The sequence below is a fragment of the Ferrimonas futtsuensis DSM 18154 genome, from assembly GCF_000422645.1.
Classification (GTDB): domain Bacteria; phylum Pseudomonadota; class Gammaproteobacteria; order Enterobacterales; family Shewanellaceae; genus Ferrimonas; species Ferrimonas futtsuensis.
In genome coordinates, this window is sequence record NZ_AUGL01000017.1 from 55912 (window position 1) to 112104 (window position 56193).

Consider the following 56193-nt stretch of genomic DNA (forward strand, 5'->3'; position numbering starts at 1 on the left):
GTGCCCAAGCTGGGCGGCCAGAGGCCGGGACCAGGCCCCGGCGCACACCACCAGTTTGTCCGCCTGAAGTTGCCCTCCCCCTTTGAGTGTGACCGAGCCGGTGACATCGATGGACCGGGCCTCCCCCTGGACAAAACCCACCCCTTCCTTTCTCAGGGCGTCCACCAGGGCCTGGCAGATGGCGAAGGGATCGACGCTGTGGCCGGTATCGGGAAACAGCAAGCCGCCAGTCAAGGAGGGGGACAGGGCAGGTTCCAACTCATGGAGCTGCCGGGCATCGAGCCACTCAACCCGGACTCCGGCCTGACGGAAGCCGTCCGCCATCCGTTGTTGTTCATCATTAGCCGTGGACTCGAACACCAACAGACTGCCGCGCTCACTCAGCAGCGGCTCTGCGCCAATGGAGGCCAGCAGAGTCCGCCAGTCCGCGATCGCCCGGCCATTGATGGCGCTCAGGGCCCGCTGGTTCTGGCGACGGCGCGAAGAGGTCATGTTAAACAGAAACCTCAGCATCCAGGGCAGCACCCTGGGCAGGTACTTCAGCTTGATTCGAAACGGCCCCAGGGGATCGAGCAACATCCGCGGGATCTGGGGCAGCAGCGCCGGATCGGCCAGAGGAAATACCTGCTCGGTGGCAAAGTGGCCGGCGTTGCCATAGGAGGCACCGCGCCCGGGCTCATCACGCTCCAGCACGGTGACACGGGCTCCCTGCGCTTGCAGCTCCCAGGCCAGGCTCAAACCGATGACACCGCCACCTATGACAATGATGCTCTCGCTCATGCTCACCTCAGGAAAAAGCCTTGGCTAAAGGGATCCGAGGGCTCAAGCACAAATCGGTGAGTCCCGGTTATCCAGGCCCTGCCGCCGACCCTGGGCAGCACCGCCTGCTTGCCGTGGAACGCCATCGACTCGGTGGCGGTGACCGTCATCCGGCCGCCGACGATACTCTCAATGATCAGAGTCTGACCCAACTCCACCTCCCCCTTGGCATACAGCAGGGCAACGCGCCCCGCCACCCCGGTTCCGGTGGGACTGCGGTCCACCTCACCGTCGGCGAACACGCACACATGTTTGCTGTGGTGACCAGAGGCGCAGCAGGCTGAGGTGAAGATGGTGCCGTAGAGAAACCCCAGGTCCTCCTCTTGAGGGTGGCTGAAGCCGTGGCTGGTCATCACCGCTTGCTTGATCGCCCTGCCGTGGCGAATCAGGGCGGCGATATTGTCTGCACTGCAATCGAGCCCCAGTGCGTCGGCATCCACATAGGCATAGTAGGCCCCGCCGAAACCGATGTCGTACTCCACCGGCCCCAACCCCGCCACATCCACACAGCCATTGAGGGATTCCGCCCAGGAGGGCACGTTGAGAAAGTCCGATTTAATCTGCCCCTGCTCCTGCCAGATTCGGGCGCGAATCAGGCCTGCGGGGGCATCGATTCTGATCTCTCTGGGGGTCGAACTTACCTTTATGACACCGCATTTGGCCGCCACCTGGGTGACCGCCAGTATGGCGTGGCCACACATGCTGGAATACCCCTCGTTATGGAGAAACAGCACGCCAAAGTCCGCTCCCGGCGTCACCGGCTCGGTGATCAGGCACCCATACATGTCTGCATGACCTCTGGGCTCATGCATCAGCAGGGTGCGGTACTGGTCCAGGTGTTCGGCCAGGTAACGGCGCTTCTCCAAAAGCGTCCGGCCAAAAACAGGCGGGTAGCCTCCGGTAATGATCCTCAGAGGCTCGCCCTCGGTATGAGCGTCCAGGGTGGTGATCCCCTCCAGGGCCAGCTCCTTCGGCATATCAAACTTCATTCCCTTGCCTCCACATCCTAAGTGCAGCGTGTCCTTCGGCAGCATTGACACCGCCACCGAAGAGACCCTCTCCATAAACAGCCTCAACAGCTATCTTCCCCGATCCTTGTCGATTCGTTAACCTTAAAGTAACATAAATTTCGACATTGCATACAATATACATATCGGTCATGATGATTTTCAGACCGGTACTATGGAAAACAATAAGGAAGGATCCCCATGAAAGTAACCTGGAACGGCGTCTATCCAGCCATCTCCACCCAGTTCCGCGACGACGGCAGCATCAATTTTGAGTCCAATGCCCGCATGCTCAATCAGCTGATTGACGATGGCATCGACGGTGTCATCGCCCTGGGCACAGTGGGCGAGAACTGCTCCCTGAGCCCACAGGAGAAACGGGCCTTTCTCAAGCACACGGTGGAAGTGGCCGCAGGCCGGATTCCGGTGATCAGCGGCTGCGCCGAAACCACCACGGAGTTTGCCAAGAGCTTCGTCAATGACGCGGAAAAGCTAGGAGTGGACGGCATCATGCTGCTGCCCGGCATGGTGTACCGTGCCAACCGTGAGGAGACCCTGTATCACTATCAGCAGGTGTCCCGGGCCACCGCCCTGCCCATCATGATCTACAACAACCCGGTGACCTATGGCGTGGATGTGGACCTGGAGATGACCCAGATACTGGCCCAGGAGGCCAACATCGTCGCCATCAAGGAGTCCACCACAGACACCCGCCGCATCACCGAGCTTCATAACCAGTTTGGCGATCGCTTCATCGTGTTCTGCGGCGTCGACGACATCGCCCTGGAAAGCCTGATGCTGGGCGCCACCGGCTGGATCTCCGGGTTGACCAACGTCTTCCCCAGAGAATCTGTGGCCATCATGAAGCTGGCACGAGCCGGTCGCTATGACCAGGCCAGGGAGATCTGGCGCTGGTTCCTGCCGCTGTTGCGACTGGACACGGTTCCTCACCTGGTGCAGTGCATCAAGTTTGCCGAGCAGTTAGCGGGACGGGGCAGCGAGAACGTACGGGCCCCCAGGCTGCCCCTCTCCGGCGCCGAGCGGCAACGGGTCACCAAGGTGTATGAAGACGCCATCGCCACCCGGCCCGATCTGAGTCAATTCAATCTGGACTGAGGAGGGCGCCATGTTAAAGGGAACCTTTGCCTGCATCGATGCCCATACCTGCGGCAACCCGGTGCGACTGGTCACCAGCGGCCACCCCAACCTCAAGGGCAGGACCATGAGTGACAAGCGCCAGGATTTTCTGGCGCATCATGACTGGATTCGCCGGGCTCTGATGTTTGAACCCCGGGGCCACGACATGATGTCCGGCGCCTTCCTCTATCCCCCCTGCTCTGAGCAGGCTGATGCCGCCATCCTGTTTATTGAGACCTCAGGCTGCCTGCCCATGTGTGGCCACGGCACCATAGGCACCGTCACCGCCGCCCTGGAGGCGGGATTGATCACCCCCAGGGTAGCGGGGGAGCTGCGTCTGGATGTGCCTGCCGGGCAGCTGCAGGTGCGCTACCAACAAAGCGCCGGCAAGGTTGACTGGGTCAGGCTGACCAATATCGCCAGCTACCTAGCCCACAGAGAGGTCACCCTGAGCGTACCGGGACTGGGCGATCTCACCGTGGATGTCGCCTACGGCGGCAACTACTATGTCATCGTCGACCCACAACGCCACTATCCCGGCCTGCGTCACTGGGGCGCCGAGAAGATCCTGCGCTGGAGCCCCCTGGTGCGCCAAATCGCCCAACAGACGCTGGACTGCGTTCACCCTCTGGATGCCACGGTGCAGGGGATCTCCCACGTGCTCTGGACCGGAGAGCCGCTCCATGGCGATTCCGACGGTGCCAACGCGGTGTTCTACGGAGAGAAGGCCATAGACCGCTCCCCCTGCGGCACAGGTACCAGTGCCCGCATGGCCCAGCTCCACGCCAAAGGCTTGCTGGATACCGGGGAACAGTATGTGCACGAGTCCATCATCGGCAGCCAGTTTATCGGCCGGGTGGAAGCCACCACCGAAGTGGGTCCCTACCCCGCCATCCAGCCCTCCATTCAGGGCTGGGCCCGGGTGACCGGCCACAACACCATTACCGTGGATGACGACGATCCCTACGCCTTCGGCTTCCAGGTTCTCTAAGGAATATATATGAACCAGATATCAGGACAGCATCTAATCAACGGCCTGTGGGTAGGAGAACCCAACGGGGGATTCTCCAGCTTTGACCCGGAGCGCAACGAACCCCTTCCCTGGCATTTTTGCGACGCCAGCACCGGGGAGCTTGAGGCTGCGGTAAACGCCGCCGATTGCGCCTTTATGGAGTATCGGCTGTGGTCAGCAGAGCAACGCGCCCAGTTGTTGGAGGCGATGGCCGAGGCCATCGACGCTCTGGGTGAAACCCTGACCCGGGTCGCCACTCGGGAAACCGCCCTGCCCGAGGCGCGACTTAACGGTGAGCGCGGCCGCACCTGTGGTCAGCTGCGCTTGTTTGCCCGGCAGCTGCGCGAGCCCAAACAACCGGCCATCATCGACCTGGCCCAGCCGGATCGCCACCCCCTGCCCAAACCGGATATCCGGCTGGATCACCTGCCCCTGGGGCCGGTGGCCGTGTTTGGCGCATCCAACTTTCCCCTGGCCTTCTCCGCCGCCGGCGGGGATACCGCCTCAGCCCTGGCCGCCGGCTGCCCGGTGGTGGTCAAGGGCCATCCAGCCCATCCGGCCACCACAGAGCTGGTGGCCAGAGCCATGCTGGCCGCCATGGAGAAAGTGGGCGCTCCCCGTGGCGTCTTCAACCTGCTTCAAGGCCAATCCCCCCGGTTGTCTCAGGATCTGGTCAGGGCGCCAGCCATCCAGGCCGTCGGCTTCACCGGCTCCTTCAAGGTGGGTCAGGTGCTGAGCCAGATCGCCGCCGGTCGCCCCCAGCCCATCCCCTTCTTCGGTGAACTGGGCAGCCTCAATCCTCAGTTGCTGCTGCCTGAGAAGCTGGAACAGGACGCCGAAGCCCTGGCCGAGCAGCAGCACGGGTCGATGATGATGGGCCAGGGCCAGTTCTGCACCAGTCCGGGGCTGGTGCTGATGATCACAGGCGCAGGCGGCGAGCGCTACCTGACCAGGCTCTCCAACCTGATTGAACAGCAAGGACCCGGCACCATGCTGACCCCGGGGATTGCCCGGGCCTATGCCGAGTCGGCCGACCAGCTGATCTCCTCCGAGGGCGTCACCCTGGTAACCCAAGGGCAACCCTGTACCCAGGCCAACCAGAGCCGGGCCCTGGTCGCCAGCTGCAGGGGGGACACCCTGCTGGCCAACCCGGACCTGCTGGAGGAGGTGTTTGGCCCCTGTACCCTGGTGGTGACCTTCGACGGTCGGGAGCAGCTGCTGCAGGCCATACGTACCCTGCCCGGCCAGCTCACCGCCTCTGTCCATGGCTCCGAGCCGGAGATGCAGGATGAGCGGACGTTGGTGATGGAACTGGCCTATCGGGTCGGTCGGCTTATTGCCAACCAGATGCCCACCGGCGTCGAAGTGTGCCACGCCATGCAGCACGGTGGTCCCTGGCCCGCGTCTACCCACAGCCAGTCCACCTCGGTGGGCGCAGAAGCGATCAAGCGCTTCACCCGGCCCCTGGCCTGGCAAAACCTGCCCCAGAGCCTGTTGCCCCAACACCTCAGTGATCGGAGCACAACCCCTCAGCTGCGTTACTGACCAGGCCCACACCCAGGCCCGGCAACGGGCCTGCGGCTTTTCAATCTCAGTTAAAGTAGTTACCCTATAGTTTGTGTAATCAATAAGTAAGCAACTATGAGTCAGGCCACTCCCATTGTTCACAAGACCCGTACCCAACTGGTGGTGGAGGTTTTACGTGAGAAGATCCTCTCCGGCGACATCAAGGCCGGTGAGCCTCTGAGGCAGAGTGCACTGGCCGAAGAGCTGAACGTCAGCCGCATTCCCATACGAGAAGCCCTGGTTCAGCTGGAAGCCGAAGGCTTGGTGAAGTTCGAAGCGCACAAGGGCGCCACCGCCACCGAACTCTCCGCCGAGCAGGCCAGCGAACTGTTTGAACTGCGCGCCCTCATCGAGCCAGACCTGCTGGCCAAGTCGATTCCCAACCTTTCCCAGGCTCAACTGGACGCCGCCGAAGCGGTGCTGGTGCAACTGGAGTCCGCATTTCGGGAAGAGAACGCCATCAACATGTGGAGCGAACTCAATACCCAGTTCCATTCGGCCCTCTACCTGGGTGCCAACCGTCCCCAGGCAATGGAGGTGGTGAAGAGCCTCAACACCAACTCCGACCGCTACATCCGGCTGCAGTTGCTGCTGACCGGCGGCATCCCCAGGGCGGAAAACGAGCATCGTGAGCTGCTCGAGTTGTGCCGCCAGGGCAAGATTGAAGAAGCGACTACCCTTCTAACCAACCACATCCTGCATGCTAAGTCCGGCGTTGAACGCCTGGTGCAGGAGCACGTCAATAATCAACAATAATGGACGGGGCCGCGAGCCCCGTTGCACTATCACGCCTCGGGGGGGACATCCTCCTTCACCGCTGGTATGATGCTGCAATTCCGAGTGGTGGTGTGACCAGTTGACCACACCCCGTGCTTTTTGGAGAGCGTTCATGCTACATGCCCAGATTACCGGCTGGGGTAAGTGTTTGCCCCCAGCAACCCTGACCAATGACGACCTGGCCACCTTTATGGATACCTCAGATGAGTGGATCCGCAGCCGCACCGGCATCGGCCAGCGTCACATCAGCCACGTCAGCACCTCAGCCATGGCCACCGTCGCCGCCAAACACGCCCTGGCCGCCGCCGGCCTCGAAGGCAGCGATCTGGATATGATCATCCTCGGCAGTGCCACGCCGGACACCCTGGTGCCCAACATCGCCGCCACCGTGCAGGCGGAAGTTGGCGCCCAGTGTGCCGCCTTTGACATCAACGCCGCCTGCTCCGGCTTCCTCTATGCGCTGGGTTTGGCCACCGCCCAGATCCGCAGCGGTCAGAGCCGCAAGATTCTGGTGATCGGCGCCGAGCGCCTCACCTTCCTGCTGAACTGGCTGCAGCGAGACACCGCCGTCCTCTTCGGAGACGGCGCCGGTGCGGTGATTCTGGAAGCGGTTGAGAGCGAAGAGCCAACCGGCGTCCTGAGCTACGCCATGAACAACGATCCCCAGGCTCGTGACATCCTCAAGGTGGACGCGTTCGGCAGCGACATGGACCGCTGGAGCGAGGATGCCACCGACTTCCAGTTCCAGTTTGAGGGGCGGGAGATCTTCAAGCGGGCCATCGCCGGCATGTCCTCCCTGGGCAAGAAGGTACTCACCGAGAGCAACACCCCGCTGGAGGCTGTGGATCTGGTGGTGCCACACCAGGCCAATGTGCGCATCATCGACACCCTGATCGGCAAGATGGGCCTGCCTGCCGAGAAGGCGTTCATCAATATCGAGAACTACGGCAACACCTCGGCGGCCACTGTGCCCATCGCCCTGTGCGACGCCCTGGAACAGGGCCGCATCCAGCCTGGAGACACCCTGCTCTCCTGCGCCTTCGGTGCCGGCCTCACCTCCGCCGCCGCAGTGATCAAATGGGGTGACCGGGTCACCCCGGTGAACCGCTGCGATGCCGAGCTGCCCCCTTGCGAGCAGACCGGCCTTGAGTTGATCGCTCCGGCCGTGGCCGCCGCCAAAGCCCAGTTGGCCGAAAAGCAGTAATCTCTGAAAACGGAAACGGCGCCCATGGGCGCCGTTTTTTTTGCCGCATCCTATTGTTCAGACAACATCTACGCGAGCCGCATCCCAATAGAGATCGCTGTCATGCAGTGTCGCCAGTGCCCGGTTCAGGCCGCCAAAGCTGTCGAAACTGCGCTGCTCACCGGTCAGGCAGTACCAGACGAAGCGGTAGCAGTTGTCCCTGAGCAGGTCATACTCGCGGTACTGATAGAGTGCCGTCGCGGCCCTCTCCACAGCACCAGGCACGATCAACGGCCTGTGGTGACGATCCACACAGACAAACAGCTTGCGTCCGCTGCGGCCATGGATGAAACGTCTGGGAGACACCACCCGAACCAGGCCGCTGCCGTGAAGTTCCACAATCTGGTCTCGGGCCACCCACACACCGACGTGCTCCACCGCACCAAACACATGACAGGCCACCAGCGACCCGGGCTGAGGATCGACCCTGGCCTTGCCCTCATCCCACTCACTGGGACGCAATTTGAGCTGTGGCGAACGACTGCGCTCATGGTAGCGTCGCTGGCGCGTCCTCTCACGACTGCGCTTGTAATCTGCCGCAGCCAGACCACCGGCCAGGGCCGCCAGGATCCAGGGTAAGGCCATAGGCACCTCCAAACTGCTGACTTATCTATTCTATATCCTAGCAATGAACCTCCCAGGCGCCAGAGAGGGAAACTGTTACCGAATTTTTTCTGAAAAAATTCGCGAATTATCAGCAAGATGACCGCCAGGTCACAAATCAGAGAAAATCTGTCTCCGTATGGCCAGGAATCAAACAGCCAGGACTAAAGTTTCCAGGGCGCAGCACCGACAATGTCGCTCTGCACTAAAAGCCCCAAAAGGAACTCGGCTCCCATGAAACACCCTCTGCCCCAGAGCGCCCTCATCCTCTCTCTGCTGCTCAGCGGCTGCCAAAGCACCCCGAAACTGGTGGAACAGCAGCAGGCCCAAGCCCAGGCCACCGAGCACTATCTCAATGCCCAGTCACACCTTGAACAACTTGAGTCCAGGTTCTCCGCGCTCAATGCCCTGGATCTCAGCCGATTTGCCCCGGACCAGGTGAAGGCGGCCAAAGAGGCACTGGAGGAAGCCCGGGAGGAGTTTGACGACATCCGCTATACCCCCGCCGAAGCGGACGAGGGAGACGTTGAGGATATCCTGCTGGCCGTCAACCAGGCCAACACCGCCCTGGACAGTGCCAACCTGATTCGTCAGACCGCAGAAAAGCAGCTGGCTCCGACCCTGGAGATGATGGCGATTCTGGATAAGTTGGACGCCGCCTCCTTCTACGCTCGAGAGATGCAGCGCGCCGAGGCGACCCTGGAGGATATGCTGGAGGATGTGGCCGACGGTGATCTGGAGGATGCCCGGGAAGAGCAGGCCGAGCTGTTGCTGTTGCTGCAGGCTCTGGAGGTGAAAACCGTCGAAAAGCGCGAGCTGAGCGCCCTGGTCAAGCAGCTGGAACAGATGAAACGCAACCGCATGGCCAAGATCGTTCCCATCAGCTTTCAGGGCACGGTTGCCAGCCTGGAGATGGCCAAGTCAGTGATCGCCGCCGATCCCAGAAACTCCCTCGCCATCGCCCAGGCGGTCGCCAAAGCCGAATTTGAACTGGACCACAGCCGCCACATAGCCCAGATGGTCAGCCACCTGCGCGCCATGGACAACGAGGACTTTGAGGCCTTTGTGCTCAGAGCCGAAGGCAGGCTGCATAAAATTGCCCAGGCACTGGACGGTGTGGACCGACGCAATCTGGCCCAGGATCAGCAGACAGACTCTGTCACCCAGGCCATCGCGATGCTGAAGCATCAGCTTCTCGCGCAGCGCCAGGCCATTTCAGACGCCAAATCGGCGGCTGCCGTTCAGGAAAACGCCTCCGCCAAACCCGCAGCTGCGCCGGAGGCCCCCACGGGTGAGTCTGAGTCCGACGCCATCATGACGGATGCGTCGACCCCCTCCCCCTGATTCAGGGCCCCAACAGCTCCCCCAGTCCCGGATTACCGCCCATGGCACCAGCCTGCGCCAGCAACAGTTCGGCGCAGGCCAGGGCATCCACCAGGGCATCGTGGCCCTGGTAGTAGGGCAAGCCATGGCGGTCCCGGCAGGCTGCCAGGGTGAGATCCCCGGCCGCCAGGGGTTTGCCCTGGCGCAGCAGCCGGCGCTGTTCCAACTCCAGTGTGTCCACCGCCAGCAGTGGCGCATCAGACACCCCACACTCTTTCAAAGCCCGGCTGAGGAACGCCAGATCCAGCTCGGCGTTATGACACACCAGGATCTTGCCCTCCAGCAGAGGCCAGAGACGCTCAAGGGCACCTGACAACGTCAGAGCCTGTTCCAGCTGACCATCGACAATGCCGTGGATGGTGGCCGAGTGGCCGACGCTGGCGGTGGCTTTCACCAACTGATAGAAGGCTTGGCCACACTGGATGCGTCCCGCCTCGATGGGCACGGCGCCGATGCTGACGATCTCATCCTCTTTAGGGTTAAGGCCGGTCAGTTCCAGATCCAGTGCCAACAGGGGCAACTGCAGGAAACGTGCCCCGATACAGTCTGTGGCAGGCACCGCTTCAGCACAGCGCCAGGCCTGCCAGCGCCAGCGCCACAACCTGCTGCTGAGCAGGCTCACAGCTGCTTCCCATATTTGAGCTTCACCCCATCCTGAGCCTGCCCCACCACCACGAAGGCGTCTTTGAGCTGGTGACGCACTAACTGAGACAGGGAGCGCGGCTCGAGGTAGTTGCTGGCCCCCTCCCCCGCCTGCCACTGGCGTTCGTGGTTATCCAGCCGCTGCTGGCGAATGAACTCCAGGGCATCGGCAATGTTGAGGGCGTCCCTACGGGTCAGCAGACCCGCTTCCATCGCCGCCTTGAGACGCCGGGGGGTTTCCACCTCGTCACTGCCACACGCCAGGGCATACAACCGGCCGATGTCGTTGACGATGGCCAGCCCCCGATGCTTGAGATCCACCCCCTCCTTCTGTTCGCCGTCCTTGTCCAGCACCCACTGACGGAAGAATCCAAGAGGCGGACGGCGGCTGACGCTGTTGCGCGCCAGATAGGTCAGGAAAAAGTCCGACTGACTGGCCTGGTGCACCACATAGTGCTGAAGCTGTTTCGCCAGTGCCAGGTCTCCGGCGATGCCGCGGATGTCGAAAAAGATGGAGCTGTGCATTACCGCCATCGGCTCAGGCTCGAGAATCCAGCGGTCAAACTGCTGCGTCCACCCCTCCATGGAGAGACACCACTTGGGGTTCATCGCCATCACTTCGCCCTTGCACAGGGTCTGACCACAGCGATCCAACCCAAGGCAGACGAACTCCGCCAGCTTGAGGAAGTAGCTGCGCTCCTCCTCATCGGGCTCCTTGGCGAGCAGCAGCCCGTTGTCCTGATCGGATCCCACCACCTGATCCATGCGCGCCTGAGAGCCGAATGCCAGCCAGCACCAGTTGATGGGGGCCGGCCCCAGCTCCTCCTTGGCCAGATTGATCAGCCTTTCGGTCAGACGGTCAGAGATGGCGGTCAGCAATCGGCCCACCTGTTCGGCGGAAACATCGGCGGCCACCTGAGCCTTGACCAGATTCGGCACCCCTTCCATCACCCGCACCAGGGCGTCCAGATCTTTACAGCGGTTCAGCTGCTTGATGATCAACGCCGGATCCGAGTCCAGCTGACGCATCAGATCATTGCTGGTCACCAAGCCCACCAGTTTGCCACTCTCGGCCACAGGCAGGTGATGAATGTTGTAGCGGGTCATCATCAGCTGGGCATCAAACCAGGTGGATTGAGGTTCGGCGCACAGGGGATCGGCGGTCATCACTTCACTGACCAGGGTGGTCACCTCGACCCCCTTGGCCAACACCCGGTTACGCAGATCTCTGTCGGTCAGAATGCCGATGATCCGCCCATCCTCGGTGATGGGCAGGCAGGAGATGCGGTGCTCACTCATCTTGGCGGCGGCCTCGGCGATGCTCATCTGGCTTTCACCACTGACCACATTGGCACTCATCACTTTGGCCAGCTTCATGGAGTTGGTGTGCCTGTGGCTGTCGTAACGCTCCCCCAGGCGGATGCGTTGGCCATGCTGTCGATTGAAGAAGCGCTCAAACTCCTTATGGTGATAGCGAAGTTCATCAAACATCACCTGAGGAATCAGATAGAGCAGGCCATCCTCGATGATGTGGATATCGGCGGCGGTAGGCTCGCCGGTGAGCAGCGCCCGGAAGCCGAAGCTCTGGTGGCTGTCCAGACGAGCCAGCAGTTCGCCCTCCTTGCTGCGCAGCTCAAACACGCCACTGGCGATGAGGTAGAGGCAGGGGTTGGCCGGGTCAAACTCGATCATCCGGTCACGGCGACTGGCGTAGGCGATCTCAATACTGGCGGCGCACCGCTCTCTCGCCTCTTGTGGCAGGGTATCAAAGGGCACAGTATCAGACAGGAACTGCACCAGCGGGGTAAGACCATGATCCATTTCGGTCTCCTAAGGCTTTATCCTTTAGTCGTAATCGGCTCGTGCCGCAGATCGCTCTTTGATAATCTCAGAGCATAACTGGCAAGGAGCCCCACTATGTTAACAATAATTGAATCACTCTTCTTATTCGGCGGTGCCCTTTTGGTGCTGACCGCACTGACCCTCTACAGCAAGCGACAGAAACATCTGCATGGCTTCTGGCAGGTGTGGGTCGGCAAGCTCAAGGATTTCACCATCGGCGAGTTCCGCTTCTATCGGATGGGCGTCCTGTTTCTGTTCATCGGCATCATTTTGCGTATCGTCAATCTCACCATGATCTGACCCTTGAAGACCAGGCCTGCTGGCTGGCATGGGAGAACAGGGATAAAGAAAGGGGCGGTATTACCGCCCCTTTTTCTTTACTGGTTTTGGCTTTAGTGGGCCTGAGCCTTACCAGAGCCTTTCGGGAAGCGAATCTGTTCAACCAGATCCTGTACATCCTGAGGCACTGCCGCGGTTACCTTGCTCACCGCAAAGGCCACAATGAAGTTCACCATCATACCCAGGGTGCCGATCCCCTCAGGGGAGATACCGAACCACCAGTTATCCGGGTTATTCCCCGCAGGGTTGATGAACTTGAAGTAGATGATGTACGCCGCGGTGAAGGTGATACCGGAGATCATGCCGGCAATGGCACCCTCTTTGTTCATCTTCTTAGAGAAGATGCCCATGATGATGGCCGGGAAGAAGGACGACGCTGCCAGGCCGAAGGCAAACGCCACCACCTGAGCCACAAAGCCCGGCGGATTGATTCCCAGATACCCCGCCACCACAATGGCGACGGCCGCAGCCACTCGGGCGTAGGTCAACTCCTGTCTGTCCGTGATGTTCGGCATCAACGACCGTTTCAACAAGTCGTGGGACACCGACGTCGAGATCACCAACAGCAGACCCGCCGAGGTCGACAGGGCCGCAGCCACACCACCGGCCGCCACCAGAGCGATCACCCAGTTGGGCAGCTCGGCAATCTCGGGGTTGGCCAGTACCATGATGTCGCGGTCGATCTTCATCTCGTTGCGCTCATCGCCGGAGTAGAACATGCGACCGTCGCCGTTCTTGTCTTCCCAGCTGATGAGGCCGGTATCACTCCAGTTCTTCACCCAGGAGGGGGCTTGCTCGCCAACGATGCCACGGCCATCTTCACCGTTAATGGTGTTGATCATGTTGACCCGGGCAAAGGAGGCAACTGCAGGGGCGGTGGTGTACAGCATGGCGATGAACACCAGGGCCCAACCGGCGGACAGACGGGCGTCACTGACCTTGGGTACGGTAAAGAAGCGCACAATCACGTGTGGCAGACCGGCAGTACCCACCATCAGGGCGGCGGTAATGAAGAACACGTCAATGGTACTCTTCGACCCGTCCGTATATTGACTGAAGCCTAACTCCGTCGATAGCCCATCCAATTTATCCAATAGATACATCCCCGACCCGTCATTGAGCGTCGAACCGAAGCCCAGCTGAGGCAGAGGATTGTTGGTCATCATGATGGAGATGAAGACCGCAGGCACCAGGTAGGCGGTGATCAGCACGCAGAACTGGGCCACCTGGGTGTAGGTGATCCCCTTCATGCCGCCCAGTACCGCGTAGAAGAACACGATGGCCATACCGATGACCACACCGGTGACGATGTCCACTTCCAGGAAGCGGCTGAACACCACGCCCACGCCACGCATCTGGCCGGCCACATAGGTGAAGCAGACAAAGATGGCACAGACGACAGCCACAATACGGGCCACCTGGGAGTAGTAACGGTCACCGATGAAGTCCGGCACGGTGAACTTGCCGAATTTACGCAGGTAAGGCGCCAGACACAGAGCCAGCAGTACATAACCGCCGGTCCAGCCCATCAGGTATACGCCGCCATCGTAACCCATAAAGGAGATCAGGCCCGCCATTGAGATGAAGGAGGCGGCTGACATCCAGTCGGCGGCAGTGGCCATGCCGTTGGCCACGGGAGGCACCCCGCCGCCGGCCACGTAAAACTCGGTGGTGGAGCCGGCCTTGGCCCAGATCGCAATACCGATGTACAGCGCAAAGGTCAGACCGACGATAATAAAGGTGAGTGTTTGCAGATCCATGTTGCTCTCCTAGTCTTCCTGAACTTTGTACTTCTTGTCCAGGGCGTTCATCTTGGCCACATAGACAAAAATCAACGCCACAAAGACGTAGATCGCCCCCTGTTGGGCAAACCAGAACCCGAGCTTAAAGCCAAATAGCTTGATGCTGTTCAAGGGCTCCACCAGCAAGATGCCAAAACCAAAGGAGACCACAAACCAGATCACCAGCAGTGACAACAGCAGCCTGAGATTTTCCTTCCAATACGCTTTGGCGGATTCGGTGCTTTCGAATGCCATAATCGCTCCCCATGTTTCCATTCTTGTAGTAGTGATCGCCCATCCAATGCGCATCCGGCCTGTGCAACTGCTTCTTGAAACACAACTTCTGACGTTGGATAGATGTGAATTGACACAATGAGCAACACCAGGCCGGATGCAAAGTGTGATCGGCATCTCGTCGGTTCTAACCTAGCAAGGGGAGTGGCCTGCGCCTCGTAGACCTTAGTCTAAGGTTGCGCAACGCCAGGCAAGGCCAAACTCAAAAACCTTTTAATATCAAGGCAATATGTGGCAATTTAGCAGGGGATGCCAGCCGCTAGACTTTGGTCGAACTGGGGGGGGAGGAGCTGGCCGGGCATCGCCCGGCCGAAAGGATCAGGGGTTGGTCATCAGGTACTCAACCAGGGCCACATAATCGGCCAGAGTACGTCCGGGGTTCACAACAAGATACTTGCCGTTTACCAGCACCGAAGGCACGCCGGAGATCCCTGCCAGCATGGTCCGGGTGTCGCTGTCAGCCAGCTTCAGCTTCAGGTCTGCACTGCCAGCGGCCTTTGCGTAGTCCGCGGCGCTGACGCCATGCGCCACGAAGAACTGCTCCAACTCGGCATCGTTGTGAATCGGCTTGCCGTCACGCTGAATGCGCTCGAAAAACGCCTTATGGGTCTGTTGGTTGACCCCAAGGATCTCACTGATGTAGAAACCCTTCGCCGCCAGCTTCCAGCTGTCGCGATTGAAACCCACATGGGTCTTCTCTACATGGACCTTGTCGCCCAGTGCCAAAGTGATCTGCTTGAACGCCGGATCGAAACGGTAGCAATGGCCACAGTAGTAGGAGAAAAACTCCCTGACCACCGGGGTCTTGGACTCAGACAGGCCATCCACCACCTTGTAGTGAACCCCCTCTTTAAACTCCTGGGCCGGAACCACAAAGGCTACGGTCATCAGCGCTAGCGCCAACAGTCTCGCAATCACAACGTTTTCCTCTTAAAAATTCCGGGGTGGCAACGCCTTGCCTCCCGCTATTGCCGCCTGAACCTCTTCAGGCTGACGTTCTTGACACATGTTAACCCAGGGGCTGACCAATCCCAAATGGTTACAAAGTAAAGGTATTTGCGCCTGGCACACCCTTTGCAAACTTCCTGCTCAGTGAATACCGCTCCTGTAAACAGCGACAAAAAAGAGGACCATTATGAACATCAGCAGCAGCCATGCACAACTGACCCAGGGGCCCCAGCCTGGGCTGGACCGTATCCAGCAGGCCGCCAAAGAGCGAAAGGCGCAGATGGACCAGCAGCCCGCTCAGACCAAGATCAGCCAGGTCAAGAATCCGGTCGAGACCACCAAGGACAGGGTTCAGGTCCACGCCCAGGAGTTTGATGGCGAGCTGGCCAAGCTGATGCAGGCCAATGAGGCCAAAAGCCAGGCCTTCATCAAAGAGGCCCAGGGACTGATGCAGGCCCAGGGCGGCGGCACCCTGAGTCAGGTGCTCGGTGGCGGCGCCGCCGATCTGACCAGGGCCGCCGACACCCTGAAAGAGGTGGAAAGCAGCCTGGGGGCCCGCCAGCAACAACTGCTGGACAGCCCCCAGAGCCTCAATGGCGGGGACCTGCTCGGCATGCTCAACCAGGCCCGCTCGGCGTTGTTCTAGTCCGTCAGCCCGACCCGAATCAGCACGGTGGCCGTCATCTCCTGGCCGCCGGGTTGATAGGCCACATCTGCCTCCATTCGGCTCATGGCCATCATGGGTCTGGGCATGCCACCGCGAGACTCCTGAATCATCAGCACCTCACCCAGTTTGTTGCCGCTGACCTTAGCCAGCCGTTTGGCTTTGTCCATGGCGTCTTTAAACGCGGTTTCCATCAACTGCTTTTCGAAGTTGCCGCCATCACTGGACCAGTACCTGGGCTCGTCCACCTGATTGACGCCGTTTTCCAGCAGCAGCGCCAGCCACTTGCCGGACTCTCCCGCATCAAGATTCAGGCCGATGCTGCGTGATGCCCGGTAGCCCACCAGTTCACGGGTGCGATCTTGGTAGTGGTATTCTGGGCTCACCCGCAGAGAGCCGGCATCCACGCTCTGTTTGGGAATTCGATGTTCGCGAAACAGCGCCAGTAACCCGGCCACCTGGGCATCCACCTGCTCCTTGGCGCTGACCGGGTCCTTGGCCACCAGTTCGATGCGGGACTGAAGGTGCACCTTGTCCACGGGCAGCTGACCCTGTGCCTGTCCGGAGACCTCAACCCAGCGGCCTTCGGCCATGGCGCCGAGAGGCACCGCTATCAATACCGCCATCAACCAAGCCTTCATTTTGGCCTCCTTAAGTAAAGCAATAATTTGATATAATCATGGTTCGCGTTAGGATGAACTGAATCATCAAAGGGATACTCTCTATGTCCTCAACCCAACAACTGCTGTTGTCCCTGCTCAAGCGTCTGGGCCCCACTCCTGTCGCCCCTCTGGCCTGCGAGCTTGAGATGACCACCATGGGCGCCAGGCAGCATCTGGAGAAACTGGAGCAGCAGCAACTGGTGGGGCACTTTGATAAGAAGCAGGGCAAGGGCCGCCCCAGCCGACACTGGCATTTGACCCGCCAGGGACATCAAAGTTTCGGAGACAGACACAATGACGTGGCAATTCAAATGATTAATAGCATCGTATCTCTCCAGGGAGCGGATGCCATCGAGCAGATTCTGGCTCATCGCAGTGACCAGCAGTTGGCTGAATACCAGCAGAGACTGTCCGGCGCCGCCAGCCTGGAGGACAGGTTGACCCAGCTGGCTGAGCTGCGCACCCAGGAGGGCTACTTGGCCCGCATAGAACAGGATGCAGAGCAGTGGCTGCTGATTGAGGATCACTGCCCCATCTGCAGTGCTGCGACTGTGTGCCAGGGGTTTTGCCGAAATGAGCTGGCGCTGTTCCGGCGACTGCTGGCGCCTGCCCAGGTGGAGCGTGAACAGCACATCCTGGCAGGCGCCCACCGCTGCTGTTACCGCATCAGTTCCGGCAAAGTGTAGAGATCGGTGTGTCGATAGCGCCAACCCAGCGCCTGGACAATCTTATCCCCCACCACCCATCTGGGCTGATGGTGCTCTGAATCAAAGCTGGGAGCCGCCAGGCCCAGACGCCCGGCGCAGTAGCGATAATACGCCTCGCGGCCCGGGTGGTGAGGCGACGCCAGGTTAAAGGTCTCCCCCCAGAGATCCGCTTCAACCAGCGCCAGGATGGCAGAGACCACATCGTCCCGATGAACCAGGTTGACCGGATCCTTAGCCCCCAAAAGCCCACTTTTTCCAGCAAGAAATCGACCCGGGTGACGCTCCCCGCCAACCAGGCCGACCAGGCGCAGCACCGTCACCTGCTCAAACCGTGCCCGTAAAAGCTGCTCCACCTTGAGCATACGGGCCGCCCTCTCGCCGCCATCGAGTTCGGCACTCTCATCCACCCTGCCCCGGACGCTGCCGTAAACGCTGGTGGCACTGGTGAAGATCACCCTGGAGATCCCCGCCTCAGCGGCGGCATCAAACAACGGCGCCAGCCGCTCATGAAACGGCGCCGCATCGGGCTGACGCCCAGGAGGCAGACAAAGCACCATCAAATCGCACTGCGGCAGCGCTGGGATCGGCTGCTGCAGATCCAATGGCAAAGGGATCGCGCCACTTTCGGCGACCGCCTTCAATCCATCGCTGCTTCGCCGGGTCGCCGTCACGCTGTGGCCGGCCTGAGTCAGGGCAGCAGTCAGGGGCAGTCCGAGCCAACCGGCTCCGACAACAAGAATATGGGACATCAGGCCCCTCCGAGGTTAAGGCTTAGATAATCACGAATGGAGGATGGCAGCTCTGCGTCCACCAGGGGTTCCTGAACCTTCAGGCCCAGCTCCAGCAGGCTGACAACCCGCGCCTCACGACGCGGGACATTGGGATCATAGATGATCACCCTGGGGGATTTCTGGTCCTGTTCGTCCACGCTCACCACCTTGGCCACCGCGTCGTTGCTAAGCCTGACCAGTGAGCCGATAGGATACAGACCCAGCACCTTCACCAGGCTCTGCATGAAGTCCGGGTTCAACTGACCGCGCCGGAACTTGAACAGATAGGCCAGCGCCAGGTGAGGGGCCAGACGTTTATGGGAACCATTGATCAGGTGGTCGTACTCATTGGCCACACTGAGCAGTTGGGTCAGGGTGCAGATCGCCTCCCCTTTCAGCCCCTGAGGGTAGCCGCTGCCATCGAGCATCTCATGGTGGTTGGCCACCATCTGCTTGATGCGTTTGTGGCCCAGGGCTGCCCCTTTGAGCATCTCCAGGGCCATCTTGGGGTGAGCATCCACAAAGGCCTGTTCAGGCTTGGTCAGGGGAATACGCTTATTCAGAATGCTGTGGGGAATGCGTAACTTGCCCACATCATGGAACAGCGCCGCCATCGCCACCAGCCGGACATCTGCCGGGTCGACGTCACAGGCACGGCCAAGAACCATCGCCAGCACACACACATTGAGCCCATGGTAGTGCAGACCCTTGCCATCCTGATTGGCGGACACTTGCAGCAGCAGAACCTGCTCGCCATGGGTCTCCAGCTGCTCCTGAACCGTGCCGATCACCGAACTGGCTTCCGCAAACGCCCGGTCGGGGGAAGCGGCAAGATAGCCATAGGCAGCCTTGAGCTGCTCCAGGGCCTTGTTGTACGCCTGTTCGCAGCGACGCACCTGACGGTGGTAATCGATGGTCGCCTGGCGCTCCTGCTCCTGTGCCCGCAGCAATACCAGCTGCTCTTCACTGGGCTCCTCTGGCTCAGGGGAGCTAGGCGAAGGTTCCGCTTGCAGGGATTGCTGGATGAGCTGAGCAGATGCTGAGTCTGCCTGAAGGAAGACATACTTAAGACCCAGCTTGGCAATGATGGCTATCTGCTGGGCGTCCTTGATGGTAAAGCGGCTGAACAGAAACGGGTGCTCCTTCCAGGAGAGGGGCAGGCGAATGGACTGCCCCACTTCCAGCTTTTCAACAGGTAGCCGTACTTCAGAAACCGCCATAACCCCTCTCAAACCCGCCGGTCTGCGCCCGGCTGAGCATCAATACTGCCACCCCTGCTTGCGGAAGATGAATCCAAGCAACCAGATGGGGCCGATCAGCAGGAACTGCACATCTTTAAAGAAACTGGGCTTCTTGCCTTCAACGTGATGGCCATAGAACTGGCCTATCCAAGCCAGCACGAAGATCAACACACTGAGCATTAAAATCTGAGTCAGATTGCTGATCACCCACAGCATCAGGGCGGCGATCGCCGCCATGGCCACCGCCAGCGGGCGGGACAGTCGCAGGTAAAACAGAAGCGACAACACCACGGCGGCCAGGGCCACCCAGGGTGACAGGGACCACAGCATGCCGAGGACGCTGAAGGTGATCAGCGGCACGCAGATCCAATGAATGGTCTTGTTGGTGGGGTTGCGGTGGCTCTCACCATACTCCGCAAACCATTGCTCGACGGATTTCATCTGAGTTCTCCCTGATCTCATGAGACAGTTCTCAGGCTAGAGGAAATACCGCTACCTTAAGCCTTCCCGGCGGCCTAACCCCCGGGCGTCGTTATCTTTTGACTACAGCTTCATCATAACCCAACTCATCCTTTGAGGTGGAGAGGTGGGGGACTCGAGGTTAACCAGCTAAACAACCAACTGTTTTACAAAGGCTATTACACTGAGTCCCCGCTCCTAAGTCAACCGCCGAGCAGTGCGATCAGCCCCTGTTCATCCATTACTTCCACCCCCAGCTGCTGGGCCTTGGTCAGTTTCGAGCCCGCCTTCTCACCGGCCACCACACAGTGGGTGTTCTTGGAGACGCTGCCACTGACCTTAGCCCCCAGGGCTTCCAGGCCCGCCTTGGCTTCGCTGCGGCTCATCTGGCTGAGCGTGCCGGTGAGCACCCAGGTCTGGCCCTTCAGAGGCTGGGACGACTCTTCCACCTGAGCAATCTCCGGCCAGTGCACCCCTCCGCGCTCCGGATCCACCAGGGCGGCGATCACCTCCTGGTTGTGAGGCTGACGGAAGAACTGATGCACGTGACGGGCGACGATCTCGCCCACATCGTCCACGTCAATCAGCGCGTCCACCTCGGCGGTGGCCACCGCCTCCAGGGTGCGGAAATGGCGGGCCAGGTTGGCCGCCGTGGCCTCACCCACTTCACGGATCCCCAGTGAGTAGAGGAATTTTGGCAGGGTGGTTTCCCGGGCGGCCTGCAGGGCGGCAACCAGATTCTGGGCAGATTTGGAGCCCATCCGCTCCAGCATGGTCAGGGTGGAGGCACTGAGCTTGAACAGGTCGGCCGGGGTCTCCACCAGCTCCTTGTCCACCAGCTGCTCAACAATCTTATCCCCCAGGCCGTCGACATCCAGCGCCTTACGGGAAGCAAAGTGCTTGATCGCCTCTTTGCGCTGGGCCCGGCAGTAGAGGCCGCCGGCACAGCGAGCCACCGCCTCCCCCTCCAGGCGTTCGACGGCAGAGTCGCACACCGGACAGGTTTCGGGGAACTCGATGGCCGTGGCACCCTCGGGGCGGCGCTCGGTGACCACGGAGACGATCTGCGGAATCACGTCGCCGGCGCGGCGAATGATGACGCTGTCACCCACCATCACCCCAAGACGGGCTATTTCATCGGCGTTGTGCAAGGTGGCGTTGGAGACCGTCACACCGCCGACAAACACCGGCTTGAGCCTGGCCACCGGGGTGATGGCGCCGGTACGTCCCACCTGGAACTCCACCTCCTCCAGGACGGTGATCTCCTCCTGGGCGGGGAACTTGCCGGCGATGGCCCAGCGAGGGGCCCGCGCCACGAAACCCAGTTGCCGTTGCAGGGCAATGCCATTGACCTTGTTGACCACCCCGTCGATCTCATAAGGCAGCTGCTCACGACGGGCCAGGATATCCCGGTAGTACGCCAGCGCCGACTCGGCGCCTCTGACCACTTTCACCTGATCGCTCACCGGCAGTCCCCAGGCTTTTACCGCCTCGAGCTGGCCGAAATGGGTGTCAGGCAGCGGGCTGCGCTCCCCCTCCACCACACCCAGGCTGTAGGCGTAGAAGCTCAGTGGACGGGACGCGGTGATCTTGGAGTCCAGCTGACGCAGGCTGCCGGCCGCCGCATTACGGGGGTTCACAAAGGTCTTCTCCCCCTTGGCGCGCGCACGCTCATTGAAGGCATCGAAACCGGCGGTGGGCATAAACACCTCACCGCGCACCTCCAGCACCTCGGGGTAACCCTCGCCCTTGAGCACCAGAGGGATCGCCTTAATGGTACGGACGTTCTCGATGATCCCCTCACCCGTAGTGCCATCACCCCGGGTGGCGGCACTCACCAGCTGACCCTGCTCATAGATCAGGCTCACCGCCAGACCATCGAGCTTGGGCTCGCAACACAGCTCGATGGTCTGCTCACCCACCAAGCCGCTCACCCGCTCATAGAACGCGAGGAACTCCTCCTCGTTCATGGCGTTATCCAGCGACAGCATCGGCACCCGATGCACCACAGGGGTGAACTTGTCCAGGGCCATGCCACCGACACGGCTGGAGGGAGAGTTGGGCAGCTTCAGCTCTGGGTGTGCCTGCTCCAGGTCCTGAAGCTCGCGCATCATCCGATCGTACTCGGCATCGGTGATGCTGGGGTTGTCCATGACGTAGTAGGCGTGGTTATGCTGCTCAATCTCTCGGCTGAGCGCGTCGATGCGTTGTTTGGCGTTCTCGGTCATAAATAAACAGGCCGCCAGTGGCGGCCTTTCACTCTTGGGTAACAGGACACCCCCGAGGGGGTGAGTGAATTAAGTTATACCGGTTTAATCAAGTCAGTGTTCAATCCAGTGCGCCGAAGAGATTGCTCCAGTCAAGGCGTGAGACGCAAGTGTCAGTGGTTCTGACAGTCAGTCTCATCACCCAGAGTGGGACAATTCAAGCTGGCAGCAGTGAACAACATTGGGTTAAACGGGTATTAAGCTGGCTGGTTTTCAAACTTCTGAATCCGGGCCATGTAGCGATCTTTGCTGAAATCGTCCCACTCCTTGTGCTGATCGTTGAGCACAATGGCGCCGTGCATATCGGCCAGGGCCTGGGCCGCCCCCATCATCATGGAGAAGCCCACCGTCTCATCACACTGGTTGGGCAGGGTCATAAACAGCGACACCCCTTCGGTTTCGAACTGCTCCATGGTGTCCGGATCAAAGGTCCCCGGGTTCATCATGTTGGCCAGGGAGTACATCACTGGCCCGCGGCCGGCGCTGTCCTGATGACGGTGGAAAATGTTCATCTCGCCAAACTTCATCCCCAGGGTCAGGAAGTTATGCAGCAATTCTGCGCCTTGCAGGCTGTTGCCCTCTTTGGCCACCACGTGCATCACCAGCACATCCTCGGGCGAGGTCACCAGACCACCTTCCGGCTCCTGCGGCTCGGGAGCAACCACCTCTTCCGGACTGAGCAGAGGATCCACCACCTTGGGCTCAGGTTTCATCTGAGGTTCCACCTTTTCAGCCTTGGCCGCCGGTGGCTTCGCCTTGACCGGATCGGGCTTGGTCAACTCAGGCTCTGTCTGCTTGGATTCAGCCATCTCGGGCGGCTGCACCTTGGGGTCGGCAGAGATGGCGGGCTCCCGGCGCGCAGCGGGTTCAGCTTTGTCCGGTGCCGGTTCAGCGACCACCTTGGGCTCAGGCTCCGCCGCCAGGGCGGGCTCTGTGGACATCATCGGCTCCTTGGGGAGCTCGAGATCAGGTTCCTTGGTGCTGATGGTTCTCACCGTGCCGACGCCATCGGGGTCAAACCCTTGTGAGTCGCGGCTGGATTCCTTATCCAGGGGCTGCAAGGGGCGCGCCTTCATCTTGCGCGGTTGCTGCCTGCGAATGGACCACAGACCGTGGGCGAGCAGGCCCACGATAGACAGCAAACCAACGACAATCAAAATAATGCGAAAATCATCCATAGCGGTGAGGAACCTTGTTGTTATTACAGTTGAGCCATAGCTGCGGCTTCTTCGACGTTGACCGCGACAATGCGTGATGCCCCCGGCTCATGCATGGTCACACCGGTCAACTGGTCAGCCATCTCCATGCTGACCTTGTTGTGACTAATATAAATAAACTGTACCGTTTCCGACATCTCTTTTACCAGACGACAGAATCGGCCGACGTTGGCGTCGTCCAGCGGCGCATCCACCTCATCCAACATACAGAAAGGAGCCGGATTCAGCCGGAAGATGGCAAACACCAATGATAAAGCGGTCAGCGCCTTTTCACCACCGGAGAGCAGGTGGATGGTGGCGTTCTTCTTACCCGGGGGCCGGGCCATAATGGTGACGCCGGTCTCCAGCAGGTCATCATCGGTGAGCGCCAGGTAGGCACTGCCCCCGCCAAACACCTTGGGAAACAGCTCACCGAGCCCGTCATTGACCTCGTCAAACGTGGCTTTGAATCTCTGCCGGGTCTCCCGGTCAATCTTGCGAATGGCGGATTCCAGGGTATCCAGGGCCTCGGTCAGATCGTCGTTCTGCTCATCCAGGTAACGTTTGCGTTCAGACTGCTGCTCAAACTCTTCGATGGCCGCCAGGTTGATGGCCCCCAGGCGTTTGATTCGTTCACGCACCCTGGTGAGCTCCTCCTGCCACTTGGCCACCGCCGCATCCGCAGGAAGTTGATCCAGCACCAGCTTGAGGGACACCTCAGATTCCGCCAGCAGATCCAGTTGTCCCTGTGCCTGAACTCTCAGACCCTCGTGCTCCATCTTCAGTTCGGTGATCACCTGAGTCAGGGCATTGAGCCGGTCAATCTGTCCGCGGTTGGCTTCATGAATCCTGGCCAGCTGGGCTTCCACCTCCGCCATCTGCTCATTGAGGCCGGCGATGCTCTGCTCCTGCTCTGCCCGCCGGTCCAGCGCCATCTCCAGCTCCATCTGCCACTCGGCCAACGGCTCCAGCAGCCCCTGTTGCTGCTCACGGGTCTCCTCCAGCCTGGCACGCCACTGCTCGGCACTGCCCTGCTGCTGGCCCATCTGAGCCTCGGTCCCCTGAAGCCGGGTGCTGACGGTCTGTCGCTGCAGGGTCAACTGCTGAACGCAGGACTGCTGCTGAGCCACCCTGGCCCTCAGGGCGTCGCTCTGCCCCTTGTGGTTGTGGTGGGCGTCCTGCAGTTGGCTCAGGCGTTGCTGATGCTGCTCCAGCTCCTGCTGAATCTGTTCCTGCTGCTCCTCCAGCTCCATCGCCTGCTCGGCGGTCTGCTCAGTCTGCAGGGCCAGCTCCTGCAGCTGCTCCTGGGCCTGCTGACGCTGCTGGGCCTGGTGCTCCAGCTGCTGAGTCAGCTTCTGCAGCTCCAGCTCCGCCTGCATCAGGGCACTGCGCCCCTGAATACACTGGCGCTCGCTCTCCTGGACCTGGGCCTCACACTGGGCAAACTGCTGATTCACCTGCTCGAGAGACTGGGCCTTGTGCGCCAGCTCCTGTTCCAGGGAGTGCTCCTGGGCCATCAGCCGGGATTCGTCGTCGGTGAGGGCCAACACAGAGCGTTGACCGCCCCCCGGCATCCGCACAAACCCCTGGCCGAGCCACTCCCCCTGCGGGGTCACCAGCGACTGGTGGGGCTCTAGCTGACTCAGGCGGCTGAGCGCCAACTCCACACTGTCCACGCAGAGTACCTGACCCAGCCAGGGGGCCAGGTTCAGCGGGGAGTTCACCTTGGCCAGCAAGGAGTGGCCATGAGCCGTGCCGGCATCGGCCTGGGACAGGGCCATCAGCCCCTGGGGTAACTGGGTGTCATCGGAGATCACCGCTTGCAGCCACTCCCCCAGCACCTGTTCGAGGGCGAGCTGCCAACGGCTGTCTATCTGAATCTGCTGCCACACCCTGGGCAACTCATCATAGGGGGCGGGCAGCCGCTGCTGCAGGCCGTCGATGAGGGTTCGGGTGGCGGTCAGCTCGGCTCGTGCAGAACCCAACTGTTCTCGGACCTGCTGCAGGGCCGCTTCCGTTTCGCGCCGATGATCGGCACACTCCGCCGCCAGCTGCTTGTGTTCCGCCAGTTCCTCCTGGCGCAATTGAAGCTGATCGCTCAAGGTGTCCTTGCGGGCCTGGGCCTGCTCGAGTTGCTGCTGGCTCTCCTGCGGCACCGGCGGCAGCTGACTCTGAATTCTCCCTTGACGCTGAACCAGCTGCTCCTGCTCCCGCACCACGGCGGCCTGCTGGGTTTGGCATACATCCCGCTGTCGGGTCAGATCACTGACCCGGTGCTGGGCTTGCTGCAGCTGGCCTTGCTGATCGCTGCCGGATTCCAGCAGCTGCTCCAGCTCCTCCTCCAACATCATCAGGGATTCGGCGGCCATCTCCACCTCCGGCTCCAACATCTCAAGCTGCTCGGCCAGCTCCTCACGCTCCTCGTGAAGCGCCTGACGGCGCCCCTCGTCCCCGTCCAGCTGTGTCTGGGTGCGCCGAAGCTCCTCTTCCAGCTGCTGGTGACGCTGACGGCCATGGAGGATCTGCTGCTCCAGCTTGGTCACTTCACTGGTGGCCAGGTAGAGACCCTGCTGCTGCTGGGTCAACTGAGCCTTGAGGTCACTCTGGGACTGTTCCAGAGTGAGGATGGCGCTGATGTCACCCTGCTGGGCGGACTGGCACTGCTGATGCTCCGTCTCTTTCTGGGACAGTTGAGTTTCCAGCGCCGTCATGCGATCGCTCAGCTCCCGCCAGCGCAGGGCAGACAGCTGGTTTTGCAAGGTGCGTTCATTGGCCTTATGGGTGCGGTAGCGACGGGCGGCGTCAGCCTGACGCTGCAACCGTTCAAGCTGAGACCCCAGCTCGCTGCGCACGTCCGCCAGTCGCTCCAGGTTTTCCCTGGTGTGCTTGATGCGGTTCTCTGTCTCCCGGCGGCGCTCCTTGTACTTGGAGATGCCTGCCGCCTCCTCAATGAACACCCTCAGCTCCTGGGGACGTGACTCAATGAGGCGGGAGATCATGCCTTGTTCGATGATGGCGTAGCTTCTGGGTCCCAGACCGGTGCCCATAAAGATGTCGGTAATGTCCCGCCGGCGACACTTATTGCCATTGAGGAAGTAGCTGGATTGGGCGTCGCGATTCACCTGACGCTTGATGGAGACTTCGGCGAAGTTGGCAAACTGGCCGCCGACGCGGCCGGAGCTGTTGTCGAACACCAGCTCCACACTGGCCACAGAGCTGGGCTGACGACTGCCGGAGCCGTTAAAAATCACGTCCGTCATGGCATCGCCGCGCAGATTTTTGGCACTGCTCTCCCCCAGCACCCAACGCACTGCATCGATCACATTGGACTTGCCACAGCCGTTCGGGCCGACAATGGCGGTCATCTGCGCAGGAAAGGGCACCTTGGTGGGATCCGCAAAGGACTTAAATCCGGCCAGTTTTATCTGTTTCAGCCGCATCGGACGATTAAATTCTCAACAATTTCAACGGGATTTTTTTGATAGTCCACTCTATCAAAACCCCGGGGCTTTTGTAACAGCCAGCAACAACCCCATTGTTGACCTTTTCCACATTCAACCATCAAAATGGGGCTAAGTTGCGAGTTTTTATGCAGAGTTTATGAACCGACCTATATTGCCAGCCGGCGCCAGTGGCGCCACCTACTTCATCAAGGGCTTTGAACTGATCCGCACCAAGGGGCTACGTCGCTTCGTACTGCTCCCCCTGTCGGTCAATCTGGTGCTCTTCTCCGTGGCCTTCTACTGGCTGTTCCAGCAGCTCTCCCAGTGGATTGAGCAGTTGATGGCCTCGCTGCCAGACTGGCTGAGCTGGCTGGACTGGGCGCTGTGGCCTCTGGCGGTGGTCACCGTACTGGTGGTGTTCTCTTTCATCTTCAGTTCGGTGATGAACTGGATCGCCGCCCCCTTCAACGGCCTGCTGGCCGAGCAGGTGGAGCGGCGCCTCACCGGCAAGACGGTCAACGACGACAGCTTCGCCGACGTGCTCAAGGATCTGCCCCGGGTCCTCGGCCGGGAGTGGCAGAAGCTCAAATACTACCTGCCCAGGGCGCTGCTGCTGCTGATCCTGTTTGTCATTCCCGGCATCGGCCAGACCTTCGCGCCGGTGATCTGGTTTATGTTCAGCGCCTGGATGATGGCCATTCAGTACCTGGACTACCCCTTCGACAACCATAAGATTCACTTCGGGGTGATGCGCACCGCCCTGGGCGAGCGCAAAGGGCCCGCCTTCACCTTTGGCGCCGCCGTCGCTGCCTTTGCCATGATCCCCATAGTCAACCTGGTGGTGATGCCGGTGGCCATCTGCGGGGCCACCGCCCTGTGGGTAGACCAGTACCGCAACTCCGTACTGGCAAACAGACAACCCTGAAGTAACATTTTCTTACCACAACACCTCGAACCCGACGCCGCCCTATGTCACCATTGGGCGGCATTTTTTTACAGCGGAAACAAGACCATGCTCAAGCGCCTGGCAGCAATGATAACTCTTATAAGCTGCACCCAGTTCGCCCACGCCATCACCCTGCCCTCCACGTCAGGCAACATCACCATCGACGCCCATCTGGACGACGCCCCCTGGAAACAGGCCACCCAGGTGGCGCTCACCATAGAGACCCGGCCAGGTGAGAATACGCCGGCCCCGGTGGCCACCACCGCCTGGATCATCGCCGACGACGACACCCTTTACGTGGCCTTCCACGCCAAGGATCCCAACCCGAGCGAGATCCGTGCCAATCTCAGCGATCGAGACCGGGCCTGGGGAGACGACCTGGTCGGCATCAAGCTGGACACCTGGAACCAGGGCCGCCTCGCCTACCAGTTCTTCATCAACCCCCTCGGCGTCCAGGAAGACTCCATCGAAAACGAACTGACCGGCGAGGAGAGTGACGCCTGGGACGGCATCTGGCACAGCGCCGGACGACTCACCGAGGATGGTTACATCGTCGAAATTGCCCTGCCCCTGCGCCTGTTCAACTTCGACGACAGCCTTGACATCCAGACCTGGGGCGTAGAACTGGTCAGGTTCTGGCCCCGGGACAAGACCTATCGCCTCTCCAACACGCCGCTGGATCGCAACGTCGCCTGCACCCTGTGTCAGATGAGTGAGCTCTCCGGCCTGAGCAACGCCAAGACCAGCCGTCAGCTGCAGATCACCCCATCGCTGACCCTGCGCCAGAGCCAAGAGCGAGACAGTGAGTCCAGCCGCTGGGAGTCCAGCGACAACTTGGATTTCGGCGGCGATCTGCGCTGGACCCTGACCCCGGACACCCTGCTGAACCTGACGGTCAACCCGGACTTCTCCCAGGTGGAAGCGGATGCGGGACAATTGGATGTGAACACCACCTTTGCCCTGTTCTTCCCGGAGAAGCGCCCCTTCTATCTGGACAATGCGGACCAGTTCGAGACCTACTCCAACCTGGTGCACACCCGCAACCTGGCCGAGCCGGAATATGGCGCCAAACTCACCGGCGCACGAGGTGACCACAGCTTTGGCCTGCTGCAGACCCGGGACGAAAAAACCAACTTCCTGCTGCCGGGCAACCTGAGCTCCGACATCGCCAGCCTGGGCCGGGCCAGTGACAACGTCGCCCTTCGCTACCGCTACAACCACAGTGACCGCCTCTCCCTGGGGGCCATCGCCACCGGCCGGGACGCGAACGAATACCATAACTACACCTACGGCCTGGACGGACGATTCGACTTCAGCAGTCAGACCTACGTGGAGTGGCTGGTGGTGGGGTCCGACACCCAGTACCCTGAGGACCTGGCGGAACAAACCGACGGCGAACAGGCGGCCCGGACCCGACAGCTGGAGCAGAGCGGTACCCATTTCCTGGGTGAGCTCAAACATGAGACCCGCAACTGGGATGCCTACGCCATCTACCGCTACACCGACGAGGAGTTCCGCGCCGACCTGGGCTTTATCGAAAATGTCGACTCCGCCAAGGCGATTCTCGGGGGCGGCTACAACTGGTACCCCACGGGCGGCTTCTTCACCAAAGTTCGCCTCAACGGCGACGTGGATGAGACCCGAAACAACGACGGCGAGCGGTTGGAGCGGGAAGCGGAGTTTCGCTTTGGCGCCGAGGGCGCCTATCAGAGCTACCTGGCCCTGTGGGGCGTCACCCGGGAACGGCGCGGCCGCCGGGAGCGTCCGGAGGATCTGGTGCTCGACGGCAACGCGCCGATGTTCGACGAGACCTTCGGTGGCCTGAACATCGAGTTCAAACCTCTGGGCAACCTGGAGCTGGAGTTCCATCCCCTCTACGGCGATGACATCGACTTTGCCAACAACCAGCCCGCCACCCGCACCCAGCTGAGCTCCTACCTCAAGTGGCAGCCTCTGTCCCACATCGTGCTGGAGGTGGACCACCTCTGGCGTGAGCTCAAGGTGGATGAGGGCACCCTGTTTACTGCCAACCTGACGGATCTGAGGCTGAACTGGCAGTTCAGTGTGCGCAGCTTCCTGAGGTTGTCCGCCATCTTCCGCGATATCGACCGGGACCCCAGCCTCTACGAATACACAGAGGTGGACCCCACCACCCGGGCGCTCTCCACCGAACTGCTCTACGCCTACAAGGTCAACCCTCAGACGGTGTTTTACGCCGGCTACGCCGACGGCCGCTTCAACGATGGTGTCGACAACGGCCTGGAGCAACTGGAACGCAGCGTTTTCGCCAAGTTCAGCTACGCCTGGTTACTGTAACCCCCTTTCGCCGGGCCCTTTGGGGCCCGGCTCTCCCCTTCCCAACGCTCAGATGAAGCCCCCAGCCAAAGCTGCTATTGTGTTGGAATAATGTACATTTCCGGGCAGAGAATGAAGACCCTACAACAGTGTCGCTTGCGGACCGCATTGGCAGAGGACGCCTCCGATCTGGTGGCCATCCACTATGCGTCGGTCCACCAGGGCACCGGCAATCACTACCCGGTGGAGGTGCTCAGGGCCTGGTCACCGCCACCGGACCCGCACCGCAGCCAATGGCTGCACAGCGTCATCGTCAGTGACAACGCCCTGGTGGAGGTCGCGGAAGATCTGGGTCAGGGTGTGGTGGGTTTTGGCATCGTACTGCTGGGTCAGAGCCGGTTGCAGGCGCTCTATATCCATCCTGGTGCCAGCGGCGCCGGGGTTGGGCGCCGCCTGTTAAACCACCTGGAGCAGCGCGCCAGCCAGGTGGGGCTCACCAGGCTCAGCCTGAATGCCTCACTCAATGCCCACCCCTTCTACACGCGCATGGGATACGTCACCCAGGGCCCCAGCAGCCAGGCTCTGACCGACGAGGTGGTGATGCAGGCACTGGCCATGGAAAAATCCCTGCTCTAAGGGATAACCCAGTCCCGGCTTCAGATCCGGTAGTTGAGACTGAGCAGCTCATAGAGCCACTCCCGCTCGATCTCGGTGGCGGTCTGGGCCAGTTCGATGCGCTGAGCCCCGAGGTCCACGGTCAGCCGGTTGCCGCTGTCGGTCTCCCTGAGGGCCAGGGTGGCCATCTCGGTAGGGGTCAGCTCGAAGCGTTGGCGCTGGGGAAACATCTCCTTCCAGCTGGCTCGGCCACCGCGGCGCCCCACATGGCGCATGGGCGGCAGGCCGGTGTCGATGTGCAGTGAGGGTTTGGCCAGCAGCCACTGTTCGGGGGTGGGTTTCTTGAAGCTCCTGAGCAGGGCGTAACCGGCAAAGGCACCACCCAGAGTCCAGCCCGTAAGCCAGACGATGAGGAACAGCCCGCCCTCACCCGCCAGCACCTCCCTGGCGGCACTGACCCAGCCGAAAGCCCAGCCCACCATCCACACACTGAGAAACAGCGGGACAAACAACCTGGTGGCCCCTCGGCTCTCCTGGGGCATCACCACCAGCTGATGGCCATTATGGGTGGTCAGGCGGATGTCGCTGCCAATGGGTGGATTGAGACTCATCACGTTCACTTCAAACAGATTCACAAGAGAATCCGTAATCTACCCTATGTTGGCCGGCGGTGATAGTCGCTCGGTCAGGCGGCCCTGCGCCTCAGTCGTTGCCAACCACTCTGACCCAGAGACACCAGGGCAATGGGCAGGACAATCAGGGCAATCCCAATGGCGGTGATGCCATCGGGCACCTCGGCAAACCAGAGCACGCCAAACAGGGCAACGAACAGCAAGCCTGAGTATTCCGCCAGAGCCACCTCCGAGGCCTGAGCCAGGCGGTAGGCGGCCACCGCCATGGCGTTGTAGGTCAGCACCCCCTGGGCGCTGGCGACGATCCACTGCACCTGCATCGCGTCCAGAGGCACCCAGTTCAGCGCCGCCAGCAGTGCGGCCAGGGGCAGGCAGAGCAGATTGGTCCAGAACACCGTGGTCACCGGCGACTGACCCTTGGGCAGTTTGCGCACCAACAGGTTAAACAGCGCCAGGGTGATGGCGGTGCCACAGGCAAACAGCGCCGCCCAGTGAAACTGAGAGGGGCGCAGGACCAGCAGCACCCCGGCAAACCCCAGCAGGGTGGCCAGCACCCGATTCGTCGAGGGCCGCTCCCCCAAGATCCACACCGACAGGGGCAGCATCAGCAAAGGGGCGGCGTAGAACACCGCGTTGGCGGTGGCCAGGGGCAGGTGGGTCACCGCCACCACCATGCAGGCGGCCCCCAGCAGAATCAGGTGAGAGCGCAACAAGGCGATGCCCCAGGGACCTGGCCTGCGTCCAGCCGGAGTCAGTTTCAGCCACAGAGGCAGCAACACCAGGGTGGCGATCAACTGGCGGATAAACAGGTACTGAAAGGGAGGCACCTCGCCGTTCAGGCATTTGACTGCCACATCAGACAGTGCTGCCGCCAGGTTGCCGCCAATCAGCAGCCACAGGGCGCGGTTGCTGGAGATCACCGGGCGACCCGGCGCATGTCCACATGGGGGATGCCATCTTCCAGATACACCTCGGAAAACGTCTTGAACCCATGTTGGCCATAGAAGCCCTGCAGATGCTCCTGGGCGCCAATCTCGATGGCTTCTCCGGGCCAGAGTCGCTCGCACTGCGACAGCGCCTCGGCCATCAGCCTGTGTCCTAACCCGCTGCCGCGCTGGCTCATGGCCATCGCCACCCGGCCGATGCTGACCCCATCAAAGCTGACTCCCGCAGGCAGCAGGCGGGCGCAGGCCACCAAGGTGTCTCCCTCATAGCCCAACAGGTGATTCACCCCGGGGAGGCGGTCCTTGTTGTCCAGCTCCGGATAGGGGCAATCTTGCTCCACCACGAAGATGTCGATCCTGAGCTTTATCAGGTCGTAGAGAGCGTTGTTGGAAAGTTGGTCGAACGTGAGTAACTGCCAGGTGAGCATAACAAGCCTCGTTGAATCTCTGTTGACGGCTACTGTACTGAGTTTGAGCCCGAAGGTAATTAACCTTTGTTAAGTCGGCTCTTTATCCGGCTGAGGCTTATGGGGGTGATCCCCAGATAGGCGGCAATCTGGTAGTCCGCCAGCCGCTGCAACAGCTGAGGGTAGTGCTCACAGAAGTGCCGGTAACGCTGCTCGGGGGTGCTGAGCAGCAGCAGGCGCTCTTTACGCTCCTTGAACAGCAGCTGGGTCTCCAGCAGGGTCAGGTAGGCCGGGTGTCTCTGCTCACGCCACCGGGACAACGGCTCCATGGTCAGGGCCACCAGGGTCGAGTCGGTGACGGCCTGAAACTCAAAGGGCAGCGGCTCGCCGGTCAACAGGCTTTCATAGCCGATGACCCAGTCGCCCTCCCAGTAAAACTCCTTACTGTAGTGGCGACCATTTTCGGTGTGATACACCCCGTGGCACACCCCCTCAAGCAGCAGGTGAAACTGGGTGGGCACCTGCCCCTGCGCCGACAGTGTCTCCCCCGAGCGGATCTGACGCAGCTTGCCCAAACAGGCAAGCTGCGTCGCCTCCTCGCCAGTCAGCCCCAGCTGCTGCAGGACCCGCTGCAAAGAGGCGCAGGCCTCAGGCGTCACTGATCCTCCTCCAGCAACACCAGGTTCCGCCCCGCTTCCTTGGCCTGATACAGCACCTCATCGGCCCGACGCAACAGCTCATCGGTGTGATCCTCCGCCGCCGCCTGACACAGTCCGGCACTGAAGCTTACCGCCAGCGTCTGCTCACCCAGGTTCAGAGGCGCCGAAGTCAACTTGCGGCGCACCGCCTCAATCAGACGCCAGGCCTGATCGCCGTTCAGTCCCGGCATCACTACCGCGAACTCTTCGCCGCCGACCCGGCCGATAACAAAGCGCTCCAGGCTCTGGCTCAGCTCCCTGGCCAGGGCTTGCAGCACCCGATCTCCCACCTGGTGGCCATGCTGGTCATTGATCGCTTTGAACCTGTCCACGTCCAGCAGGGCCAGGCTGAGATTCTGACCATTTTGTCCCGCCAGAGTGCGGGCTTCTTCGAGCTGTGTCATCAGATAGCGGCGGTTGGCCACCCCGGTGAGGTAATCCAGGTTGGCGCGTTGCCACAGCTGCTGGTTGAGCTCCCACGCCTTGAGAAGATTGTTGATCCGGCAATAGAACTCCTCAGCGAAGAACGGCTTACGCAGGAAATCATTGGCGCCATACTTGATGAACTTGGCGGACACCTCCTCCTGACCGGAGAGACCGACGATGGAAAGCTGGTCGCCCCCCGGGCGCTCCCGCACCCGGCACACCAGTTCGACGCCATTCATCACCGGCATCTCGTAATCGGTGATCATCAGCTTGAACTCGTTGGTGGCCAGCAGCATCAGGGCCGAATCGGCGCTGTCCGCTTCCACCACCTGGAACAGGTGACGGGCGAGCAGATCCTTGACCTGCTTGCGGGCCACCTGGGAGTCGTCCACCACCAGCACCCGGTAGGCCTGATTGCGCTTGAGGCGGCTGACCAGATTCACCGCGTACTGATAGGAGAAGCGGTTCTCCTTGATGACATAGTCCACCACCCCAAGCCCCTGAAGGCGACTGCGCTCAGCGTCATCCATCTGGGCCGTCAACACTATGGTTGGCAACCCTTTGGCCAGAGACCATTCGATCACCTCGCCATTGGGGGCATCCGGCAGGCAACGGTCACACAGAGCGGCAAAGTAGCGATTGCGCTCCATCAATTCTCTGGCGGTGGCAAAGTCCTTTGCCAGGTCCACTTCAATGCCCGGCTCCTGCTGAAACAGGTGCAGTAAGACCTTGGCCACAGTGGCGCTGTCTTCAACAACCAGCACTCTCATCCATTCATTTCCTTTTGACTTGTCATTATTTTCCTGCGCTCCGCCCGGGCTCGTTTTCTCGCCTTGGCGCGCAGGTCAACCACCACGGTGGACGAAATCTTATCGTGGATCCCCTGTCTGTTGGGATCCCAAAATATCTGCAGAAAGCCCATCAGCCCCGTGGTCAGGCCTGCGCCGTAACCACCGTACCGGCCAAACGCCTCCCACAAGCTCAGGGGGGTATTGTCCAGCTGAATCACCCGAATCGCCAGCAGCTTCTTTCCCAGAGTCTGACCATGGAACCAGGCGGTAAAGACAGTGAAATAGACCGAAGCCCAGCCCAGACCCAGTCCGAGATCTTCGATGATCCCTTTGACCACCCCGATGATGCTGAATCGCTCCGGCTCATCCTGTGCCTCGGCCTCCTCTTTTTCCGCCCGCTGTTCCAACGCTGTCCCCAGGGCATCGATCACCTCATCGGTTTTGGGCGGGGCATGGTCCAATGCGGGCTGAAGCTGCTCGGGCGTCACCCCGGCAGGCCCCGATGACTCTGCCAGAGTGTCGACCTCCTCTTCATCGTCACTCATGATATCCGCCGCCACCTGTTGAGCCTGGGCCTGGTCCAGGCCATAACGCTCCATCAGGTAGTCGCTCATCTCCTGCTCGGTGGTAAACTCCTCCCCCATCACCTTGGCGGTCACGTCACCGACCACCCTGAGCACACAGCTTACATCCCCTTCGGCGCAGATGCCCTCAAGTTCCACGGGCTGCTCCACCTCAACCCTGGGCTCTGTTGCCGGCTGTGAGACTTCCGGCCAGCCTTGAATGGTGGCGTTGATCATGGCGAACAGCAGCCACAAGCCGAAGCCGATGAAGATTCCTGTCTGCATCTTGCCCTTGATGCGATATCCACGAAGGCGCACCCAGCCCACCGCCAGGACGATGGCCAGCAGCAGATCGCCTGGCAGTTCGGCCAATATGGCCACCATCAACAGATCGATGGCAATGGCCAGCCCCCGTCGCCAAGGGGAAGCCAGAGGCCGGTTAAGCAATCTAGGGGCAATATTGAAGGCGTAGGGAGTAATGATGGTACGGGGGTCGGCGTGCTGACTCACAACAATCCTTGTCTACCTGAATTCCTATGGCGAGACGTTATCACAAATAGATGGAAATCATCCATTTCCGTCTCATATACACAAATATGTCATCCGTTATTCCATTCAGGAATATAGGATAACGAACCGTACCTTCCAGTCGCGCAAAACCCCGATATGCTGGCTACTATTATTGCTAACCCAGCATTATTGCGAGCAAGCACGGAGCATCAACAGGATGGCTAAAATTTTTGACGATAACTCTCTCTCCATCGGTCAAACCCCTCTGGTTCGCCTGAACCGGGTCACCGACGGCAATGTTCTGGCCAAGATCGAGGCCCGCAACCCAAGCTTCAGCGTCAAATGCCGTATCGGCGCCAGCATGATCTGGGACGCTGAAAAGCGCGGCGTTCTCAATAAGGAGAGCGAGATCATCGAGCCGACGTCCGGTAACACCGGGATCGCCCTGGCATTCGTTGCCGCCTCCCGTGGCTACAAACTGACCCTGACCATGCCCGACACCATGAGCCTGGAGCGTCGCAAGCTGCTCAAGGCCCTGGGGGCCAATGTGGTGCTGACCGAAGGCGCCAAGGGGATGAAGGGCGCCGTCGCCAAGGCGGAAGAGATCCGCGACAGCGATCCTGAGCGCTACGTGCTGCTGCAGCAGTTCGACAACCCGGCCAACCCGGCCATCCACGAGCAAACCACCGGCCCTGAGATCTGGGAAGACACCGACGGCGAAGTGGACGTGTTCGTAGCAGGCGTAGGCACCGGCGGCACCATCACCGGCACCAGCCGCTACCTGAAATTGAACAAGGGCAAACAGGTTCTGAGTGTGGCCGTTGAGCCGGAAGACTCTCCGGTGATCTCCCAGGCCAAAGCCGGCGAAGAGCTCAAGCCGGGTCCTCACAAAATCCAGGGGATCGGCGCCGGCTTCATCCCGGGCAATCTGGATCTGGAGATGGTGGACAAGGTGGTGCGCGTATCCAACGATGATGCCATCGCCATGGCCCGCCGTCTGATGGAGGAGGAAGGCATCCTGGCTGGTATCAGCTCCGGTGCCGCCGTGGTGGCAGTCAATAAGCTGCTGGAGGAACAGCCTGAGCTGAAAGAGAAAACCATCGTAGTGATTCTGCCCTCCTCCGCCGAGCGCTACCTCTCCTCAGCACTGTTTGCGGGTGTGTTCACAGAAGCAGAAACCCAGCAATAAAGTTTCGATCAGAGTTCAAAAAGGCGGCCCACGGGTCGCCTTTTTTTGGTATTGTTAGCGCCGCGTTGCGGTGAACCCCATTTCCGCAACCTACGGACAAGGATGGCCGTGGCGACCCCCATGGCTTTAGATACCACGCCTTAAGCTTCTGGAAGTAGCTATGTTACACACTTTGCGCCGTCTCACCATCTCCCTGCGTCTGTTGCTGCTGCTTGCCATGGCCGGCAGTGCCACCCTGGCCTACACCTGGTTCAGCCTGTCTCAGCAGAAAAGCGAACTCCATCATGCGGCCGAGCACTCAGTCCAGCAGATGGGCCAGGCATTGAGTTCTTTGGCCAGCGGACACAGCAACTGGCCCAATCAACTCTCCCTGCCCCAGGGACTGAATCTAGTCACTCTCAGCAACGGCACCCTCACGCGCAGCGACAATGAACTTGGACGGCTGCTGCCCTCGGTCGAGACTCTGGCCAGGCTGCCCGTTGGTTCACTTCAGGCGGTAGACCGCGCCGGAGTCACCCTGTGGCTCTACCCCGTGGACCGCCAATCTCTGCTGGTGGGTGACTCCCGCCGAGTCGATGCCCAGATGGCCGAGGTCATGGGAGAGTACGCGCTGTTCCTCGTGCTGCTGGCCGGTCCGGTGATGGGGATCTTCCTGCTGCTGAATCAATCCATCACCGCTCCGCTGAAACAGGCGATCGACACCATGGAGGAGATCGCCCGGGGCGATGGGGATCTGACCCAGAGGCTGGATGACACAGGCCGGGATGAGGTGGCCCGCTTCTCCGCCAGTTTCAACGAATTCACCGCAAAGATTGCCAACCTCATCAAAGTGGTCAACAGGGACGTATCCGACTTAGGTGCCAGCGCCCAACAGCTTGATACCACAGTCGCTCAATCCAACCAGACCGCCGGTGCCATGAACCAGGAAGCGCATTCGGTGGCTTCTGCGGTCACCGAGATGCTGGCCGCCACCGAAGAGGTGGCAGGCAATACCGCCCAGGCGTCGGAAGCCGCCGCTCAGACCCAGCAACAGGTCGGGGTATGCCGGGATGCCATGCAGCAGAACCGGACCTTGCTGCAGGAGGTCTCCGACGGCATCGGCCAGACAGGCCACACCGCCGGTTCCCTGGCACGGGACTCGGCCCAGATCGGCGGCATTCTCGACACCATCCGCGGCATTGCCGATCAGACCAACCTGCTGGCACTCAATGCCGCCATCGAGGCCGCCCGTGCCGGAGAACACGGTCGAGGCTTTGCCGTGGTGGCCGACGAGGTCCGGGCCCTGGCCAGCCGCACTCAGAGCTCCACCGATGAGATCGCTGTCATCATAGACAGCATTCAGTCCGGAGTGGCCCAGGTCACCGAGTCGGCCAGCTCCGCCCAGGAACAGTTTCAGCACCTGACCAGCCAGACCGATGAGGCTGGAGACACCCTCAATCAGGTTCTGGACAGGATCGCCACCATTGGTGATATGAATATGCAGATTGCCGCAGCTACCCGCCAGCAAAGCCAGGTGACCAGCGAGATCAATCAGAACATCAACAACATTGCCGAGCTTGCCGAGGCGTCAGTAAAAGCCAACGAAAGCAATGCCAACGCCAGTCGATCGGTGCAGGGCGTCACCGATGAATTGTCTCATCAGTTGCGCCACTTCAAGGTCTGAGTTTCGGGGCGGGTCACTCTACCCGCCTTTTCTCGCCACACATTCCCGTCAAAATCGGCCACGGGCCACGACGAACATTCGAAAGTTGTAATTTAGAGACTTCTAAATTTTGACGAGTCAGCCACAAAGCCAGCAATTGCCTCATCTGGTCAGATGACCGGGGCAACCCCGCCCGTGTATACAAAGCAGTAGAAGGTAAAATAATTAATAATCAGGAAGATACAATGCTTTCACTGCTGCGCCGCCTGTCGGTGTCCCTGCGCTTATTGCTACTCCTCTGTCTCACAGCCCTGGCCACCCTGCTCTATACCCTGTTCAGCCTTACCCAACAACACAATCAGTTGCTCATCAATGCTGAGGCCAGCACCCAACAACTGGGCCAGGCCATCGCATCCCTAAAACTGGAGGACAGCCAGACTCTCATCCAGGACCTGCAGTTGGGAGACAACATCAACCTGATCAAACTCGACGCCAACGGTGAACTGATCTATCAGCGCACCGTGGATGATGACCTGACCCAACTGGCCCAATCCAGGGAGGGCAAACAAGCATTCAGGACCCTTGCCCGGCAACAGGGCAGGCTCAGCATCGAGGTTCAGGGGATGCAGTTCTGGCTGTATGGATTTAAGCGGGATAAGATCACCTTCGTGCTGATGAGCGACGCCCATCAGGTAAAGGGGCATATGATCCAGGTGCTGACCAGCTACGCCCTGTTTCTGACCCTGCTGTCGATTCCGCTGCTCACCCTGTTTGCGATGATCAACCTCTCTATTACCCGGCCCCTGCAGAAGGCAACCCGGACCATGGAGGAGATCGCTCGCGGTGAAGGGGATCTGACGCTGAGACTGGATGACAACGGCCAGGATGAAGTGTCGCTGTTTTCCAGGGGTTTTAATGAATTCACCGACAAGATCGCCACCCTGATCCGCATCGTCGGTCGTGACATTCAGAGCCTGACTGCCAGCTCGGCCCAGTTGGATGCCACAGTAACCCAGTCAAACCAGACTGCCAACGCCATGAACCATGAGGCCCAATCGGTGGCCTCTGCGGTGACAGAGATGCTTTCCGCCACCGAAGAGGTCGCCGGAAATACCGCGCTGGCGTCAGACACCGCGGTCCAGACCCAGCAACAAGTCGGGGTGTGCCGGGACGCCATGCAGCAGAATCGTGCCCTGCTTCAGCAGGTCTCACAAGGCATAAGTCAGACCGGCACCACCGCCGACAGCCTGGCTCAGGACTCCGCCCAGATAGGCAGCATACTGGACACCATCCGTGGCATCGCCGAACAGACCAACCTGTTGGCCCTCAACGCCGCCATCGAAGCCGCCCGCGCCGGCGATCAGGGCAGAGGCTTTGCCGTGGTCGCCGACGAGGTCCGGGCCCTGGCCAGCCGTACCCAGAACTCCACCGATGAAATCGCCGCCATCATAGACAGCATCCACTCCGGCGTGTCCCAGGTCACAAATTCGGCAAACTCTGCCCAGTCGCAGTTTGGCCACCTGTCAAACCAGACCAACGACGCGGGTAATACCCTCAATCAGGTACTGGACAGGATCGCCACCATCGTCGATATGAACATTCAGATCGCCGCCGCAACCCGCCAACAGAGCCAGGTGACCAGCGAAATCAATCAAAACATCAGCAACATTGCCGAACTGGCCGAGGCCTCCGTCAAAGCCAACGAGAGCAATGCCAACGCCAGTCAGTCGGTACAGGGGGTCACCGACGAGCTGTCCCATCTGCTGAGACAGTTCAAAGTGTGACCTGTCAGAGAGCAACCGGAGGGCGATATTGCGCCCTCTCACTTCACTCGTGGATTTGTTGATTCCTGTTACCCAGACCAGTATGCTGAGGCCGTCTCACCAGCTTCAAGGCAGATCATGTATCGTCAGTCTGTAACCATTGCCGCCAAACAAGGCATCCACACTCGTCCCGCCGCCCTGCTGGTTCAGCAGGCAAAGCAGTATCCCTGTGACATCATCGTGTATTGCAATGGAAAGCAGGCCAGTGCCAAGAGCCTCTACCGTCTCCAGACCCTGAGCCTGGCCCACGGTACCGAAATCGAAGTCAGCGCCAGTGGTGATCAGGCAGAACAGGCCGTCAACAGCCTATGCCAATTTATCGCCAACATGGACTAGAGAATAGAAAGGGAGGACACGGAGTGTCACACACCTTTGTCGCCCAGGTCCTCTCCGCAGGTCTGGTTCGGGGAGCGCTGTATCGCTGCCATCGCCGCCTTAACCCGGTGGATCATTCCAAGATTGGCTACCAGCAGATCCCTTCAGAGCTGAGCCACATCGACCAGGCGTTGACCGCCGAACTCGATGCGCTGAACGCGCTGCAGACCCAGGCGCTGTCGGAAACCGAGCGAGAGCTGGTCGAGGCCGACAGGCTGATGCTCCAGGACGAAGAGCTCAAGCGGGATCTTCACCAGCACGTCACCCTGCACCACTGCAGTGCCGCCAGCGCCTTTGAGCGGGTTCTCACCCCCATGGTGAACGAGATCTCCGGCATCGAGGATCCCAACCTTCAGAAACGCGCCGCCGAACTGCAGCAGCTGAAACAGCGCCTGACCCAGCACGCCCTGGGCCACCGCTGTCCTCTACCCAAAAGCCTGTCTCACAAACACATTCTGGTGGTGGATTACCTCTCCCCTGCCGAGTTTTTGCGTTACCCCGACATCAGTGGCCTGGTGGTCAGCCAAGCCACCTATCAGGATCACCTGGCGATTCTGGCCCGCGGTATGCAGGTGCCATTGCTGGTGCTCTCTCCCGAGGAGCTGGCTCCCCTGCCCCACGGGGCCGACATCCTGCTCGACGGCGAACAGGCCACGGTCACCGTCACCCCCTCCCGGGTCCAGTCCGACGCCTTCGATGCCCGAATGGCCAACTATCTGAAGCGCCTCGAGCAGATTGAACACGATGCCCAGGCCCCGGCGCTGACCGCCGACGGCCACGAAATCACCATCGCCGCCAACATCGCCACCCTGGCAGAACTGCCCCAGGTAGAACGCTACGGCTGCCAGGAGATTGGCCTGCTGCGAACGGAACTGCTGTTTATGGACAGGCTGAGTCTGCCCAACGCCGATGAGCAGTATCAGGCCTATCGCACCATCGCCGACGCCATCTCTCCCCATCCGGTCACCATCCGCCTGTTCGACTTCGGCGCCGACAAGGTGATGGAGGAGGAGAACCTGGAGGAGACCAACCCGGCTCTGGGGCACCGCGGGGTGCGCCTTGGGCTGGAACGCCCTCATCTGCTGCTGCCACAGCTTCGGGCCATCGCCCGGTTGAGTCAGAGCCATAAGGTGAAAATGTTGGTGCCCATGGTCAACCAGGTGGAGGAGCTGGATATGCTGGCCGACCTCTACGACCAGGCCACCGCCGACCTGCCACCGAAACAGAAGCAGAAGAAACCGGAACTGGGGGTCATGATTGAAACCCCGGCCTCGGTGATGAACATCGACGCCCTGGCCAGCCGATTGGACTTTATCTCCATCGGAACCAACGATCTGACCCAATATCTGTACGCGGCAGATCGCAACGACCCCACCCTGTCCAAGCTCTATACTCCGGTGTCACCGGCGATGATCCGAGCCTTGGCCTGGGTATGCTCACGGGCTCAGGCACGCGGCATGAAAATCACCCTCTGTGGAGAAATGGCCTCAGATATTAAGGCGTTACCTCTTCTGGTCGCCCTGGGTATCGACGGCCTCTCCATGGTTCCCACCCAGAGACCGGCCATCAAGAGTGCGATGTCTGCGCTCAGTGTCAGCCGCTGTCAGAAGGTGTTGGAACGGGCGCTGAGGAGTCAGACCACAAGGGAATTAACATCTATACTTAACTCGCTGTGATTCATAGCAAAAATTAGATAAGATCAACAATAACAGGGATAAAGGAAAAGAGGTGCGCATGGGATTTTTCAGCCGCATGCAACGTATGATGAAAAATACACCCCCCACCGGCGGGATTACCGTGGTGGCTCCGGTCTCCGGAGAAGTGGTGGAGATTGAAAAGGTGCCGGATGTGGTGTTCTCTCGCAAGATCATCGGCGACGGCATCGCCATCGATCCCAGCGGCGACACCGTTTATGCCCCCATTGACGGCACCATTGGCAAGATATTCGAGTCCAACCACGCCTTCAGTATCGAGTCGAATCTGGGGCTGGAGCTGTTTGTCCACTTTGGCATCGACACCGTCGAACTCAGGGGCAATGGATTCGAGCGTATCGCTCAGGAGGGGCAAAAGGTGAAAGCCGGCGACCCCATCCTGAAATTTGACCTGGATTACCTGAAGGAGCACGCCAAAAGCGTACTGACTCCCCTGGTCATCGCCAATATGGAGGACGTGAAAGAGCTCTCCAAAGCCGATGGTGAAGCGGTTGGCGGCCAGACCCCAGCCCTGCAAGTGTTCCTGTAATACCTGATATCCCTTCCGAAAAAGACCGCACTGCGGTCTTTTTTCATTCATGTTAGTGACATCCCCTCTTAACCTCATCGACACATTCCACAGATAACCTGCTTCCGCTTACGTATCCGAGCACGACAACTACAGGAAGCCGTTATGAAACCTTTATGGAGCTCTCTCGCCACCGCCGTGGCCCTGTCGCTCTGCCACTCCGCTCAGGCCCAGGTCCTGCCCAACTATCAGATCAGCAACCCCTGGTACCAGCAGGCCCAACAGCGTCTGCTGAACAAGCTGACCGCCGAGGAGGGCACCCAAGCCAAGAACGTCATCCTATTCGTGGGCGATGGTATGGGGATCTCTACCCTGACCGCCGCTCGAATCCTCGAAGGTCAGCAGCAGGGGATGCTGGGTGAGGAGCATGCCCTGAGCTTCGAGAAGTTCGGTTACTCCGCCCTGGTGAAAACCTACAACACCGACGCTCAGACCCCGGACTCCGCCGGCACCATGACCGCCATGATCGCCGGCGTCAAAACCGATGCCGGCGTACTCAGCGTCGACGAGGACATCGAGCGCGGCCAGTGCGGCACAGTTACCGGCAACGAGCTGACGACCGCCATCGAGCTGGCCGAAATCAAGGGCCTGGCCACCGGTGTCATCTCCACCGCCCGCATTACCCACGCCACCCCTGCCGCCACCTACGCCAAATCCGCCGACCGCAACTGGGAGGACATCTCCGACCTGCCTGAGGCGGCGGTGGCCGCCGGCTGCAAGGACATTGCCGACCAGCTGGTGAACTTCAAAGAGAATCTGCAAGCCCGCTTCCCTGACGCACAGGTCGATGGTCTGGATGTGGTCATGGGCGGTGGCCGACGCCACTTCCTGCCCAAGGACCCCGCCTTCAACAGCCGCGATGCCCGCTCTTCGATTGAGGGGGATCGCACCGACGGCCGAGACCTGACCGCCGAGTGGCAGCAGAAGTACAGCGATGGCGTCTATGTGATGGACCAGGCGGGGTTCGATGCCATCGACCCCGCCAACACCAGCCGGGTACTGGGCCTGTTTAACGAGTCCCACATGCAGTACGAGGCGGACCGTCACAACGACATCGCCGGCGAGCCCTCCCTGAGCGAGATGACCGCCAAGGCCATTGAGATCCTGAAGAGGGATGAGGACGGCTACCTGCTGGTGGTGGAATCCGGCCGCATTGATCACGGCCACCACGCCGGCTCCGCCTCCACCGCCCTCACCGACACCATTGAGCTGGCCAAGGCGGTAGAGCTGGCCCAGGCCGCCGCCGGCGACGACACCCTGATTCTGGTGACCGCCGATCACAGCCACGTATTCACCATCGCCGGTTACCCCCGTCGTGGCAACCCCATCCTCGGCAAGGTGGTCGGCGTCGATGGCCAGGTGGCCTTGGCCGCCGATGGCCTGCCCTACACCACCCTGGGCTACACCAATGGTCGTGGCCTCCAGGATCTCGGCACAGAAACCGATGGCGACGCCAGCTACGACCGAGAGATTGCCGCCGGACGCCACGACCTGTCCCTGATCGACACCACCGCCTCCGGCTACCACCAGGAAGCGGTGATCCCCAAGAGCTCGGAAACCCATGCCGGGGAAGACATCAGCCTGCACGCCACCGGCCCCGGTGCTCAGCATGTTCAAGGAGTGATGGAACAGAGCCAGGTGTTCCACCTGATTGACGACGCCCTGAACCTGGTTGCCAAATAAGGAAGTAGCCCAATGAAACTGACCACTCAATCCCTGCTGGCCCTGGCCATCACCGCCGCCCTGGCAGGCTGTAACTCCAGTGACAATGACAACGACGCGGTCACCCCAGAGCCGTTTCGCATTGCCAAGGCGGACATCGCCACCAACACCGGCAACCCCTACTACCAGGCCGGTGAGTCCAACGTCGCCGCCGCCAAGGCGCGCACCGCCAACAACCGCCGCGGCGCCGCCAAAAACGTCATCCTGTTTGTCGGCGATGGCATGGGCGTCTCCACCGTCACCGCAGCGCGCATTCTGGATGGCCAGATGAAAGGCGGACAGGGCGAAGAGAACAGCCTGAGCTTCGACACCTTCCCCTACTCCGGCCTGGTGAAGACCTACAACGTCGACGCCCAGACTCCGGACTCCGCCGGCACCATGACCGCCCTGGTGAGCGGCGTGAAGACCGACGTGGGGGTCATCGGGGTGGATGAGGACATCCTTCGCGGCGACCACACCACCGTCGCCGGAAACGAGTTGATGAGCGCCATCGAGATGGCCGAGATCGCCGGCATGTCCACCGGAGTGGTGTCCACCGCCCGCATCACCCACGCCACTCCTGCCGCCACCTACGCCAAGTCCGCCGACCGCAACTGGGAGGATGTCTCCGACATGCCTCAGGAGGCCGTGGACGCCGGCTTTCCCGACATCGCCGATCAGTTGGTGAAGTTCGAACAGTATCTTGAGGGGCGCCTCAGCGGCCTGGATGTGGACGGTCTGGACGTGGTGATGGGCGGCGGCCGCCGACACTTCCTGCCCAAGGATGCCTCAGCCAACAGCGCCGATGCCCGCTCCTCGGTCGAGGGCGACCGCACCGACAACCGCAACCTGGTGAGCGAGTGGCAATCTCAGTACCCTCAGGGCACCTATGTGATGGACAAGAGCGGCTTCGACGCCATCGATGCCGCCACCGCCACCAAGGTATTCGGTCTGTTCAACGAGTCCCACATGCAGTATGAAGCGGACCGTGACAACGACATTGCCGGCGAACCCTCCCTGGCGGAGATGACCGCCAAGGCGATCGACATCCTCGACAACAACGACAAGGGCTACTTCTTGGTGGTGGAGGCGGGCCGCATCGACCACGGCCACCACGCCGGCTCCGCCTATGGCGCCCTGACCGACACCATCGAGATGTCCGAAGCCGTCGCCAGGGCCGCCGAGATGACCTCGGCTCAGGACACCCTGATCCTGGTGACCGCCGACCACAGCCACGTATTCACCATCGCCGGTTACCCCAAGCGGGGCAACCCCATCCTGGGCAAGGTGGTCGGTGTGGATGGCGAACAGGCCTCCGCATCCGACGGCTTGCCCTACACCACCCTGGGCTACACCAACGGCCGGGGCTTCCAGGACCTGGGCGATGAGACCGACGCCGACGCCAGTTACCATCAGGCCATCAACGCCGGACGTCACGATCTCACCGACGTGGACACCACCGCCCCGGGGTACCACCAGGAGGCACTGGTTCCAAGGAGCTCGGAAACCCACGCCGCCGAAGATGTGGGTGTCTACGCCTGCGGCCCCGGCGCCCAACTGGTGACCGGCACCAATGAGCAAAGCTATCTGTTCCACGTGATGGAGCATGCCGCCGACCTGAGTGGCCGTGCCGAACACGCCCTGAACTAGCCCTTCGACCAGACAAGGGAGCGCTTTGGCGCTCCCTTTGGAGTATCCGATGTACAAGACAACTCTCGTCTCTCTCGCCCTGATCGCCGGCCCCGCCCTGGCCCAGTGCGACCAGGACACCCTGGTGGCTCACTACCGACTGCAGCCAGCGGCCCAGCCCGCTCAGGAGCTCACCCTGGTTCGTCAGGGCAATCGGGTCGCCCTGCACTGGCCCGCCAAGGGGATCACCGAGCGCTGGACCCGCACCCGCAACGGCTTGCTGCAGTTAGAGCGCCTGTTTGAACAACACCAGAGAGGAATCGAATACCAGCCCGATGAGATCGCCGCCCGTTCCGGCGAGCGCCTGTGGCAACTCAAACATCAGTTGATCACCCAGACTGCCCTGGAAGCGCTGCCTCTGGTCAGACAGGAGGGCGAAGGCTGCGATCTCCACCACGACCGAGCCCAGGGCGACACCAAGCTGGTGTGGCTCGACGGCTTGAGCCTGCTTGAAACACTGTCTGCGCCCCATCAGCAGCTCAGTCTGGTCTCGGTGCAAACCGGCGACGAAGAGGTCAGCAACTGGATGGACCATTGGGACAGCTATCAGCTGACCGACTACGCCGACATTGGCGATAACGAGCAGGATCCCTTGCTGTCAAAGATGATTAACCAGGGGTTCCCGCGCCGCCCCGCCAGAGTCCAGGGCCATCATCACGGCCACGAACACTGAATGTCCACCGAAGGGGCCCCTGCCACGGCCCCGTTTCCTGATGCCGCCAGCGAAACTGCCCTGCCGCCCGCTCTTGTGCCAAATCAACTGCGAGCCAAATCCTTCACATCTGAAGCAAACCCTCTGTTATCTTGCTCATAAACAGTCTAAATGTGTGAACTGTGACACTGAGTTGACATGGGCCAACGCCATCGCCTAGTCTGACAACCGACCGACTAGTCGGTGCCAACATTCATGAGCCGGCGGGAGTTACCGGCAGCAGCCGAGAGGGAGGGCAGCATGAATCAATCGCTTCACCCCAACCACCATTCACCTGAGCCGGGATTCGCCCTGCGCCAGACCCTGTACAAAGGCTGGGCCGCCCTGGCCAAGCCCGTCTACCGGGTGTTACCCATCGCCAGCCCGGAGGTGATCAGTGGCAACCAGGCCCTGGCGGAAGGGATTGCCGAGTTGGCGAAGCAGGGGATCCGGCGCCCGGTGGTGATCACCGACACCGCATTTGTGGGTCTGCCGGTGTTCCAACGGTTGCTGGACACCATGAATGAGGCGAGGCTGGACTATTCGGTGTTCAGTGACATTGTCCCGGATCCGGACTTCTCCATCATCGAGCGCGGTATCGAACACTGCCGCAACCACGATTTCGACGGCGTCATCGCCATCGGCGGTGGCTCCTCCATCGACGCCACCAAGGTGATCAACCCCTGCGCCCGCCACAACATCGATCCCCGTCGGGTGCCCGGCATGCTGAAGTTGCGTAAGCGCGGACACTACTTCATGGCCATTCCCACCACCGCAGGTACCGGCTCTGAAGCCACCGCCGCCGCGGTGATCACCGATGAACTGACTCACCAGAAAAAGGTGGTGATCAGCCTCACCGTGGTGCCGGAGCTGGCGGTGCTGGACCCCTCCCTGATGATGGGCCTGCCCCCGGGCATCACCGCCGCAACCGGCATGGATGCCCTCACCCACGCGATGGAATCCTACTTGAGCCGCTACGCCACCCCGAAAACCGACGCCCTCAATCTGGAGAGCATGGCCCGCATCTTCGATCACCTGCCCCGCGCCTTCCACGATGGTGCCAACGACGAAGAGGCACGACGGCAAATGGCCATCGCTTCCCACAACGCAGGCGTCGCCTTCACCCGCACCAGCGTCGGCTGGGTGCACGCCATCGCCCATCAGTTGGGCGCCTTCTATGGCGTGCCTCACGGCTTGGCCAATGCCATGGTGCTGCCCCATGTATTAGCCTTCTACCTGCCCTTTGCCCAGCCCCGCATGGCTCAGATGGCCCGCCATATCGGCCTGAAGGGGTCAACGGACGCGGATCTTGCCCTGGCCCTGGTGGACGCCGTGCACAACCTGTGTGCCCAGCTACAGATTCAACCGCTGCTGACCATGGTGAAAGAGGAAGACATCAGCCAGATCACCCGCAATGTCATCAATGAGGCGTATCGCAGTCCCTACCCGGTGCCCGGCTACTTCCGCTCCTACGGCGAACTGGAAGCCTTTATCCGTGGCATGATGGTGGCTCGCTAAGAGGACGCGGTGGGCCAAAAACATCCGCAGGCTGACTCAGGTAGGATTCACGAGTCTGCAGAGTTGGGCGCGCTGGGCGCCAAAAACGGCGGGCACTGAAGAGTTCGTCGGTTAGGGCGTTTGCAACTGCTGACCCTAATAATCCATGGTGGTCGAGAAGCCGTGGGCCAGGAGCAGATTTTGGAAACTGTCCAGGGTCGCGCGCATGCCGCCACGCTGGCCCAGCATCGATAGCGAGACTGACTGGCTGATGCACAGGGCGCCCGATTTCATCTTATGGCCCTGCTCCCAGCTTTGTGGGAGAGGCTCATCGTTGAACAGCTGCCACCAGACAATGCCCTCATCGTCTGGTATCGGCTTGGTCATCCGATAGGCGTGCAGATCCAGTCGAGTCTCACTCTGGTGAGGTTGGGGCTCAATATGAGTGGCATCCCAATGGGTTCGGTCCTGGCGAATGCAGCGGTCGAAGCCACTGTCGGTCACCAGACGAATCACCAGCATCCAGGCCTCGGGGCCATCGAATTGCCCCTGCTCCGCTTCCTGAGTAAGAAACAGGAAGCTGGCATCGTTCAGGGGAGAAAAGTCCCAGGCCCACTGGGCAAAAGGTTCAATGGCGCCATGGGAAGGCGCGTTGTGGTGAGTGGGTTGCCAGTAATGAAATCTGCACCCCAGCCGTTCGGCCAGGGTCTCGATGATCGGCATGACCCGCTGGTGGTATGCCACCAACAGGCGCTGGGCCTTACGCACATCGCTTAACGCATCTTGCAGGCCGGCTTCCTCGCCCAGGCCTTCTACTGAAGATTCGATTTCATTCGTTTCTGGCATTGCTGGTCCATCACCGCATAAACCCGCACTCAATGTGACTGAATTAACTTTAGAGTGCAACAGGCTAATCATTGTGGATCAAAGAGGGGGCAAACTCACCCCCGAGCGGTGGGATCCGTGACTGACTGTCGATTATGGAACCAATCCCGACAGCTCTTAACCGAGGCTAAACCCCTCCCATCACAGAGATTTATCTAAGGCAAGGGAGAATCTGCCTTGCCCGCCTGTTAGGCCAGTGTCACAATGTCAGACCATTTGAGATTGGAGAGCCATGGATGATCCTGTTTGGCATCAAAAATTGCGACACCGTAAAAAAGGCCCGCAAGCATCTGGACAACAGCAACACCCCCTACCAGTTTCACGACTTTCGTGAAGCCGGCCTGGATGACGCCACCCTGGAAGCCTGGCTAGATAAGGTAGAGTGGAAGACTCTGCTGAACACCCGTTCCACCAGCTGGCGCCAGCTGAGCGATGAGCAGAAAGCCGATGTGGACAGAGACAAAGCCAAAGCGCTGATGCTGGACAATCCCACCCTGGTCAAGCGGCCGGTATTGGTCAGCGGCGACAGGATTCAGGTAGGCTACAAGTCTTCCGACTACGATGATGTGGTGGCTGCCCATGGCTGACAATCAACAATCCGAAGTCCTGCAACTGGCCATCGACCTGCTGTCGCGGGAGTCTGTTACTCCGGAGGACGCAGGTTGCCAGCCGATGATGGCGGAATACCTGGCCAAACTGGGCTTCGACATCGAGCCGATGATCTTCGAAGACACCACCAACATGTGGGCCAGGCGCAACAATGAAGGCCCCCTGTTCTGCTTTGCCGGCCACACCGACGTGGTGCCTGCCGGTAAGCTGGAAGACTGGCACACTCCGCCCTTCACCCCCACCATCATCGACGGCATTCTCCACGCCCGGGGAGCGGCCGACATGAAGGGCAGCCTGGCGGCCATGCTGGTGGCCACCAAGCGCTTTGTGACCAAGCATCCGGAGCACAAAGGCTCCATCGCCTATCTCATCACCTCGGATGAGGAGGGGCCTTTCATCAATGGCACCACCCGGGTCATCGATACCCTGGAGGCGCGTAATGAAAAGATTAAGTGGTGCATCGTCGGTGAGCCCTCAAGCACAGCCAAGCTGGGCGACGTCATTAAGAACGGCCGCCGAGGCAGCCTGACCGGCGATCTCTACGTAAAAGGCATTCAGGGCCACGTCGCCTACCCGCAACTGGCGGACAACCCGGTGCACAAAGCCGCACCGGCCCTGGCGGAACTCTCCTCGGTAAAATGGGACGAAGGCAACGAGTTCTTCCCGCCCACCAGCTTCCAGATCGCCAACATCGATGCCGGTACCGGTGCACCCAACGTGATTCCTGGCGAACTGCACGTACAGTTCAATTTCCGCTACTGCACCGAAACTCACGCCGCCGATCTGAAGAACCGGGTCCACAACCTGTTCGACAAGTACGGCCTGAATTACCGCATCGACTGGGTACACAATGGTTCCCCCTTCCTGACGGATCACGGTAAACTGCTGGAAGCCACCTGTGAGGCGATTCGAGAGGTCACCGGCTACGACACGGATCCTCAAACCAGTGGCGGCACCTCAGACGGACGCTTTATTGCCCCCACCGGTGCCGAAGTACTGGAGCTGGGCCCAATCAACGCCACCATCCACAAGGTGAACGAGTGCGTGAGCATTCGCGATCTGGAGATTCTGGCAGACTGCTACGAAGCGATTATGGAGAAGCTATTGTGCTGACCCAACCCCAACTCATGGGACTAGAACAGAACCACCTGATGGAGGTGGAAGATCAGCTGCTGGAGTGCCGCACCGCGGTGGCCTTCCGACAGATGCAGGACGCAGCCCGTGAAGCCGGCTTTGATCTTCAGTGTGCCTCCGGCTGGCGCAGCTTTGACCGGCAACTGAGCATCTTTAACGGTAAGGTGATGGGCAAGCGACCGCTGGTGGATGAAGAGGGACGCCCGCTGAATCCGGCCAACCTCAATGACAACGAGCTGATGCGCGCCATCCTGGCCTGGTCTGCCCTCCCCGGCAGTTCCCGTCACCACTGGGGCACTGACTTCGACTTCTACGACGCCAACGCCATCTCCCGCGACGAGCTTAAACTCGAACCTGCGGAGTATCGTGGCCGGGCCCCCAACGGCAAGCTGAACCGCTGGTTGGATGAGCACATGACCCGCTTTGGCTTCTTCCGCCCCTACACCAAAAACCTGGGTGGCGTGCAGCCAGAGCCCTGGCATCTGAGCTTTGCGCCTGTGGCCCTGCCCGCCCTGGCGGCTTTCGATGAACGGGCCCTGGCCGAACATCTGAAGCAGAGCAAGCTGGCGCTGAAATCCCACATTCTGGAGCGGCTACCCGAACTGCTCAGGCGTTACTTCTACCGGGTAACGCCGGCGCCAGCGGCAACGCTGCTGAACCAGTAACGACAAAGGGCTGCCCATTGGCAGCCCTTTTGTTGGTCTCTGTTGCGAGACGTTTGTCACCGGCAGTCAGACGTAGCGCTTTATCAAAAAGACTCGATCCGGACTGGGTGGTATATCGCTCACCCGGCCAATCACCTCAAACCCCAGCTTCTGATAAAAATCCGGTGCCTGAAACTTCAGCGTATCCACCTGGGCAGCGATACAGCCACGGCGCCGAGCTTCCTCTTCCGCTTGCACCATCAGTTTGCGCCCCAGGCCAGAGCCTCGCGCCGATTCGGACACCCACAGCACTTCGATGAGAAACTGTCGATAGACGGTTCGCCCGGCCAGGCCCCCAAGAATGTTGCCCTGCTCATCTCTGGCACTGACCATCAACGGCTTGGCGCTTTCATCCCCCATATGCAGGGCGTTGAACTGGCGAACGCCATCCACCAGGGCATTAAACAACTCGGCATTGTGTTCACTGGTCACGTCGATGTTCATTGCGTTTATCTGTCTCCTAAAAGCCAAATCCGGCTCTGTTGGAGGAGAAGTGGGTAATCCCCTCCCCCAAGTTCTGTGTTTTGGCATCGACCAGCCTCACCTTGAGCAGGTGCTGCCCTTCACTCAGTTTGGGCTTCTTAAACTGGGCAATCACCATAGGCATATAACAACCATTGAGAGTCTCCATCTCTTCAGGGAAGCCCTTACAATTGTTCAGTTTCTCATAGGTCCAGCTGTAGTCCAGCAGCTCAAGCGCCTTACCGTCCACAAACCCCCGTATCGAATCGCTGTCCAGCTCAGGGGTGATGTCGATAACCGCCACCTGTTTGCCGTGGACCTCCTTCATACTGAACCTGGGCGTCACCAGACTCATGGGCCTGAACGAAGCGAACATCGAGGTTGAGCCACCGTTGGAGGACCAGGTCGACAGGCTGAACACCTCCAGTGTGTCGAACGCGGCATCGATGATCTGGGACTCAATGAGATTCAGGTTCCAGCCCCAAAACTCAAGCGCCGTCTTGGCGTACTTTTCTTCGTCACAGACATACATGGAGTTGTACAACCCTGCGGGAATGCGCGCTTCATAACGCCCTTGGCTGTCACAGCGAACATGGATGGAGTCATCATCAATCCAGCGGTTCTTATTGAAGTACACATCGCATTTTCTGACCGGCTCTCCCTGCTTATCGGTGACCTGCCCTTGAACAACGATCTCTGCACAGCAGATGCCAGGCAGCATCAACCCGGCCAATACCATTCCCTTCATTCCTTTGCTCCAATGGTAAAAATTCAAATACGATCCGTCAGTCCATCGTCTCACCAGCCAGCAATCTGTTCACACTCACCCAGGCCTTTTTTATTCTGCTGTGGGTAAAAAACCAGAGGTGTTATGAAGACGGGCCAGTGCCCGCAGTCTGGCCAAGGGCCTTAAGAAAGCGCACCTTCTCTTTGGGAGACACCATGATGGTCTGCCCTACCCCATAACTGATCTCCAGTCTGTCCAGTGACAGCGCGGGACTGGACAGCGGATTGCGGGTCTCGCGTACCGACCGGATCGACTCTATGTCGACCAGCCATAGAAACGGGCCTGCTTTTATCCTTAATATCTTATCGTTCACCACATACTTGGTTGACACCAGCAACCAGACAAGCAACCCCGCAGTGATGATTAACACACAGGCAATCACCCAACCGGCGTCAATCCGCACCGCCTCAACAGCGCCGTACAGGCTGCCCGCTATGGCTAACAGTAAGACCACCAACAGCCAGGTATCTATTTTCGAACGAAACGTCATATCCATATGAGCTCTTCCATTTACTAAAAAAAACGTCCCTTTGAGTTCTCTCGAAGACTAATTCTGAGCTTGTTTTCTCATCAGGTTAATGTCCATAATCAGCTACCTGGCCTCTATCAACTTCACCTCAGCTTGAACCATTGTCATTAACAGTTTCAACCCACTGCACATCTGAACAATTCCCAAAGAAACTGAGCCCCTAGAAAGTGCCCAAAACCCTAAATCCGCAAGCATTATTCCAGCGATCACTCCACCTACCGGCTTAGGGCTTACCAAAAACCGGCAAAGCCTAATCGTATGAAACACTCACACGGTGGCGCGGAAAACCAAGTTTAACCAAGACGTTTTCGCCCTTTTCCTGAGCTTCGTATTCACGAGACCTAAGGGTTTCCAACAGCTGCTCCAAACTGTGCCTCTATTTCTCTAATCAACCCCGACTCACTCGGCAGCCATGACGTCGTTAAAGTGTTTATGATTTTGAGGTTCCTCCGGCGACCACAGTAATTACTCCGATGACATAGCCAAAGTCATACCACCCGCCCTCATTGGGGTATGTGTAGATCTGGATGTCAGAGAACAAACTGGCTATAAAAACGATAACAATGAAAAACCCCTGAGTTAGACCGGTAAAGAAACCCGGCAGCTCCCCTTCTTTCAGGGCAAATTTCTCGGCGCACCCCACCAATAACGTTAGAGTCAACCCAAACAGAAATGTGCATTTCACCAACTTGTTCACATTTAGCTTTTTCATCTGAATCAACACTCAGTGGCTATCGTCTTCTGTCCAGGCATTTGCTTGGGTGGACAGTTCCGGGTAGCGTCGATCACTCGTATAGAACATAGATGCGACGACAGAGAAAGCTGAAACCGACATTAGCAAAAATTCGTAGAAACCAGACACACCTAGTTCAGCGGTAAACTTTTGCAGGCTCATTACCCAGATTCCCAGGACGATACAAATAACAACCGGCATCCCATAAAACACGATCAACTTAGCTTTTGTTTTAGCCGATTTAAGGAGAGCGGTCTGTATCCTGCACATCACGTCGATGGCTGCAACGAATGAGACCATCGACATAGCGATAAAAATTATAAAGTTTGACATACCTAAGTAGCCCTTCGATGTTCACTCAAGATCCGAGCAAGGCCAAGGAGATCACTATGATAAAACAAAGAGCTATCATAACCTTACCTAGCATTTCAAATCTGTCATTTCACGCTGCCTTTGAGCCTGAAGAAGCATAACCTCTTCACTGGATTATTCTGTGCAACTTGTGCACTCAAGATCCCCCTTACTATACAAGTAACATGCGTGCAGATTCACAAGCCCTACGTTCAATCATTTGAGTGCTCATAACCAATTTGCGCATAACGCCCCACTTAGCGGGAGCAGGCTGCCCGGCAATACTCCGCGAGGCACGAGCGCAGCCGGGCTGGCTGAAATGATCCTGACCCGATAAAGTGGACACGGGTTTGTTATGCCGCCAGTTTCTCAAACTGCTGTGGACTTTGGTAGCCCAAGATCGAGTGTAATCGACGGCGGTTATAGAACTGGTCAATGTAGTTAGCCAGTTCGTCTCGTAATTTCCAATGATCTCGGAACCGTGCCCCCTGGAACATTTCGCCTTTCAATGTATGGAAAAATGACTCCACCTCGGCGTTGTCAGTACAGCAACCAGCTCGGTTCAAGCTGTGTCTGATTCCATGACGCTTGTAGTAACCTTGTAGATTTTCATTCAGGTACTCAATACCTCGGTCAGAATGGAACAGTAGGCCCTCTTTCGGGCGCCGCGTGCGTAGCGCTTTCACCAAGGCACCTTCGGTCAATTTTGACGTCCGGTTATCACTGAATGACCAACCAACAACCTTTCTGGAGTACAGGTCGATAATCACTGCCAGGTAGTACCATTTCCGCCCGTGCTTTAAGTAGGTAACGTCGCCGGACCATTGCTGATTGACAGCAGTTGGGGCGTCACTATTCAGCCTCAGGTTTTCTGTTGCCTTCAAAGTTTGCCTCCGCTTATTCATTTGACGGTAAACCCTAACAGAACGCGCCCCAAGCCCAAGCTCACGCATTAGCCTAGCCACTCGCTTTCGAGCCACGCTAATGCCTTTCTGCTTCAACTGGGCATGAATTCGAGGGCTGCCGTAGCGCTCTTTGGACAAACGGAAAAGCCGCTGAATCTCCCTGCTCAGGACGCCATCAGTTTGGGCGCGTTGACTGGGCTGACGCTTCTTCCAGGCATAGAAACCTGACCGTGAAACGCCGACAAACTCGCACAATCTCGATAGTCGGATTTTACCCTGATAGCGCGCTATGAATCGGAACGATTCCTCTGTTCCTCGGCTTGAAACCGTTGCCACTTTTTTAGCAGATCATTCTCCAGCTCTAGCTCAGCAAGACGCCGCTTGAGTTGGCTGATTTCATCACTTTTGGAAAGCTGCTCTGGCTGCTTTTTAGTCTTTTTTGTCATGCCCCATTTGCCGTCTCGGTACTCCTTGCGCCAACGAGACAACATGAACGGATGAATGTCCAGAGCTTGGGCTACTTCCTTTACTGAACGATGAGGAAGGTGTGACCAAGTCACCGCTTTTACCTTGAACTC

At 59.8% G+C, this 56193-nt stretch carries 53 protein-coding genes (1 of these 53 only partly in view); 25 read left to right on the forward strand and 28 right to left on the reverse strand.

Features of this window, described 5'->3' with window-relative positions; translation table 11 throughout:
* Positions 1 to 780: the 5' portion of an NAD(P)/FAD-dependent oxidoreductase gene (locus G505_RS0112115; protein ID WP_028109795.1), read on the reverse strand. It extends 444 nt beyond the left edge of the window; 780 of the gene's 1224 nt are visible here — the first part of the coding sequence; the start codon lies at positions 778 to 780; its stop codon lies beyond the left edge, outside the window.
* A 2-nt stretch (positions 781 to 782) separates the two neighbouring features.
* Positions 783 to 1808, reverse strand: coding sequence for a proline racemase family protein (locus tag G505_RS0112120; RefSeq protein ID WP_028109796.1), 1026 nt, complete (start codon positions 1806 to 1808; stop codon positions 783 to 785).
* 219 nt (positions 1809 to 2027) lie between these two features.
* On the opposite strand from G505_RS0112120, the gene G505_RS0112125 reads away from it, so the two are divergent.
* The 5 genes from G505_RS0112125 (at position 2028) to G505_RS21440 (ending at position 7522) form a co-directional block, all read left to right on the forward strand.
* Positions 2028 to 2942 carry a dihydrodipicolinate synthase family protein gene (locus G505_RS0112125; RefSeq protein WP_028109797.1) on the forward strand — a complete coding sequence of 305 codons (915 nt, stop codon included), beginning with the start codon at positions 2028 to 2030 and terminating at the stop codon, positions 2940 to 2942.
* 10 nt (positions 2943 to 2952) lie between these two features.
* Positions 2953 to 3954 (forward strand): 4-hydroxyproline epimerase, encoded by a 1002-nt coding sequence (locus G505_RS0112130; protein ID WP_028109798.1) that lies wholly within the window; start codon positions 2953 to 2955, stop codon positions 3952 to 3954.
* A 9-nt stretch (positions 3955 to 3963) separates the two neighbouring features.
* Entirely contained in the window at positions 3964 to 5520 is a 1557-nt protein-coding gene (locus G505_RS0112135; RefSeq protein WP_035385361.1) for an aldehyde dehydrogenase (NADP(+)), read from the forward strand.
* Between the two features lie 96 nt (positions 5521 to 5616).
* The gene (locus G505_RS0112140; protein ID WP_028109800.1) at positions 5617 to 6297 is read left to right on the forward strand and encodes a GntR family transcriptional regulator; all 681 of its coding nucleotides are present in this window, start codon (positions 5617 to 5619) and stop codon (positions 6295 to 6297) included.
* Positions 6298 to 6430: 133 nt separating this feature from the next.
* Positions 6431 to 7522, forward strand: coding sequence for a ketoacyl-ACP synthase III (locus tag G505_RS21440; protein ID WP_035385362.1), 1092 nt, complete (start codon positions 6431 to 6433; stop codon positions 7520 to 7522).
* Between the two features lie 57 nt (positions 7523 to 7579).
* Here the strand turns inward: G505_RS21440 and G505_RS0112150 are convergent, their stop codons facing one another.
* On the reverse strand, positions 7580 to 8146 hold the full coding sequence (locus G505_RS0112150; RefSeq protein WP_051216136.1) for a hypothetical protein: 567 nt from the start codon (positions 8144 to 8146) through the stop codon (positions 7580 to 7582).
* Between the two features lie 252 nt (positions 8147 to 8398).
* Between G505_RS0112150 and G505_RS0112155 the strand changes: the two genes are divergently transcribed.
* Positions 8399 to 9508 (forward strand): hypothetical protein, encoded by a 1110-nt coding sequence (locus G505_RS0112155; RefSeq protein WP_028109802.1) that lies wholly within the window; start codon positions 8399 to 8401, stop codon positions 9506 to 9508.
* A 1-nt stretch (position 9509) separates the two neighbouring features.
* On the opposite strand, the gene G505_RS21445 is transcribed toward G505_RS0112155, so the two are convergent.
* Both G505_RS21445 and G505_RS0112165 read right to left on the reverse strand, forming a co-directional pair.
* Entirely contained in the window at positions 9510 to 10169 is a 660-nt protein-coding gene (locus tag G505_RS21445; RefSeq protein WP_051216138.1) for a 3'-5' exonuclease, read from the reverse strand.
* On the reverse strand, positions 10166 to 12010 hold the full coding sequence (locus tag G505_RS0112165) for a DUF294 nucleotidyltransferase-like domain-containing protein (protein WP_028109803.1): 1845 nt from the start codon (positions 12008 to 12010) through the stop codon (positions 10166 to 10168). Before G505_RS0112165 ends, G505_RS21445 begins: the two co-directional genes overlap by 4 nt.
* A gap of 96 nt (positions 12011 to 12106) precedes the next feature.
* Between G505_RS0112165 and G505_RS0112170 the strand changes: the two genes are divergently transcribed.
* Positions 12107 to 12331 carry a hypothetical protein gene (locus G505_RS0112170; protein WP_035385363.1) on the forward strand — a complete coding sequence of 75 codons (225 nt, stop codon included), beginning with the start codon at positions 12107 to 12109 and terminating at the stop codon, positions 12329 to 12331.
* Between the two features lie 92 nt (positions 12332 to 12423).
* Here G505_RS0112170 and G505_RS0112175 read toward each other — a convergent pair whose 3' ends face one another.
* The 3 genes from G505_RS0112175 to G505_RS0112185 form a co-directional block, all read right to left on the reverse strand.
* On the reverse strand, positions 12424 to 14130 hold the full coding sequence (locus tag G505_RS0112175) for a sodium:solute symporter family protein (RefSeq protein WP_028109805.1): 1707 nt from the start codon (positions 14128 to 14130) through the stop codon (positions 12424 to 12426).
* A gap of 9 nt (positions 14131 to 14139) precedes the next feature.
* Positions 14140 to 14406: a DUF4212 domain-containing protein gene (locus G505_RS0112180; protein WP_028109806.1), complete on the reverse strand. Its 267-nt coding sequence runs from the start codon at positions 14404 to 14406 to the stop codon at positions 14140 to 14142.
* A gap of 357 nt (positions 14407 to 14763) precedes the next feature.
* Positions 14764 to 15363, reverse strand: coding sequence for a thiol:disulfide interchange protein DsbA/DsbL (locus G505_RS0112185; protein WP_028109807.1), 600 nt, complete (start codon positions 15361 to 15363; stop codon positions 14764 to 14766).
* A gap of 217 nt (positions 15364 to 15580) precedes the next feature.
* Here G505_RS0112185 and G505_RS0112190 point away from each other — a divergent pair, with 217 nt between their 5' ends.
* The gene (locus G505_RS0112190; protein ID WP_028109808.1) at positions 15581 to 16039 is read left to right on the forward strand and encodes a hypothetical protein; all 459 of its coding nucleotides are present in this window, start codon (positions 15581 to 15583) and stop codon (positions 16037 to 16039) included.
* Here the strand turns inward: G505_RS0112190 and G505_RS0112195 are convergent.
* Positions 16036 to 16698: an SIMPL domain-containing protein gene (locus tag G505_RS0112195; RefSeq protein WP_028109809.1), complete on the reverse strand. Its 663-nt coding sequence runs from the start codon at positions 16696 to 16698 to the stop codon at positions 16036 to 16038. The genes G505_RS0112190 and G505_RS0112195 overlap by 4 nt on opposite strands.
* An 83-nt stretch (positions 16699 to 16781) precedes the next feature.
* Between G505_RS0112195 and G505_RS0112200 the strand changes: the two genes are divergently transcribed.
* The gene (locus G505_RS0112200) at positions 16782 to 17405 is read left to right on the forward strand and encodes a helix-turn-helix transcriptional regulator (RefSeq protein WP_028109810.1); all 624 of its coding nucleotides are present in this window, start codon (positions 16782 to 16784) and stop codon (positions 17403 to 17405) included.
* Here the strand turns inward: G505_RS0112200 and G505_RS0112205 are convergent.
* From G505_RS0112205 to smc, 6 genes are all read right to left on the reverse strand, one after another.
* Positions 17378 to 18175 carry an NAD(P)H-binding protein gene (locus G505_RS0112205; protein WP_028109811.1) on the reverse strand — a complete coding sequence of 266 codons (798 nt, stop codon included), beginning with the start codon at positions 18173 to 18175 and terminating at the stop codon, positions 17378 to 17380. The two genes, G505_RS0112200 and G505_RS0112205, sit on opposite strands and share 28 nt — an antisense overlap.
* Complete coding sequence (locus G505_RS0112210; RefSeq protein ID WP_028109812.1) at positions 18175 to 19416, reverse strand: cyclic di-GMP phosphodiesterase; 1242 nt, start codon at positions 19414 to 19416, stop codon at positions 18175 to 18177. The genes G505_RS0112205 and G505_RS0112210 overlap by 1 nt, the downstream gene beginning before the upstream one ends.
* Before the next feature lie 39 nt (positions 19417 to 19455).
* A complete protein-coding gene (locus G505_RS0112215) occupies positions 19456 to 19878 on the reverse strand; it encodes an Mpo1 family 2-hydroxy fatty acid dioxygenase (RefSeq protein WP_028109813.1) in 423 nt (140 codons plus the stop codon).
* A gap of 221 nt (positions 19879 to 20099) precedes the next feature.
* A complete protein-coding gene (gene ligA / locus G505_RS0112220) occupies positions 20100 to 22124 on the reverse strand; it encodes an NAD-dependent DNA ligase LigA (protein ID WP_035385364.1) in 2025 nt (674 codons plus the stop codon).
* A 236-nt stretch (positions 22125 to 22360) separates the two neighbouring features.
* On the reverse strand, positions 22361 to 23341 hold the full coding sequence (gene zipA / locus G505_RS0112225) for a cell division protein ZipA (protein WP_028109815.1): 981 nt from the start codon (positions 23339 to 23341) through the stop codon (positions 22361 to 22363).
* 23 nt (positions 23342 to 23364) lie between these two features.
* Positions 23365 to 26799, reverse strand: a complete 3435-nt coding sequence (smc, locus tag G505_RS0112230) for a chromosome segregation protein SMC (protein ID WP_028109816.1) — start codon at positions 26797 to 26799, stop codon at positions 23365 to 23367.
* A gap of 160 nt (positions 26800 to 26959) precedes the next feature.
* On the opposite strand from smc, the gene cysZ reads away from it, so the two are divergent.
* The 3 genes from cysZ (at position 26960) to G505_RS21450 (ending at position 30679) form a co-directional block, all read left to right on the forward strand.
* Positions 26960 to 27727: a sulfate transporter CysZ gene (cysZ, locus tag G505_RS0112235; RefSeq protein ID WP_028109817.1), complete on the forward strand. Its 768-nt coding sequence runs from the start codon at positions 26960 to 26962 to the stop codon at positions 27725 to 27727.
* Positions 27728 to 27835: 108 nt separating this feature from the next.
* Positions 27836 to 30064 carry a carbohydrate binding family 9 domain-containing protein gene (locus G505_RS0112240; RefSeq protein ID WP_245568370.1) on the forward strand — a complete coding sequence of 743 codons (2229 nt, stop codon included), beginning with the start codon at positions 27836 to 27838 and terminating at the stop codon, positions 30062 to 30064.
* 111 nt (positions 30065 to 30175) lie between these two features.
* Positions 30176 to 30679, forward strand: a complete 504-nt coding sequence (locus tag G505_RS21450) for a GNAT family N-acetyltransferase (protein WP_169628217.1) — start codon at positions 30176 to 30178, stop codon at positions 30677 to 30679.
* A 20-nt stretch (positions 30680 to 30699) separates the two neighbouring features.
* Here the strand turns inward: G505_RS21450 and G505_RS0112250 are convergent, their stop codons facing one another.
* The 6 genes from G505_RS0112250 to G505_RS0112275 are packed head-to-tail and all read right to left on the reverse strand — an operon-like array spanning position 30700 to position 35629.
* A complete protein-coding gene (locus tag G505_RS0112250; protein ID WP_028109819.1) occupies positions 30700 to 31293 on the reverse strand; it encodes a hypothetical protein in 594 nt (197 codons plus the stop codon).
* 50 nt (positions 31294 to 31343) lie between these two features.
* On the reverse strand, positions 31344 to 32210 hold the full coding sequence (locus G505_RS0112255; protein WP_028109820.1) for a DMT family transporter: 867 nt from the start codon (positions 32208 to 32210) through the stop codon (positions 31344 to 31346).
* Positions 32207 to 32662: a GNAT family N-acetyltransferase gene (locus tag G505_RS0112260; RefSeq protein ID WP_028109821.1), complete on the reverse strand. Its 456-nt coding sequence runs from the start codon at positions 32660 to 32662 to the stop codon at positions 32207 to 32209. Before G505_RS0112260 ends, G505_RS0112255 begins: the two co-directional genes overlap by 4 nt.
* A 59-nt stretch (positions 32663 to 32721) precedes the next feature.
* Positions 32722 to 33300 (reverse strand): Crp/Fnr family transcriptional regulator, encoded by a 579-nt coding sequence (locus tag G505_RS0112265; RefSeq protein ID WP_245568371.1) that lies wholly within the window; start codon positions 33298 to 33300, stop codon positions 32722 to 32724.
* Positions 33297 to 34535, reverse strand: a complete 1239-nt coding sequence (locus G505_RS0112270) for a GGDEF domain-containing response regulator (RefSeq protein WP_028109823.1) — start codon at positions 34533 to 34535, stop codon at positions 33297 to 33299. Before G505_RS0112270 ends, G505_RS0112265 begins: the two co-directional genes overlap by 4 nt.
* Complete coding sequence (locus G505_RS0112275; RefSeq protein WP_028109824.1) at positions 34532 to 35629, reverse strand: RDD family protein; 1098 nt, start codon at positions 35627 to 35629, stop codon at positions 34532 to 34534. Before G505_RS0112275 ends, G505_RS0112270 begins: the two co-directional genes overlap by 4 nt.
* 217 nt (positions 35630 to 35846) lie before the next feature.
* On the opposite strand from G505_RS0112275, the gene cysK reads away from it, so the two are divergent.
* From cysK to G505_RS0112325, 10 genes are all read left to right on the forward strand, one after another.
* Positions 35847 to 36818, forward strand: coding sequence for a cysteine synthase A (cysK, locus tag G505_RS0112280; RefSeq protein ID WP_028109825.1), 972 nt, complete (start codon positions 35847 to 35849; stop codon positions 36816 to 36818).
* A gap of 160 nt (positions 36819 to 36978) precedes the next feature.
* Complete coding sequence (locus G505_RS0112285; protein WP_028109826.1) at positions 36979 to 38481, forward strand: methyl-accepting chemotaxis protein; 1503 nt, start codon at positions 36979 to 36981, stop codon at positions 38479 to 38481.
* Positions 38482 to 38705: 224 nt separating this feature from the next.
* Complete coding sequence (locus G505_RS0112290; RefSeq protein WP_028109827.1) at positions 38706 to 40244, forward strand: methyl-accepting chemotaxis protein; 1539 nt, start codon at positions 38706 to 38708, stop codon at positions 40242 to 40244.
* A 117-nt stretch (positions 40245 to 40361) separates the two neighbouring features.
* Positions 40362 to 40619 (forward strand): HPr family phosphocarrier protein, encoded by a 258-nt coding sequence (locus G505_RS0112295; protein ID WP_028109828.1) that lies wholly within the window; start codon positions 40362 to 40364, stop codon positions 40617 to 40619.
* Positions 40620 to 40642: 23 nt separating this feature from the next.
* Complete coding sequence (gene ptsP, locus G505_RS0112300; RefSeq protein WP_028109829.1) at positions 40643 to 42334, forward strand: phosphoenolpyruvate--protein phosphotransferase; 1692 nt, start codon at positions 40643 to 40645, stop codon at positions 42332 to 42334.
* 58 nt (positions 42335 to 42392) lie between these two features.
* The gene (gene crr, locus G505_RS0112305; protein WP_028109830.1) at positions 42393 to 42899 is read left to right on the forward strand and encodes a PTS glucose transporter subunit IIA; all 507 of its coding nucleotides are present in this window, start codon (positions 42393 to 42395) and stop codon (positions 42897 to 42899) included.
* 144 nt (positions 42900 to 43043) lie between these two features.
* Complete coding sequence (locus G505_RS0112310; protein ID WP_028109831.1) at positions 43044 to 44621, forward strand: alkaline phosphatase; 1578 nt, start codon at positions 43044 to 43046, stop codon at positions 44619 to 44621.
* Positions 44622 to 44633: 12 nt separating this feature from the next.
* On the forward strand, positions 44634 to 46289 hold the full coding sequence (locus G505_RS0112315; RefSeq protein ID WP_028109832.1) for an alkaline phosphatase: 1656 nt from the start codon (positions 44634 to 44636) through the stop codon (positions 46287 to 46289).
* A gap of 49 nt (positions 46290 to 46338) precedes the next feature.
* Entirely contained in the window at positions 46339 to 47001 is a 663-nt protein-coding gene (locus G505_RS0112320) for a hypothetical protein (protein ID WP_028109833.1), read from the forward strand.
* A 279-nt stretch (positions 47002 to 47280) separates the two neighbouring features.
* Positions 47281 to 48537 carry an iron-containing alcohol dehydrogenase gene (locus tag G505_RS0112325; RefSeq protein WP_051216145.1) on the forward strand — a complete coding sequence of 419 codons (1257 nt, stop codon included), beginning with the start codon at positions 47281 to 47283 and terminating at the stop codon, positions 48535 to 48537.
* Between the two features lie 135 nt (positions 48538 to 48672).
* Here the strand turns inward: G505_RS0112325 and G505_RS0112330 are convergent, their stop codons facing one another.
* The gene (locus G505_RS0112330) at positions 48673 to 49362 is read right to left on the reverse strand and encodes a hypothetical protein (protein WP_028109835.1); all 690 of its coding nucleotides are present in this window, start codon (positions 49360 to 49362) and stop codon (positions 48673 to 48675) included.
* A gap of 275 nt (positions 49363 to 49637) precedes the next feature.
* On the opposite strand from G505_RS0112330, the gene G505_RS0112335 reads away from it, so the two are divergent.
* From G505_RS0112335 to G505_RS0112345, 3 genes are read left to right on the forward strand one after another with little or no spacing between them, the layout of a single operon-like run.
* Positions 49638 to 49988: an ArsC family reductase gene (locus G505_RS0112335; RefSeq protein WP_028109836.1), complete on the forward strand. Its 351-nt coding sequence runs from the start codon at positions 49638 to 49640 to the stop codon at positions 49986 to 49988.
* Positions 49981 to 51123: a succinyl-diaminopimelate desuccinylase gene (gene dapE, locus G505_RS0112340; RefSeq protein WP_028109837.1), complete on the forward strand. Its 1143-nt coding sequence runs from the start codon at positions 49981 to 49983 to the stop codon at positions 51121 to 51123. The genes G505_RS0112335 and dapE overlap by 8 nt, the downstream gene beginning before the upstream one ends.
* On the forward strand, positions 51117 to 51809 hold the full coding sequence (locus G505_RS0112345; protein WP_051216147.1) for a M15 family metallopeptidase: 693 nt from the start codon (positions 51117 to 51119) through the stop codon (positions 51807 to 51809). The genes dapE and G505_RS0112345 overlap by 7 nt, the downstream gene beginning before the upstream one ends.
* 66 nt (positions 51810 to 51875) lie before the next feature.
* Here the strand turns inward: G505_RS0112345 and G505_RS0112350 are convergent, their stop codons facing one another.
* From G505_RS0112350 to G505_RS22760, 6 genes are all read right to left on the reverse strand, one after another.
* Positions 51876 to 52292: a GNAT family N-acetyltransferase gene (locus G505_RS0112350; RefSeq protein WP_028109839.1), complete on the reverse strand. Its 417-nt coding sequence runs from the start codon at positions 52290 to 52292 to the stop codon at positions 51876 to 51878.
* A 16-nt stretch (positions 52293 to 52308) separates the two neighbouring features.
* The gene (locus tag G505_RS0112355) at positions 52309 to 53058 is read right to left on the reverse strand and encodes a hypothetical protein (protein WP_157509185.1); all 750 of its coding nucleotides are present in this window, start codon (positions 53056 to 53058) and stop codon (positions 52309 to 52311) included.
* Between the two features lie 121 nt (positions 53059 to 53179).
* Entirely contained in the window at positions 53180 to 53593 is a 414-nt protein-coding gene (locus G505_RS0112360; RefSeq protein WP_051216149.1) for a PH domain-containing protein, read from the reverse strand.
* Positions 53594 to 54056: 463 nt separating this feature from the next.
* Positions 54057 to 54338 carry a hypothetical protein gene (locus G505_RS21455; protein ID WP_051216150.1) on the reverse strand — a complete coding sequence of 94 codons (282 nt, stop codon included), beginning with the start codon at positions 54336 to 54338 and terminating at the stop codon, positions 54057 to 54059.
* A gap of 12 nt (positions 54339 to 54350) precedes the next feature.
* Entirely contained in the window at positions 54351 to 54692 is a 342-nt protein-coding gene (locus G505_RS0112370; protein WP_028109842.1) for a hypothetical protein, read from the reverse strand.
* A 371-nt stretch (positions 54693 to 55063) separates the two neighbouring features.
* Positions 55064 to 56193 (reverse strand): IS3 family transposase gene (locus tag G505_RS22760; protein WP_425402183.1). Its coding sequence is split into 2 segments (ribosomal slippage), with 1131 coding nucleotides annotated over them: positions 55064 to 55959 and positions 55959 to 56193; the frame shifts between segments, so codons are not numbered across the junction. This gene is flagged as partial in the annotation.

What these genes read in the sequence shown, in the direction of transcription:
- G505_RS0112120 (WP_028109796.1), bottom strand. Translation starts at nt 1,808, where the DNA reads ATGAAGTTTGATATGCCGAAGGAGCTGGCCCTGGAGGGGATCACCACC.
- G505_RS0112130 (WP_028109798.1), top strand. Translation starts at nt 2,953, where the DNA reads ATGTTAAAGGGAACCTTTGCCTGCATCGATGCCCATACCTGCGGCAAC.
- crr (WP_028109830.1), top strand. Translation starts at nt 42,393, where the DNA reads ATGGGATTTTTCAGCCGCATGCAACGTATGATGAAAAATACACCCCCC.
- G505_RS0112310 (WP_028109831.1), top strand. Translation starts at nt 43,044, where the DNA reads ATGAAACCTTTATGGAGCTCTCTCGCCACCGCCGTGGCCCTGTCGCTC.
- G505_RS21450 (WP_169628217.1), top strand. Translation starts at nt 30,176, where the DNA reads ATGAAGACCCTACAACAGTGTCGCTTGCGGACCGCATTGGCAGAGGAC.
- G505_RS0112335 (WP_028109836.1), top strand. Translation starts at nt 49,638, where the DNA reads ATGATCCTGTTTGGCATCAAAAATTGCGACACCGTAAAAAAGGCCCGC.
- G505_RS0112295 (WP_028109828.1), top strand. Translation starts at nt 40,362, where the DNA reads ATGTATCGTCAGTCTGTAACCATTGCCGCCAAACAAGGCATCCACACT.
- G505_RS0112125 (WP_028109797.1), top strand. Translation starts at nt 2,028, where the DNA reads ATGAAAGTAACCTGGAACGGCGTCTATCCAGCCATCTCCACCCAGTTC.
- G505_RS0112170 (WP_035385363.1), top strand. Translation starts at nt 12,107, where the DNA reads ATGTTAACAATAATTGAATCACTCTTCTTATTCGGCGGTGCCCTTTTG.
- G505_RS0112320 (WP_028109833.1), top strand. Translation starts at nt 46,339, where the DNA reads ATGTACAAGACAACTCTCGTCTCTCTCGCCCTGATCGCCGGCCCCGCC.
- G505_RS0112285 (WP_028109826.1), top strand. Translation starts at nt 36,979, where the DNA reads ATGTTACACACTTTGCGCCGTCTCACCATCTCCCTGCGTCTGTTGCTG.
- G505_RS21440 (WP_035385362.1), top strand. Translation starts at nt 6,431, where the DNA reads ATGCTACATGCCCAGATTACCGGCTGGGGTAAGTGTTTGCCCCCAGCA.
- G505_RS0112270 (WP_028109823.1), bottom strand. Translation starts at nt 34,535, where the DNA reads ATGAGAGTGCTGGTTGTTGAAGACAGCGCCACTGTGGCCAAGGTCTTA.
- G505_RS0112240 (WP_245568370.1), top strand. Translation starts at nt 27,836, where the DNA reads ATGATAACTCTTATAAGCTGCACCCAGTTCGCCCACGCCATCACCCTG.
- G505_RS0112355 (WP_157509185.1), bottom strand. Translation starts at nt 53,058, where the DNA reads ATGAAGGGAATGGTATTGGCCGGGTTGATGCTGCCTGGCATCTGCTGT.
- G505_RS0112315 (WP_028109832.1), top strand. Translation starts at nt 44,634, where the DNA reads ATGAAACTGACCACTCAATCCCTGCTGGCCCTGGCCATCACCGCCGCC.
- G505_RS0112290 (WP_028109827.1), top strand. Translation starts at nt 38,706, where the DNA reads ATGCTTTCACTGCTGCGCCGCCTGTCGGTGTCCCTGCGCTTATTGCTA.
- G505_RS0112140 (WP_028109800.1), top strand. Translation starts at nt 5,617, where the DNA reads ATGAGTCAGGCCACTCCCATTGTTCACAAGACCCGTACCCAACTGGTG.
- G505_RS0112370 (WP_028109842.1), bottom strand. Translation starts at nt 54,692, where the DNA reads ATGTCAAACTTTATAATTTTTATCGCTATGTCGATGGTCTCATTCGTT.
- G505_RS0112325 (WP_051216145.1), top strand. Translation starts at nt 47,281, where the DNA reads ATGAATCAATCGCTTCACCCCAACCACCATTCACCTGAGCCGGGATTC.
- G505_RS21455 (WP_051216150.1), bottom strand. Translation starts at nt 54,338, where the DNA reads ATGAAAAAGCTAAATGTGAACAAGTTGGTGAAATGCACATTTCTGTTT.
- smc (WP_028109816.1), bottom strand. Translation starts at nt 26,799, where the DNA reads ATGCGGCTGAAACAGATAAAACTGGCCGGATTTAAGTCCTTTGCGGAT.
- G505_RS0112190 (WP_028109808.1), top strand. Translation starts at nt 15,581, where the DNA reads ATGAACATCAGCAGCAGCCATGCACAACTGACCCAGGGGCCCCAGCCT.
- G505_RS0112150 (WP_051216136.1), bottom strand. Translation starts at nt 8,146, where the DNA reads ATGGCCTTACCCTGGATCCTGGCGGCCCTGGCCGGTGGTCTGGCTGCG.
- G505_RS0112360 (WP_051216149.1), bottom strand. Translation starts at nt 53,593, where the DNA reads ATGGATATGACGTTTCGTTCGAAAATAGATACCTGGCTGTTGGTGGTC.
- G505_RS0112205 (WP_028109811.1), bottom strand. Translation starts at nt 18,175, where the DNA reads ATGTCCCATATTCTTGTTGTCGGAGCCGGTTGGCTCGGACTGCCCCTG.
- cysK (WP_028109825.1), top strand. Translation starts at nt 35,847, where the DNA reads ATGGCTAAAATTTTTGACGATAACTCTCTCTCCATCGGTCAAACCCCT.
- ligA (WP_035385364.1), bottom strand. Translation starts at nt 22,124, where the DNA reads ATGACCGAGAACGCCAAACAACGCATCGACGCGCTCAGCCGAGAGATT.
- G505_RS0112330 (WP_028109835.1), bottom strand. Translation starts at nt 49,362, where the DNA reads ATGCCAGAAACGAATGAAATCGAATCTTCAGTAGAAGGCCTGGGCGAG.
- G505_RS0112135 (WP_035385361.1), top strand. Translation starts at nt 3,964, where the DNA reads ATGAACCAGATATCAGGACAGCATCTAATCAACGGCCTGTGGGTAGGA.
- G505_RS0112215 (WP_028109813.1), bottom strand. Translation starts at nt 19,878, where the DNA reads ATGAAATCCGTCGAGCAATGGTTTGCGGAGTATGGTGAGAGCCACCGC.
- dapE (WP_028109837.1), top strand. Translation starts at nt 49,981, where the DNA reads ATGGCTGACAATCAACAATCCGAAGTCCTGCAACTGGCCATCGACCTG.
- G505_RS0112210 (WP_028109812.1), bottom strand. Translation starts at nt 19,416, where the DNA reads ATGGCGGTTTCTGAAGTACGGCTACCTGTTGAAAAGCTGGAAGTGGGG.
- cysZ (WP_028109817.1), top strand. Translation starts at nt 26,960, where the DNA reads ATGAACCGACCTATATTGCCAGCCGGCGCCAGTGGCGCCACCTACTTC.
- G505_RS0112175 (WP_028109805.1), bottom strand. Translation starts at nt 14,130, where the DNA reads ATGGATCTGCAAACACTCACCTTTATTATCGTCGGTCTGACCTTTGCG.
- G505_RS0112180 (WP_028109806.1), bottom strand. Translation starts at nt 14,406, where the DNA reads ATGGCATTCGAAAGCACCGAATCCGCCAAAGCGTATTGGAAGGAAAAT.
- G505_RS0112165 (WP_028109803.1), bottom strand. Translation starts at nt 12,010, where the DNA reads ATGGATCATGGTCTTACCCCGCTGGTGCAGTTCCTGTCTGATACTGTG.
- G505_RS0112195 (WP_028109809.1), bottom strand. Translation starts at nt 16,698, where the DNA reads ATGAAGGCTTGGTTGATGGCGGTATTGATAGCGGTGCCTCTCGGCGCC.
- G505_RS0112260 (WP_028109821.1), bottom strand. Translation starts at nt 32,662, where the DNA reads ATGCTCACCTGGCAGTTACTCACGTTCGACCAACTTTCCAACAACGCT.
- G505_RS0112350 (WP_028109839.1), bottom strand. Translation starts at nt 52,292, where the DNA reads ATGAACATCGACGTGACCAGTGAACACAATGCCGAGTTGTTTAATGCC.
- zipA (WP_028109815.1), bottom strand. Translation starts at nt 23,341, where the DNA reads ATGGATGATTTTCGCATTATTTTGATTGTCGTTGGTTTGCTGTCTATC.
- G505_RS0112155 (WP_028109802.1), top strand. Translation starts at nt 8,399, where the DNA reads ATGAAACACCCTCTGCCCCAGAGCGCCCTCATCCTCTCTCTGCTGCTC.
- G505_RS0112200 (WP_028109810.1), top strand. Translation starts at nt 16,782, where the DNA reads ATGTCCTCAACCCAACAACTGCTGTTGTCCCTGCTCAAGCGTCTGGGC.